Annotated in this window: 51 protein-coding genes, 1 other RNA gene, 2 pseudogenes and 1 riboswitch (1 of these 55 running past the window's edge); of the genes and pseudogenes, 43 read left to right on the top strand and 11 right to left on the bottom strand. The window is 43.5% G+C overall.

Annotated elements, in window-relative coordinates; all coding sequences use genetic code 11:
- Together nrdD and nrdG are read left to right on the top strand one after the other, a co-directional pair.
- Positions 1–2014, top strand: partial view of an anaerobic ribonucleoside-triphosphate reductase gene (gene nrdD / locus ACQRD1_RS08575; RefSeq protein ID WP_235232465.1) — the 3' portion only. 176 nt of this gene lie to the left of the window's left edge; the window shows 2014 of its 2190 coding nt (coding positions 177–2190); its start codon lies off the left edge, out of view; the stop codon is at positions 2012–2014.
- A 15-nt stretch (positions 2015–2029) separates the two neighbouring features.
- Positions 2030–2524 (top strand): anaerobic ribonucleoside-triphosphate reductase activating protein, encoded by a 495-nt coding sequence (gene nrdG / locus ACQRD1_RS08570; protein WP_427787250.1) that lies wholly within the window; start codon positions 2030–2032, stop codon positions 2522–2524.
- A gap of 57 nt (positions 2525–2581) precedes the next feature.
- Here nrdG and ACQRD1_RS08565 read toward each other — a convergent pair whose 3' ends face one another.
- On the bottom strand, positions 2582–3622 hold the full coding sequence (locus tag ACQRD1_RS08565; RefSeq protein WP_427787281.1) for an AraC family transcriptional regulator: 1041 nt from the start codon (positions 3620–3622) through the stop codon (positions 2582–2584).
- A 247-nt stretch (positions 3623–3869) separates the two neighbouring features.
- On the opposite strand from ACQRD1_RS08565, the pseudogene ACQRD1_RS08560 reads away from it, so the two are divergent.
- The 3 genes and pseudogenes from ACQRD1_RS08560 to ACQRD1_RS08550 all read left to right on the top strand — a co-directional run.
- A pseudogene (locus ACQRD1_RS08560) lies at positions 3870–4727 on the top strand (L-arabinose isomerase family protein); the annotation flags it as partial.
- Between the two features lie 19 nt (positions 4728–4746).
- Positions 4747–5448 carry an L-ribulose-5-phosphate 4-epimerase gene (locus tag ACQRD1_RS08555; RefSeq protein ID WP_235232463.1) on the top strand — a complete coding sequence of 234 codons (702 nt, stop codon included), beginning with the start codon at positions 4747–4749 and terminating at the stop codon, positions 5446–5448.
- Between the two features lie 23 nt (positions 5449–5471).
- Positions 5472–7064: a xylulokinase gene (locus ACQRD1_RS08550; RefSeq protein WP_427787249.1), complete on the top strand. Its 1593-nt coding sequence runs from the start codon at positions 5472–5474 to the stop codon at positions 7062–7064.
- A 334-nt stretch (positions 7065–7398) separates the two neighbouring features.
- Here ACQRD1_RS08550 and ACQRD1_RS08545 read toward each other — a convergent pair whose 3' ends face one another.
- The 3 genes from ACQRD1_RS08545 to aroF are packed head-to-tail and all read right to left on the bottom strand — an operon-like array spanning position 7399 to position 10249.
- A complete protein-coding gene (locus tag ACQRD1_RS08545; RefSeq protein WP_427787248.1) occupies positions 7399–8142 on the bottom strand; it encodes an SDR family NAD(P)-dependent oxidoreductase in 744 nt (247 codons plus the stop codon).
- Positions 8143–8157: 15 nt separating this feature from the next.
- The gene (gene aroB / locus ACQRD1_RS08540; RefSeq protein WP_427787247.1) at positions 8158–9219 is read right to left on the bottom strand and encodes a 3-dehydroquinate synthase; all 1062 of its coding nucleotides are present in this window, start codon (positions 9217–9219) and stop codon (positions 8158–8160) included.
- 13 nt (positions 9220–9232) lie between these two features.
- Positions 9233–10249 carry a 3-deoxy-7-phosphoheptulonate synthase gene (gene aroF / locus ACQRD1_RS08535; protein WP_427787246.1) on the bottom strand — a complete coding sequence of 339 codons (1017 nt, stop codon included), beginning with the start codon at positions 10247–10249 and terminating at the stop codon, positions 9233–9235.
- Between the two features lie 216 nt (positions 10250–10465).
- Between aroF and ACQRD1_RS08530 the strand changes: the two genes are divergently transcribed.
- On the top strand, positions 10466–11089 hold the full coding sequence (locus ACQRD1_RS08530) for a 4'-phosphopantetheinyl transferase family protein (RefSeq protein WP_427787245.1): 624 nt from the start codon (positions 10466–10468) through the stop codon (positions 11087–11089).
- A gap of 12 nt (positions 11090–11101) precedes the next feature.
- Complete coding sequence (locus ACQRD1_RS08525; RefSeq protein ID WP_427787244.1) at positions 11102–12832, top strand: glycoside hydrolase family 2 protein; 1731 nt, start codon at positions 11102–11104, stop codon at positions 12830–12832.
- Positions 12833–12856: 24 nt separating this feature from the next.
- Here the strand turns inward: ACQRD1_RS08525 and ACQRD1_RS08520 are convergent, their stop codons facing one another.
- Entirely contained in the window at positions 12857–14107 is a 1251-nt protein-coding gene (locus ACQRD1_RS08520) for an ammonium transporter (protein ID WP_427787243.1), read from the bottom strand.
- Between the two features lie 116 nt (positions 14108–14223).
- Positions 14224–14562: a P-II family nitrogen regulator gene (locus ACQRD1_RS08515; protein WP_235232455.1), complete on the bottom strand. Its 339-nt coding sequence runs from the start codon at positions 14560–14562 to the stop codon at positions 14224–14226.
- 412 nt (positions 14563–14974) lie between these two features.
- Between ACQRD1_RS08515 and ACQRD1_RS08510 the strand changes: the two genes are divergently transcribed.
- The 6 genes from ACQRD1_RS08510 to tadA all read left to right on the top strand — a co-directional run bounded on the left by ACQRD1_RS08510 (position 14975) and on the right by tadA (position 22818).
- On the top strand, positions 14975–16171 hold the full coding sequence (locus ACQRD1_RS08510) for a MalY/PatB family protein (RefSeq protein WP_235232454.1): 1197 nt from the start codon (positions 14975–14977) through the stop codon (positions 16169–16171).
- A gap of 142 nt (positions 16172–16313) precedes the next feature.
- The gene (locus tag ACQRD1_RS08505; protein ID WP_427787242.1) at positions 16314–18404 is read left to right on the top strand and encodes a hypothetical protein; all 2091 of its coding nucleotides are present in this window, start codon (positions 16314–16316) and stop codon (positions 18402–18404) included.
- A gap of 266 nt (positions 18405–18670) precedes the next feature.
- Entirely contained in the window at positions 18671–19831 is a 1161-nt protein-coding gene (locus tag ACQRD1_RS08500; RefSeq protein WP_427787241.1) for a hypothetical protein, read from the top strand.
- A 32-nt stretch (positions 19832–19863) separates the two neighbouring features.
- Complete coding sequence (locus ACQRD1_RS08495; protein ID WP_427787240.1) at positions 19864–21291, top strand: deoxyguanosinetriphosphate triphosphohydrolase; 1428 nt, start codon at positions 19864–19866, stop codon at positions 21289–21291.
- A gap of 66 nt (positions 21292–21357) precedes the next feature.
- A complete protein-coding gene (locus ACQRD1_RS08490) occupies positions 21358–22302 on the top strand; it encodes a DUF6128 domain-containing protein (protein ID WP_427787239.1) in 945 nt (314 codons plus the stop codon).
- Positions 22303–22344: 42 nt separating this feature from the next.
- Positions 22345–22818 carry a tRNA adenosine(34) deaminase TadA gene (gene tadA, locus ACQRD1_RS08485; RefSeq protein ID WP_347375650.1) on the top strand — a complete coding sequence of 158 codons (474 nt, stop codon included), beginning with the start codon at positions 22345–22347 and terminating at the stop codon, positions 22816–22818.
- 54 nt (positions 22819–22872) lie between these two features.
- On the opposite strand, the gene ffs is transcribed toward tadA, so the two are convergent.
- Positions 22873–23134: signal recognition particle sRNA large type (gene ffs / locus ACQRD1_RS08480), an RNA gene on the bottom strand.
- Positions 23135–23268: 134 nt separating this feature from the next.
- Between ffs and ACQRD1_RS08475 the strand changes: the two genes are divergently transcribed.
- The 6 genes from ACQRD1_RS08475 (at position 23269) to ACQRD1_RS08450 (ending at position 29815) form a co-directional block, all read left to right on the top strand.
- Entirely contained in the window at positions 23269–24990 is a 1722-nt protein-coding gene (locus ACQRD1_RS08475; RefSeq protein ID WP_427787238.1) for a B12-binding domain-containing radical SAM protein, read from the top strand.
- A 216-nt stretch (positions 24991–25206) separates the two neighbouring features.
- The gene (locus ACQRD1_RS08470) at positions 25207–26718 is read left to right on the top strand and encodes a VanW family protein (protein WP_235232447.1); all 1512 of its coding nucleotides are present in this window, start codon (positions 25207–25209) and stop codon (positions 26716–26718) included.
- Between the two features lie 40 nt (positions 26719–26758).
- Positions 26759–27691 (top strand): AIR synthase-related protein, encoded by a 933-nt coding sequence (locus ACQRD1_RS08465; protein ID WP_427787237.1) that lies wholly within the window; start codon positions 26759–26761, stop codon positions 27689–27691.
- On the top strand, positions 27645–28136 hold the full coding sequence (locus ACQRD1_RS08460; protein WP_427743076.1) for an Lrp/AsnC family transcriptional regulator: 492 nt from the start codon (positions 27645–27647) through the stop codon (positions 28134–28136). Before ACQRD1_RS08465 ends, ACQRD1_RS08460 begins: the two co-directional genes overlap by 47 nt.
- Positions 28136–29305 carry an aminotransferase class I/II-fold pyridoxal phosphate-dependent enzyme gene (locus ACQRD1_RS08455; RefSeq protein WP_427787236.1) on the top strand — a complete coding sequence of 390 codons (1170 nt, stop codon included), beginning with the start codon at positions 28136–28138 and terminating at the stop codon, positions 29303–29305. The genes ACQRD1_RS08460 and ACQRD1_RS08455 overlap by 1 nt, the downstream gene beginning before the upstream one ends.
- Positions 29306–29323: 18 nt before the next feature.
- Complete coding sequence (locus ACQRD1_RS08450; RefSeq protein ID WP_235232443.1) at positions 29324–29815, top strand: tRNA (cytidine(34)-2'-O)-methyltransferase; 492 nt, start codon at positions 29324–29326, stop codon at positions 29813–29815.
- A 69-nt stretch (positions 29816–29884) separates the two neighbouring features.
- Here ACQRD1_RS08450 and ACQRD1_RS08445 read toward each other — a convergent pair whose 3' ends face one another.
- The 4 genes and pseudogenes from ACQRD1_RS08445 to ACQRD1_RS08430 form a co-directional block, all read right to left on the bottom strand.
- Positions 29885–31780, bottom strand: coding sequence for an extracellular solute-binding protein (locus ACQRD1_RS08445; protein WP_427787235.1), 1896 nt, complete (start codon positions 31778–31780; stop codon positions 29885–29887).
- A gap of 5 nt (positions 31781–31785) precedes the next feature.
- Positions 31786–32622 carry an ABC transporter permease gene (locus ACQRD1_RS08440; protein ID WP_235232441.1) on the bottom strand — a complete coding sequence of 279 codons (837 nt, stop codon included), beginning with the start codon at positions 32620–32622 and terminating at the stop codon, positions 31786–31788.
- Positions 32623–33121: 499 nt separating this feature from the next.
- Positions 33122–34201, bottom strand: a pseudogene (locus ACQRD1_RS08435) (ABC transporter ATP-binding protein); the annotation flags it as partial.
- Positions 34202–34216: 15 nt separating this feature from the next.
- Positions 34217–34759 (bottom strand): XRE family transcriptional regulator, encoded by a 543-nt coding sequence (locus ACQRD1_RS08430; protein ID WP_328282595.1) that lies wholly within the window; start codon positions 34757–34759, stop codon positions 34217–34219.
- Between the two features lie 126 nt (positions 34760–34885).
- On the opposite strand from ACQRD1_RS08430, the gene ACQRD1_RS08425 reads away from it, so the two are divergent.
- From ACQRD1_RS08425 to ACQRD1_RS08310, 24 genes are all read left to right on the top strand, one after another.
- Complete coding sequence (locus ACQRD1_RS08425; RefSeq protein WP_235232439.1) at positions 34886–35242, top strand: hypothetical protein; 357 nt, start codon at positions 34886–34888, stop codon at positions 35240–35242.
- 73 nt (positions 35243–35315) lie between these two features.
- Entirely contained in the window at positions 35316–35816 is a 501-nt protein-coding gene (locus ACQRD1_RS08420; RefSeq protein ID WP_235232438.1) for a shikimate kinase, read from the top strand.
- 302 nt (positions 35817–36118) lie between these two features.
- Entirely contained in the window at positions 36119–37411 is a 1293-nt protein-coding gene (locus ACQRD1_RS08415) for a UDP-N-acetylglucosamine 1-carboxyvinyltransferase (protein ID WP_235232437.1), read from the top strand.
- A gap of 114 nt (positions 37412–37525) precedes the next feature.
- A complete protein-coding gene (locus ACQRD1_RS08410) occupies positions 37526–38701 on the top strand; it encodes an MFS transporter (RefSeq protein ID WP_235232436.1) in 1176 nt (391 codons plus the stop codon).
- A 128-nt stretch (positions 38702–38829) separates the two neighbouring features.
- A riboswitch (SAM riboswitch) is annotated at positions 38830–38929 on the top strand.
- A 117-nt stretch (positions 38930–39046) separates the two neighbouring features.
- Positions 39047–40234: a methionine adenosyltransferase gene (metK, locus tag ACQRD1_RS08405; protein WP_235232435.1), complete on the top strand. Its 1188-nt coding sequence runs from the start codon at positions 39047–39049 to the stop codon at positions 40232–40234.
- A 77-nt stretch (positions 40235–40311) separates the two neighbouring features.
- Positions 40312–41808, top strand: a complete 1497-nt coding sequence (locus ACQRD1_RS08400) for a HAMP domain-containing sensor histidine kinase (protein WP_235232434.1) — start codon at positions 40312–40314, stop codon at positions 41806–41808.
- Positions 41801–42490: a response regulator transcription factor gene (locus tag ACQRD1_RS08395; RefSeq protein WP_427743039.1), complete on the top strand. Its 690-nt coding sequence runs from the start codon at positions 41801–41803 to the stop codon at positions 42488–42490. Before ACQRD1_RS08400 ends, ACQRD1_RS08395 begins: the two co-directional genes overlap by 8 nt.
- 158 nt (positions 42491–42648) lie before the next feature.
- A complete protein-coding gene (locus ACQRD1_RS08390; protein ID WP_427787234.1) occupies positions 42649–44028 on the top strand; it encodes a TrkH family potassium uptake protein in 1380 nt (459 codons plus the stop codon).
- Between the two features lie 34 nt (positions 44029–44062).
- Positions 44063–44704 carry a potassium channel family protein gene (locus ACQRD1_RS08385; protein ID WP_235232431.1) on the top strand — a complete coding sequence of 214 codons (642 nt, stop codon included), beginning with the start codon at positions 44063–44065 and terminating at the stop codon, positions 44702–44704.
- 23 nt (positions 44705–44727) lie between these two features.
- Complete coding sequence (locus tag ACQRD1_RS08380) at positions 44728–45525, top strand: TrmH family RNA methyltransferase (RefSeq protein ID WP_235232430.1); 798 nt, start codon at positions 44728–44730, stop codon at positions 45523–45525.
- A gap of 77 nt (positions 45526–45602) precedes the next feature.
- Positions 45603–46043 (top strand): NfeD family protein, encoded by a 441-nt coding sequence (locus ACQRD1_RS08375; protein WP_235232429.1) that lies wholly within the window; start codon positions 45603–45605, stop codon positions 46041–46043.
- Positions 46040–46969 (top strand): SPFH domain-containing protein, encoded by a 930-nt coding sequence (locus ACQRD1_RS08370; protein ID WP_235232428.1) that lies wholly within the window; start codon positions 46040–46042, stop codon positions 46967–46969. Before ACQRD1_RS08375 ends, ACQRD1_RS08370 begins: the two co-directional genes overlap by 4 nt.
- Positions 46970–46991: 22 nt before the next feature.
- Complete coding sequence (gene argF, locus ACQRD1_RS08365) at positions 46992–49085, top strand: ornithine carbamoyltransferase (protein ID WP_235232510.1); 2094 nt, start codon at positions 46992–46994, stop codon at positions 49083–49085.
- Complete coding sequence (locus ACQRD1_RS08360; RefSeq protein ID WP_235232427.1) at positions 49086–50066, top strand: biotin--[acetyl-CoA-carboxylase] ligase; 981 nt, start codon at positions 49086–49088, stop codon at positions 50064–50066.
- Positions 50059–50388 (top strand): DUF6145 family protein, encoded by a 330-nt coding sequence (locus tag ACQRD1_RS08355; protein WP_235232426.1) that lies wholly within the window; start codon positions 50059–50061, stop codon positions 50386–50388. Before ACQRD1_RS08360 ends, ACQRD1_RS08355 begins: the two co-directional genes overlap by 8 nt.
- 82 nt (positions 50389–50470) lie before the next feature.
- Entirely contained in the window at positions 50471–51241 is a 771-nt protein-coding gene (locus ACQRD1_RS08350) for a type III pantothenate kinase (protein ID WP_235233685.1), read from the top strand.
- Positions 51242–51313: 72 nt separating this feature from the next.
- Entirely contained in the window at positions 51314–52270 is a 957-nt protein-coding gene (gene dusB / locus ACQRD1_RS08345) for a tRNA dihydrouridine synthase DusB (RefSeq protein WP_427787233.1), read from the top strand.
- 243 nt (positions 52271–52513) lie between these two features.
- A complete protein-coding gene (gene greA, locus ACQRD1_RS08340; RefSeq protein WP_235233683.1) occupies positions 52514–52996 on the top strand; it encodes a transcription elongation factor GreA in 483 nt (160 codons plus the stop codon).
- Between the two features lie 74 nt (positions 52997–53070).
- On the top strand, positions 53071–55002 hold the full coding sequence (lysS, locus tag ACQRD1_RS08335; protein WP_427787232.1) for a lysine--tRNA ligase: 1932 nt from the start codon (positions 53071–53073) through the stop codon (positions 55000–55002).
- A gap of 227 nt (positions 55003–55229) precedes the next feature.
- A complete protein-coding gene (locus ACQRD1_RS08330) occupies positions 55230–55523 on the top strand; it encodes a type II toxin-antitoxin system RelB/DinJ family antitoxin (protein ID WP_347375663.1) in 294 nt (97 codons plus the stop codon).
- On the top strand, positions 55513–55827 hold the full coding sequence (locus tag ACQRD1_RS08325) for a type II toxin-antitoxin system RelE/ParE family toxin (protein ID WP_347375664.1): 315 nt from the start codon (positions 55513–55515) through the stop codon (positions 55825–55827). Before ACQRD1_RS08330 ends, ACQRD1_RS08325 begins: the two co-directional genes overlap by 11 nt.
- 34 nt (positions 55828–55861) lie before the next feature.
- On the top strand, positions 55862–56092 hold the full coding sequence (locus ACQRD1_RS08320; RefSeq protein WP_427787231.1) for a hypothetical protein: 231 nt from the start codon (positions 55862–55864) through the stop codon (positions 56090–56092).
- Entirely contained in the window at positions 56071–56622 is a 552-nt protein-coding gene (locus tag ACQRD1_RS08315) for a YodL domain-containing protein (protein ID WP_427787230.1), read from the top strand. The genes ACQRD1_RS08320 and ACQRD1_RS08315 overlap by 22 nt, the downstream gene beginning before the upstream one ends.
- Before the next feature lie 474 nt (positions 56623–57096).
- Complete coding sequence (locus ACQRD1_RS08310; protein ID WP_427787229.1) at positions 57097–57507, top strand: peptide deformylase; 411 nt, start codon at positions 57097–57099, stop codon at positions 57505–57507.
- Positions 57508–57671 lie beyond the last annotated feature (164 nt).

The following is a 57671-nucleotide window of genomic DNA, read 5'->3' as shown; positions in this document are numbered from 1 at the left end:
GTCTACGCATGCGGTTCATGTAGAAGATATTCAGGATATGGTAGAGCGCGGCATTATGGAGATGCGTGGCTATGAGGTGGCGCAGAAGTATGTCCGCTATCGTTTTAAGCGAGAGTTGACTCGTAAGTCTAACACGACGGATAATGGAATTCTGTCTTTGATCGAGAATATTAATGAGGAAGTGAATCAGGAGAATTCGAACAAGAATCCGGTGATCAATTCTACGCAGCGTGATTACATGGCCGGAGAAGTCAGCAAGGATTTGTCAAAGCGTATACTTTTGCCGGAAGAGATTGTAAATGCCCACGAAGCTGGAATCATTCATTTCCATGATTCTGATTATTTTGCGCAGAAGGAACACAACTGTGATCTGATCAATCTGGAGGATATGCTGCAGAATGGTACAGTCATCAGTGAGACGATGATCGAGAAGCCGCACAGCTTCTTTACGGCTTGTAATGTAACGACGCAGATCGTGGCACAGGTCGCAAGTAATCAGTACGGCGGACAGTCATTTTCACTGGCACATCTGGCACCGTTCGTAGATGTCAGCAGAAAGAAGATCCGTAAGAATGTCATTGCAGAGCGGGAAGAATGCGGCGAGAGTATGGATGAACAGATCATCGATAAAGTAACTGAGCGCAGATTAAGAGACGAGGTAAAGAGTGGAATCCAGACGATTCAGTATCAGTTGATCACGTTGATGACCTGTAATGGTCAGGCGCCATTTGTTACGATGTTCATGTATCTGGATGAGGTGGAAGAAGGACAGACCAGAGACGACCTGGCAATGATCATTGAAGAAGTGCTGAAGCAGAGAATGCAGGGCGTGAAGAATGAAAAAGGCGTATGGATCACACCGGCATTTCCAAAGCTGATCTACGTGCTGGATGAGGATAATATTACGGAAGATTCCAAATACTGGTATCTGACAGAGTTATCTGCGCAGTGTACGGCAAAACGTATGGTGCCGGATTATATTTCCGCTAAGATTATGAAGCAGTTGAAAAAGGGAAATGTATACACATGTATGGGTTGCCGTTCTTTCCTGACGGTCGAAGAGAGTCAGAAGAATCCGGATGGTTCTTATAAGTTCTACGGACGTTTCAATCAGGGTGTTGTTACGATTAACCTGGTGGATGTGGCATGTTCTTCTGAAGGAGATATGGATCGGTTCTGGAAGATTCTGGATGACCGTCTGGAATTATGCCATCGTGCACTTCGCTGCAGACATGAGAGACTTCTGGGAACCGTATCAGACGTTGCCCCGATTCTGTGGCAGCATGGTGCACTGGCACGTCTGAAGAAAGGCGAGACCATTGATAAATTATTATATAATGGATATTCTACGATTTCATTAGGCTACGCAGGCCTCTATGAGATGTGTATGCGTATGCTTGGCAAGTCACATACAGATCCGGAAGGAAGAGTATTTGCCCTGAAGGTTATGCAGAGACTGAATGATAAGTGTGCAGAGTGGAAAGCAGCAGAGAATATCAGCTATTCTGTATACGGAACGCCGATGGAATCCACCACTTATAAGTTTGCAAAATGTCTTCAGAAGAGATTTGGAATCATCAAAGGTGTTACAGATAAGAACTATATTACAAATAGCTATCATGTTCATGTATCCGAAGAGATTAACGCGTTTGACAAGCTGGAGTTTGAAGCTGATTTCCAGAAATTGTCTCCGGGCGGAGCAATCAGCTATATCGAAGTACCGGATATGCAGCAGAACATTCCGGCAGTGCTGTCCGTAATGCAGTTTATCTATGATCATATCATGTATGCAGAGCTGAATACCAAGAGTGATTACTGTGAAGTATGTGGTTATGACGGAGAGATTCTGATCAAAGAAGATGAATGTGGCAAGCTGATCTGGGAATGCCCGAACTGCGGTAATCAGGATCAGGATAAGATGTCCGTGGCAAGAAGAACCTGCGGTTATATCGGAACCCAGTTCTGGAATCAGGGAAGAACCCAGGAAATCCAAGACCGAGTACTTCACTTGTAAAAGGAATCTGATGTTATGAATTATGCAAATATTAAGAAATATGATATTGCAGACGGCCCAGGGGTGCGGGTGTCATTGTTTGTATCAGGATGCCGGCACCATTGTAAAGGATGCTTTAATTACGAAGCATGGGATTTCGAGTATGGAAGGCCATACACAGCCGAGACAGAGGCTGAGATTCTGGAAGCATTAAAGCCAGGCTATATCGCAGGACTGACCCTCTTGGGCGGAGAGCCCTTCGAGCCGGAGAATCAGGTGGAACTTGTAACACTACTTCGGAAAGTAAGGGAAACCTATCCAGAGAAAAGCATCTGGAGTTACACCGGATACGTCTACGATAAAGACTTGGTGCCCGGCGGACGGGCATATACCGATGTGACAGACGAGATGCTGTCCTATCTGGATGTGCTGGTAGATGGGCCGTTCGTAGAAGAACTGAAAGATATCACACTACAGTTTAGAGGCAGTAGTAATCAGAGAATTATCAAAATGGATAAAAAAGGGACGTAGTATTTTGCAAAAATACTACGTCCCCTTTTGCATTTTGCCCTGTACCCAATTGAGCGATTATCTTTTTTTTCTATATTGTGATGGGGTCATCCCGTATCGTTTCTGAAAGATCTTATAGAAATATCCCTTATTATGATACCCGACAATATCGGCAATTTCTTCCACGCTTTTTGGGGAGGTGGTCAGTAGGTGTTCTGTCTTTTCCAGGCGGATTTTCTGCACGTAGGCGGAATAGGTCATGCCGGTCTTGGCTTTGATCAGGCGATTGAAATAATCTTCCTGATAGTGGAAGTTGTCGACTAACTGTTGAATTGTAATGCCGGCAGAATGCTGCTGGATGTATTCGGAGACCTCTTCGAAGATGATCCAGTTCATGGTCTTGCGCTGTTCTCTGGATAAGGAGAATTCGTATGTGGTGCTGAGCAGGCGGAAGATGCGAAGCAACAGGCCTTTGCAGATGTAGCGGGAGCCGATGGTGTTGCTGCATAGTTCTTTTAGCAGCAGGTACAGGCAGTCTTCTAATGCTTCGATGGCATCAGCGCCCGGACGGAAATGCAGATATTGTTGTACATCTTTTTGCTTCAGCAGTGCAGATTGAAGAAAAGATATAATTTTCTGAGTAGTTACATTTTCATCCATGATTTCTGCAAACATATCGTTAGCAATCCCGAGAAACAGAATGATGGCGGGCTGATCCAGCAGATAATCCTGGTGCAGACAGTTCTTGTCGATCAGGCATAGATCGCCTTTTGCGAAAATGATATCTTTACCAAGAATTCGCTGGCGAAATTCTCCTTCTACTACGTAGGTCAATTCGATGTAATCGTGGGTGTGAAGTTGTGTCTTCTCGCCGGAAGAAAAAGGAAGCTGATAACAAAAGGGTGAAGGAGCAGGCTGCATTGTGGCGTAAAGATTCTGTGCAGAATCAATGTTCCAGCACAGGGCGAAGATTCGGTCCTGCTTTAGTAATGGGTAAGTCTTTACTTCCTGGACGGACTTGGAATATTCTGGACAGACGAGTCTGGGACCAAGTTTATGGTCTGCAGGAAGAAGACCCTGGTCGGAAGAAGTAACCTGCTGGCATAAATCGGAAAGCATCAAAGTGATATCCTCCTGTCTGTGATATAGAAAATGGCAGAGCTAAAAATCAGGGTGTGGCCTGATAGTATATGTCAATTATAGCACAGATAGGAGCGAAGGAAAATGAATTACAGGTCGGAATAGGTAACTTTGGGGAGAAATCGACAGAGTTATGAAATTGCGGAAAACTTCCGCATTTTCTTATAATAAAACCAGAAAATGACATAGCACGTATCGATTACATCAATCAGAAAACGAAGAAAAGGAGAGGAGACATATCCGTGTCATGCGTATCGCAGACAATATGAGAAATGTTGCAGTAACAGAAGGCGACAAAGTAGAAGCGCAGATCAGATTTGGCTGGGAAGTGGATGCTTATCCGGTCAATGAGATTGTGGAAGCTGTCAATGCAGTATCTCAGGCAGACATTGACACACTTGTGGAAGAATATTATGATAAATATGAGATTCTTCTGGAAGGCAGAGATGCGAAAGAATTCCGTGACCATGTAGCTGTTCAGGCCGGAATCGAGATTGGATTTGAGAGATTCCTGGAGGAAAAGAACTATCAGGCAATCGTAACTCATTTCGGAGATCTTGGTGGATTGAAACAGCTTCCGGGACTTGCCATCCAGAGACTGATGGAAAAAGGATACGGCTTTGGAGCAGAAGGTGACTGGAAGACCGCTGCCATGGTGCGTGTCATGAAGATTATGACAGAAGGAATGAAGGATGCGAAGGGAACTTCATTTATGGAAGATTACACCTATAATCTGGTAGCTGGAAAAGAAGGGCCGGCAGTTGCAACATCCTTGATTGACCTTGGCGACAGATTCCGCCTGATCATCAATAATGTCAATTGCAAGAAGACTGAGAAACCAATGCCAAAGCTTCCGGTGTCAACGGCATTCTGGACACCGGAACCGAACCTTCAGACGGGTGCCGAAGCGTGGATTCTGGCAGGTGGTGCACACCATACAGCGTTTTCTTATGATCTGACTGCAGAGCAGATGGGCGACTGGGCTGCATATATGGGAATTGAAGCAGTCTACATTGACAAAGATACGACCATCCGTCAGTTTAAGAATGAACTTTTGTGGAACAGTGTAGTATTTCGTAAATAATAAGAAGAGGTAGGAAAAGATGCTTGAAAAATTAAAACAAGAAGTATATGAAGCGAATATGCTTCTCCCCAAATACGATCTGGTAACATTTACCTGGGGAAATGTAAGTGGTATTGACCGAGAGAGTGGCTTGTTCGTCATTAAGCCGAGTGGAGTAGAATATGAGAAGCTGACACCGGAAGATATGGTGGTTGTGGATCTGGACGGTAATAAAGTAGAAGGAAGATATAATCCGTCTTCCGATACTGATACCCATGTTGTTCTTTACAATCGCTTCCCGAACGTAGGAGGAATCGTACATACGCATTCTTCATGGGCAACGAGCTGGGCGCAGGCCGGAAGAGGAATTCCATGTTATGGGACGACCCATGCGGATTATCTCTATGGGGAGATTCCTTGTGTGAGAAATCTGACAAAAGAGGAGATTGAAGAAGCATACGAGAAGAATACGGGAATCCTGATTGCAGATGAATTTGAGAAAAATGGACTGGATTACGCTGCGACACCGGCGGTATTGTGTAAGAATCATGGACCATTTACCTGGGGAAAGGATGCCCATGAGGCAGTACATAATGCAGTGGTTCTGGAAGAAGTGGCGAAGATGGCAGCACGCTGTGAGATGATCAATCCACAGAATCAGCCTGCGCCGCAGGAACTGCAGGATAAGCACTATTATAGAAAACACGGCGCGAATGCTTATTACGGGCAGCCGGGGAAATAAAAAATAAGAGGAGGCTAATGAACATGAGTGATGTAAAGCAATTGATCGAGAGCGGAAGAGCATTTCTTGGAATTGAATTTGGCTCTACGAGGATTAAGTCCGTATTGATCGATGAGAATCACAATCCAATCGCATCTGGAAGTCACAGTTGGGAAAATCGTTTCGAAAATGGTATCTGGACGTATACGCTCGATGATATCTGGACAGGTTTGAGAGATAGCTACAGAGATCTGGCAGAGAATGTGCAGAAAGAATATGGAGTTGTGATTAAAAAGCTTGGAGCAATCGGCTTCAGCGCGATGATGCACGGATATATGGCATTTGATAAGGAAGGAAATCTTCTGGCGCCATTTGCAACCTGGAGAAATAGTAATACAGGTGCAGCGGCTGAGGTTCTGATTGATCTGTTTCAGTATAATATTCCTCTGAGATGGAGTATCGCACATCTGTATCAGGCAATCCTGGATGATGCAGATCATGTAAAGGATATTACCTATATGACGACACTTGCAGGATACATTCACTGGAAGATGACGGGAGAGAAAGTGATGGGAGTTGGCGATGCTTCCGGTATGTTTCCGATTGATATGGCAACCAGAGATTATGACGAAGAGATGATTCAGAAGTTCGATCAGCTCGTGGCAGATAAGAATTATCCGTGGAAGATTCGAGAGATTCTGCCAAAAGTGCTGGTGGCAGGAGAGGCAGCCGGAGTCTTGACGGAAGAGGGAGCAAGACTTCTGGATGAATCTGGCAATCTGGAAGCTGGAATTCCGTTGTGTGCACCGGAAGGAGATGCAGGAACCGGAATGGTAGCGACCAACAGCGTTGCCAAGCGCACCAGCAACATTTCCGCAGGAACATCCTTCTTCTCTATGGTAGTACTGGAGAAGCCATTGAAAAACCTGCATACAGAGATTGACATGGTTACGACACCAGACGGAAGCCTTGTTGCAATGGTACATTCCAATAACGGAACAACTGACCTGAACGCATGGGTAGGCCTCTTCAAAGAATTTGCGGACAGCATCGGCGCAGATGTAGACATGGATAAGATGTATGGCACTCTCTACAACAAGGCACTGGAAGGCGATGTTGACTGTGGAGGAATCCTTTCTTACGGAAATTATGCAGGAGAGCCAATTACAGCGGTTGAAAAAGGAAGACCGATGGTAGTAAGAACCCCGGAGAGCAAGTTTACCCTTGCGAACTTTATGCGGTCCCATCTGTATACAGCGCTGGGCGTCATTAAAGTCGGAATGGATATCCTCACCAAAGAAGAAGGCGTAGAGATTGATACCGTCTTGGGACACGGCGGACTGTTCAAGACCAAAGGCGTAGGACAGAAAGTCCTGGCAGATGCCATCAATACACCGGTTGTAGTCATGGAGACCGCAGGAGAAGGCGGCCCCTGGGGAATGGCAATCCTTGCGGCATACATGGTACAAAAAGAAGAAGGAGAGTCGTTAGGAGATTACCTGAATCAAAAAGTGTTTGGGGCAGATGCCGGTTCAAGGATTGATCCAGATCCAGAAGGAGTGGCAGGATACGAAGTATTTATGGAAAGATACAAAATAGGTCTGGATATAGAGCGGAAAGCATGTGAAGATTTATAAAAAGGTAAAAAGGGGACGTAGTATTTTTGCAAAATACTACGTCCCCTTTTGTAAAATGCCCTGTACCTTTTTGCACATATTTAGCGGTTGTTTCATATTTGTGTTTCAAAATGTTAACAATTAGTTTGCATTTTCATCACATTTTTATCACAGATTCTGGGTATACTATAATTGTTCTAAGGAACAACACTTAAATTCTTTTTCATAACTTTTTCCTCAGGGCTGCACTCCTCCCAAACATGCAGTCCTATTTTATTGCTTATATGTAACTATGTATATCTGACATAAAAAATCGTCGCTTCGAAGGCAACGATTTTTGCATTTTATACTGTTCTTATACTGTTGTATATAGATCGATACATTGTCCGGTCATGACCAGAGGTGCATCGGTCAGTAAGTAGACGATGGCGTTGGCTACATCTGTGGCGCTTCCCATAACCGCATCATCCTGTCCGACGGAGTGATTATATACGCGCTGTCCCGGAGTGTCGACGATTGCCGGTGCTACTGCATTGACTTGGATGCCGTATTCTTTGGTCTGGATAGCGGCTGTCTTGGTCATGGTGACGATGGCGCCTTTGGCGACAGAATAAGCACCCATCTGAGATGCAATTCTTCCCATTCTGGAAGAAACGCTGACAACTCGTCCGCTGCCCTGCTTTATCATTACTGGCAGAACATGCTTGAAGCAGAAGAATGGAATCTTGATGTTGGTCTTGATGATCTGATCCCATTGTTCTTCGGACCACTCCCAGAGTTTGATTGCCTGATGCTCAATGTTCTTATAGATTTCCTTTGGATATCCGCCGGCATTATTGACCAGAATGTCGATCCTTCCGTATTTTTCTACTACAGTATCTACCATGGCCTGGACTTCAGCTTCTACAGTAAGGTCGTGGGACAAAGAGATTGCCTTTCCACCGTTGTCTTCAATCAGCCTTACTGTTTCATCCAGGTCTGCCTGTGTTCTTGCGACAGCAACGACAGTGGCACCTTCAGCAGCGACAGCCAATGCAGCTTCACGTCCGATTCCCTTTCCGGCGCCGGTTATGATGGCGATTTTTCCTTCTAATTTCATGATGATTCCTCCATATTATATGTTTTGATCATATTGGTTAAAAAATTCAATGGTTGCAGGGTGTATATAACTGGAGCCGATATCATGCAACAGGATAATATTTAACTTGTTGTTCAGATTCTTCTTGTCAAGAGCAATTGCTGCGGTCAGATCTCGAAGCGGCAGATTGCACGCATGAGGCAGACCATATATATCCAATACTTTTCGTATGCGGTCAGCGGTTCCGGAGGCGGTCAGACCCTGGGCTTCGGCCAGCAGCGTGAGCTGGTACATGCCGATGGACACGGCCTCTCCATGGCTTTCTCTTCCATAGTTAAAATGTTGTTCGATGGTATGTCCGAGCGTATGTCCGAAGTTCAGGAGCATACGTTCGCCAGTGTCGAATTGATCGTGTTCTACAACCACGCGTTTGATATCTACGCATCGTTGAATGATGGCAGGCAGTTCTTCTTTCAGATCATCAAAAGAACTGTGCGATTCCAAGGTGTGTAATAATTGTGCATCTTTGATACAGCCGTATTTGATAACCTCTCCCATACCATCGCTGATAAATCGTTCCTCCAATGTGTTCAGTACCAACGGATCGATGAGTACCAGTGCTGGTTGATAGAATGCACCAACCAGATTCTTTCCTTGTGGCAGGTCGACAGCGACCTTGCCGCCGACGGAAGAATCTACCTGTGCGAGAAGTGATGTTGGAATCTGTACCAACTTGACACCGCGCAGGTAACTGGATGCGGCGAAACCGGCCAGATCACCTATGACGCCGCCGCCAAGTGCGATGACCAGGTCACTCCGGGAGATCTTGGCGTTAAGCATAGCACTGTAGACGCCGGGGAGTGTCTGGAAATCTTTTGTGGATTCTCCGTGAGGAAGTACAACATGGTGGCATTCGTAACTGTCTGATAGTCCGGCAATGAGTTTTTCTCCATAGAGAGGAAATACCTGATCATCTGAGATGATCATGATTCGTTTGCCAGAGAACACGTCATCGATATAAGAAGCGGCCTGGGACAGGATGTTATTTTCAATATAGATGGGATAGCTGTTTGCTCCCAGATTCACAGTTAACTTCATAGGTTACTCCTGATTATGACATCTGCTTCCCGATCACTTTGGCAATCTGGGAAACTTCTTTGATAAGGGTATCGTATTTTGCTGGTTTTAATGATTGCGCACCATCACACAGCGCACATTCCGGATCATTGTGGACTTCTACCATGAGTCCGTCTGCGCCTGCAGCGATTGCAGCCTTTGACATTGGTTCTACAAGCCACCATTTACCACCGGCGTGGCTTGGGTCTACGACGACTGGAAGATGTGTCAGTCTGCGGAGCACTGGAATGCTCTGGAGATCCAGAGTATTTCTGGTGTAAGTTTCAAAAGTACGGATTCCGCGTTCGCAGAGGATGACATTTTCATTACCGGCAGCCATGATATATTCTGCGGACATGATCCATTCTTCATAGGTCGCGTTGAGACCTCTCTTTAAGAGGATCGGACGGTCAAGCTGTCCTAACTGCTTTAAGAGATCGAAGTTCTGCATGTTGCGGGCACCAATCTGGATCAGATCTACTTTTTCGTTGAAAACATCCAGATACTGTGGAGACATCAGCTCTGTTACGATTGGAAGACCAGTTGCGGCTTTGGCTTCACATAAGATGTCCAGACCTTCCAGTCCAAGGCCCTGGAAAGAATAAGGGCTGGTTCTCGGTTTGAAAGCGCCGCCTCTTAATAAATTAGCACCGGAAGCTTTGGCGGCTTTTGCAATCTCCAGAACCTGGTCAACAGATTCGACAGAACAAGGACCAGCAATCAATGCCAGATGACCGCCACCGACCTTAACACCAGATACATTTACGATGGAGTCTTCTGGATGGAATGCACGGTTCGCCAGTTTGTAAGGCTCCTGAACGTGCATAACCTTATCGACAGCCTTGTCTACTTCGAAGAGTTTTGGGTCAACCTGCGTTGTGTCTCCGATACATCCGATGATGGTCATCTCAGCACCTTCCACAACATGGGTGTCCAGACCCTTCTTCTTGATCAATTGCTCGACACGGGACAGGTCATCCTTTGTCGCGCGTGGTTTTAATACAATAATCATAGTACTCCTCCATATATTTCAATACTTGTCAGATTGTCTAAATATTAACGCTGTAAAACTTTAGCTGTTTAAAGCGCGAAAACTAATGTTATACTAACGCATGAATATTTGAATGTCAACACTTTTTTGGAAAATATTTTATAATCTGTGGTACACTACATATATAATAGTAGAAATAGAATTCCTATAAGATCGTCAAAAGTGCAGGAGGCAATTATGGTAAGAGTCTGGATGGCAGATATCACCCCATTATTAATAGAAGAAACATATCAGGCATATTATCTAAAACTGCCCGAATGGCGTAAGAAGAAGGCTGACAGGAACCATCATCTGATTGACCGGGTGCAGAGTGTAGGAGCGTGGAGTCTATGGATGCGGGTAAAAGAACGGTATGGTTTACCCGATGAGGTTGTCTATAATCTCTCTCATTCAGGGAATTATGTGCTGTGTGCGTTCAGTGATGCGCAAGGAGCCAAAGTAGGGTGTGACCTGGAAGTGGTCAAGGAGTTGCGGGAAGCAGTGGCAAGGAGGTTCTTCTGCCAGGTGGAATATGAGCACCTGATGCAGACCGAAGAGCAGGAGCGGACACGACGATTCTTCAGGTATTGGGTGTTGAAGGAGAGCTTTCTGAAGGCAACTCGTCGGGGCATGGCGCTGGACACACGTTCATTCGAGATTGGATGGGATGAGAATGACAGCCCCTATCTAAAAGATCAGCCGGAAGAATTCCCGGAGAGATATTATTATCAGGAGTATCAAAGGGTCAATGTGGATGCAGGGATCGCAGTCTGTACCACGGATCCAGAGATTGATAAGCAGCTTTATCTATTAGAATTGTAAGGAGTGGATGTGATGAAAAGACTTCGGACAAGATGGGCGGACCGAGTAGATGAGAATCATGTGTTAGAGGAATATCCAAGACCACGGATGGAACGGGACAGTTATGTGAATCTGAACGGGCGTTGGGACTATGCCATTACCAGAGAAGGAACCAAACCAGAGGTATATGATGGCACGATTCTGGTGCCTTTTTCACCAGAAGCAGATCTTTCGGGAGTGGACCGCCAATTGCAGCCGACAGAATACCTCTGGTATCACCGGACACTGCCCGGGCAAGTGAAGCCGAAAGCAGGAAAACGATGGCTGTTGCAATTTGGTGCGGTAGACCAGTATTCGGTCGTGTACGTGAATGGAAAGCTTCTGAAGAGACATCTGGGAGGATATCTGCCTTTTACCGTAGATGTAACGGAGGTTTTGTCGGATACAGCCAATGAGTTGCTGGTGATGGTGCAAGATTACAGTGATGCTTCTTACTATAGTAGGGGCAAACAAAAGCTGAAGCGCGGAGGTATGTTTTATACAGCGCAGAGTGGAATCTGGCAGACAGTATGGATGGAAGAAGTGCCGCAACAATATATTACGGACATTATCGTCACACCTCTTTATGATCAGAATACCTTGCAGGTCAAGGTGACTGCTTCTCAAAAGGAATTGGCAGAAGAGGTGACGATCACCGTATCGTCTGAAGAAATGCAGCCACTTCAGGTGACTGGAGGGGTGGGAGAAGATATTATGATTCCTCTGTCGGAGGCACATCCCTGGAGCCCGGAAGATCCATTTCTATATAATATAGAAGTGCAGATGGGATCGGATCATGTGCGAAGTTACGCTGCCATGCGAAAGATTAGTGTGGAAAGAGATCCAGAAGGAATTCCAAGAATATTTTTGAATAATCAGCCGTATTTTCAAAAAGGGGTATTGGATCAGGGATATTGGCCGGAGGGGCTGTATACACCACCTTGTGATGAGGCGATGATCTACGATATTCAGACAATGAAAGATCTGGGATTCAATATGCTAAGAAAGCATCTGAAGATTGAACCGCAGCGGTGGTACTATCACTGTGACCGCCTGGGAATGCTGGTGTGGCAGGATATGGTCAATGGAGGAAATCCATACAAGGCCTGGCATGTGACGTACCTGGCGACCGCAATGGAATTCTTCCATATAAAAATGAAGGATTCTTACCTGTGGCTGCTGGGAAGGAGAAATGAACGTGGACGGCGTCAGTTTGTAGAAGAGATGCGAAAAACCATCGAGCATCTGTATAGCCATCCATCCATTGTAACCTGGGTCATCTTCAACGAAGGATGGGGGCAGTTTCATGCCAATGTTGTGACGAATATTGCAAGAGAGATGGATCATACAAGGCTGATCGATCAGGCCAGCGGATGGTTCGATCAGGGAGGTGGTGATATTCACAGTATCCACGATTATTTCTTCCCATTGAAAGTACACTCGGAGACCAGAGCGACGGCATTGACGGAATTCGGAGGATTCTCCTGGCGGATTCCAGAACATAGTATGTACAAAAGTGTCTATGGATATCGTGTGTATACGTCAAAGAAAGAATTGAACAGAGGTTATCGAGAACTGATAAAGAAAGAAATACTTCCCAACATCCCACGGGGGCTGTCCGCAACCATCTACACCCAGCTGTCTGATGTGGAAGAAGAAGTAAATGGAATCCTGACCTACGATCGAGAAATTGTGAAAATTGACGACGGGGACGGGGGTTTTTGAAAAAACCCCCGTCCCCGTTTCATACTATATTCTAAAATTGAAGTCTGCGTAAGCAGAAGAGCCATGTTCGTGTACATCCAGACCATCAATCTCCTCTTCGCGGGAAACTCGAAGCCCGATTGTCTTGTCGATTAACTTGAATACAATGAATGCCATTACGAGTACATACAATGCTGTCGCGCCGACACCAATCAGCTGTGTTACAAGATCACATCCGTCTCCAAATACTCCGGTAAGGATTGTTCCAAGAGCGCCGCAGACACCGTGAACGCTGATGGCACCAACTGGGTCATCGACTTTTACTTTCTGGTCGATAATCTCTACGGAGAATACGACTACGATACCAGCGATGATACCAATGATGATTGCTTCCCATTCACTTACTACGTCACATCCTGCAGTGATTGCAACGAGACCGGCAAGAGAACCGTTGAATGTCATAGATACATCAGGCTTGCCATAGCGAATCCAGGTTACGATCATAGCGAGTAAGGTTGCTGCAGCGGCTGCAAGGTTGGTTGTCATAGCGATATGTCCAAGGCTTGTTGTTGCAGCGGTTGTGGAACCACAGTTGAATCCGAACCAGCAGAACCACAGGATGAATACACCAAGTGCTGCAATTGGAAGGTTGTGTCCCGGGATAGCTTTTGCTTTGCCATCTTTGCCGTATTTTCCAATACGAGGTCCAAGGATCATGGCACCAACGAAAGCACAGATACCGCCGACCATATGAACTGCCGTAGATCCGGCGAAATCATGAAAGCCTAACTCTGATAAGAAACCGCCACCCCAGATCCAGTGACCGGATACTGGATAGATGAAGATACTGATGGCTGCACTGTATGCCAGGTAAGCTGCGAATTTTGTTCGTTCAGCCATGGAACCGGATACGATGGTTGCAGCTGTTGCGCAGAATACAGTGTGGAAGATGATGAAGACTCCGATTGGAAGTCCGTTAAACATTCCATCTGCATCTGCCAATGTGGTAGGATTAAAGAATCCTTTGATTCCAACGATTCCGTTCCAGTCAGTTCCGTGCATCAGAGCAAATCCGAAGACGAAGAAGAGTAGACTTCCAAGAACGAAGTCCATCATATTTTTCATTAAAATGTTACCTGTGTTTTTGGCCCTGGTAAAACCGGCCTCACACATTGCAAAACCAGCCTGCATAAAGTATACGAGAATTGCACCGATCATGGTCCACATAATGTTCATGAGCAGGCCAGATGCTTCCGCCACATCCATGCCGTTTTCTATTAAAGTTGCTAAATCCATAAAATTACCTCCTAAGCTTCTGTGTGAATGAAAAAGGAGATAATAGCGTTTTCTTATATCGCGATTATCTCCTTCGATAGCAGTGTATGTTCACGTTGTATTGGGTTGTATGTAGTTTACAAAGCATCAGATCCACGCTCACCGGTACGGATACGAACTGCATCTTCCACTTCATATACAAATATCTTTCCATCACCATAAGTTCCGGTACGAATCTCAGATGTAATCTTTTCAATTAATGTCTCTGCAATATCTGGTTCGATGACGGTCTCTACTTTTACCTTTGGCAGAAGGTTTACATTATATTCTGCACCACGGTATACTTTTTTGTGTCCTTTTTGATTACCGTAACCCATTACGTTGCTGATCATCAGACCGTTTACATTACTTTCATCAAGTATGGTCTTCAGGTCTTCCAGCTTTTCAGGCTGAATAATTATTTCCAATTTTTTCATAGAGCCTACCTCCTTAATCTCACTCCGTATTCCTTTTTGAATCTGTCACCTTACAATGAATGCCTGAAATTGAACGCCTGCGATGACAGATTCATTCGGATACATCATAACAAAAATGGCGCCTTCCCCGAAAGGAAAACGCCTTTGTTTTTGATGTGTCTTATTATACACAACCGGAAAATTTTGTAAATAGAAATTTTATGAAAAATCAAGATTTTATGACAAATGTACAGAAAAATCAAAAAACTAAAGAAAATTTTGTTGGAAAATATGTTAAGAATCCATCACAATTTGGGCGAAAAAGAGAATATAGTTATATGTTTATAAAATGAAAACTTGTATAAGTAATATCGATAAAGTAGAATTGTTGTATAGAAGTTTTAGGAAAATGATAAAATGAGAGGTCAGAGAAATGAGTAGTGTAGTATATAAAAAAAGGAAAAATACTGATGCCGTGAAGTGGGACGGACTAAAGAAGAAGTTTGGACAAGATGATCTGATTCCGCTCTGGGTGGCGGATATGGATTTTGAAGCACCAGATTGTGTAAAAGAAGCCTTAAAAGAATATGTAGACTACGGGATATATGGTTATTATCAACCACCAAAAGGATATAAAGAGGCTTTTATCAGATGGGAAGAGACTTATCATCATTATCAGGTGAAAAGAGAGTGGATTCGTTTTGCACCGGGGGTTGTTCCGGGAATTAACTGGCTGTTACATGTTTTGACTAAAGAAGAGGATGGGGTTATTATTATGCCGCCAGTATATTATCCATTCCGTGATGCGATAGTTAATAATAATAGAAAACTAGTGGAAAGTCCACTGGTTCGTAAGGAACACAGATATGTAATGGATTATGAAGACTTTGAACAGAAAATTGTGGATAATAATGTGAAGTTATTCGTTTTTTGTACACCGCATAATCCTGTGGGGAGAGTATGGGAAAAACAGGAGATACAGAAAGTATTGGATATCTGTAAGAAACATAAAGTCTATGTGTTGGCAGATGAGATTCACCAGGATATTGTAATGAAAGGACATCAGCAGATTCCGGCAGCATCTGTGGGAAATTATAATGAGATTCTTGTTACTCTGACAGCGGCAACAAAAACATTTAATCTTGCTGGATGTCAGAATTCGATTCTTGTGATCCCTGATGAGCGTCTTCGTAAATTATATGATCAATATATGACTGAGATTCGGATAACGGGTGGCAATGCATTTGGTTATATAGCAGTGAAAAGTGCTTATGAAAATGGACGAGAATGGTTGGAGGAAGTACTTGATATCATTGAAGAAAATTATCATCTGATGAAGGAAACTCTGGAACGGGAGCTGCCGAAGGTGTGGATTCCTGAGCTGGAAGGTACTTATCTGATGTGGATTGATCTGGGGGCATATATAGAGCCAGAAGAGATGGAAATGGTTATTCAGGAAGAATGTGGATTGGCAGTAGACTATGGTGCATGGTTTGGAAGCGAGGGATACGATGGATTCATCCGCGTAAATCTTGCAACCAGTCGGGAGAATATCCAGAAAGCAGCACAGAATCTGGTTCGTGTATTGAAAGAGAAAAAAGGCTTAAGAGATAGTTGTTTGGAAAAATGAGTATTGTGGATCTGAAGGTGATGTTTTATAATAAATATAAGTACAATTGTTTGGTTGTTATGGGGTGAAAGAGATGAAAAAGAATAGGAAAAAGTTGTTAATATTTATTTTAACCATTGCATTATTCTGGGGGCTATTTCCGATGAGCCCTCAGTCAGGAATTCATGCGGAAGAAAAATATACGTTTACGAATTTGCAAATGTTCCATAAAACTTATGATGAATCGGTAGGAGATCAAATTGAGATCGGTACAAATGTTTCTACATTGGTTCTGCTTCCAGGCATGAGATTTCGGATGGATTTGTCTGATGAAGAAGGTAATAATTATACGATTCATGAAGAAGGATTTGCAGATAAACAGATTTTTCATGTTAATGATGGGCTTTATTATGTAAACGATGATGCAACTCCGGGTACATATACTATCCCTTATAATTATACGGATGAATCGAATCATACAATTACCAGTACTTTGACCATTACTGTGTTTGATAAGAAAGACTTGAGTTACAAAATTGGTTATTACAACGATAGTCCATACTATTACCAATTACTTGAGGATACAGCTCAGCAGACGACAAATAATCTTTTTAAAGTGGGTAGTCAGAAAGACCTGAAGTTGGTTGCGTATTATAAGTATACAGATGTTGATCATGAGCAATGGGTAGAGATTGTAGATGATAAGATGTTTCCTGTTTACAGTTGGAGTAGTAGTGATGAAAGTGTGGCTTCTATTGATAAAAATGGCACTTTGACGTTTAAGGGGGATGGAAATAGTACAATTACTTGTCGTGCGAAAGGAACAAATGGAGAGATTACTGTCACTGGTAACGTGTTTGGAAAAGAAGAAGGTGTGTATGTCACTAAATATTCCGATGTGAGTCGGATAACTTTAGGAAAATCTTTGGAGACAGATTGGTCAATAAATATTATTGGAGAAGGGTTGGTACCTGACTGGGCATATGGTCTTAGCAAATTATTGATGATCTTAGATAACAATACGATAAATATGTTGAATGAAAAATCACTTCTGGGTTATGATGGTGTTTTAGATCCTGAGAATCCGGTTATAACATTTGTCCCGGATGCTTCGCTTCATACTATATGGGCGATTAAGGGAAGTGGTAATTGTGCTCCATTTCTTGTGAGATGTAAAGATTTAGCTGGAATGACAATTACGGGAACGGTAGTTGTGCCTAAAAAAGAAGCATGTGATTATGATTTAATGACTCCTGAGAAGGCTATGTATGAAGCGTGCGATTGTTATAAGAATGAGGATAATTTGAATGATCTTCATATCACGAATCCAGACGGAACAACATACATTGCAAAAGCAATGCCGTTTACCATTGAATTCTTAGATGATACAGAAGAAAATAACATGGAGTTGATAGATGAAATTGAAAAAAATATATCTTCTGGGAAATATATTTCGGAAAAACAAAAGTTATATCTTGGAGATCTGTTATATCAATTAAAGCATGGATATAGTGTGTTTGATGAATATAAAGAAGAAAAAGAATTTCCGCTTCCGGAGTATTCTGCAGATAATCTTGGGCGAATTGAGAGCGTGATAAAATATGTTTTTGGGGCGCATATTTCTTGTAATATCCCGGAAGATGTACAGGTGTCGAATCTGACTTTATGTGGAGAAAGTTCTAATGGAAATGTTCCGAATCAGACGCTGACTTTAACAAAAGAGGATACTGTGACAAGTGATATCACGCAGAAGATGATGACCGAAGATCAAGAAACAGTTGCTTCTTATGATATTAATCTGTATCATCAAGTTGATGGTGAGGAAGAGACGCAGATTACTGAGACTGTGGTTCCATTGGGAATTACGATTGACACCAAGACAGATCTCGAAGGAAAAAATGTTGAAGTTATTCGTGAACATACGAATGAGGATGGTGTGACCACAGCAGATATCCTGCCTTGTGAAGTGAATGGCTCTCAGGTAAGTTTTTCGACTAATCAATTCTCAGCATATACAATTGTAACGTCGGAGGATAAATCCAATGGTAATCAGGGAGGAATTGAGGAGAATAAAGGAAATGGTACAATAACCGATAACAGTCAGAATGCGAAGGAAGAGAAATCAACTAATCTTACTAAGACAAATAAAAGTATAAAGACTGGAGATACAACAAATGTTCTGTTGCCGATGTTTTGTCTGACTTTATCAGTTATAGTTATTTTGATTTGCAGAAAAAAATTTTATCATAGGTAATCGGAACTATTAGTGAATAGTTAGATTAATAAATTGGTGCTTAGTGTGAATCTCTGGGCGCCAATTTTTATGTTATCATATATTTAAACAATAAAAATATGTTCCAGAAAGCATCCCAGAGGATTGTAGATGCATTGAAATATTAAGTCATCGGTTGACTGGATTTTTTTGATTTGTTAGAATAAGAAGGGGGAAAAAGCTAGATTTATCAAGCAATAAAAAAGTTTACAGGAGTATAATTTTTAATATAATAAGGAGGAAATGCAATGCTGGATTTAACATTTGGGGAGCAAGTCAAAATTATCTTAAGCCGTAAGGGCATGACGATCAAGGAACTCGCTGAGACGATTGAAAAACGTACCGGGAAGAAGATGTCCCGTCAGAATCTGACGCAGAGACTGGGACGAGATAATTTTCAGGAACAGGATATGCGTATGATCGCAGAGATTCTTGGATGCCCATTTCAATTAAGTATTCTGGGCGATCATATTTCATCAGAGAAATCGAATAATAATATAGAAGAAAATGTACAGACGGACAAGGCTGATAATGCTGGTTCGATAGAGGTACCTGTTCAACCGCAGGCAGAGACTCATGAGAGGGACATTACCATCGGCGAACTTGTGGATATTCATGAGGAGCTGGACGCTATGATTGCAGAAGAAGGTGTGGGAGAACCAGAAGAATGTATTGGTGAAGTGGATGCATATGTGTATGATGAAGAACCACAAGAGGAACAGATGGCAGGAGAATCTGAAGAGATTGTGAAGTCATTTGCGGAAGAATATGTTGTGCCACAAAGCGAATCGGTGGAAGAACTGCTACAGGAAATCGAAGATATTGAAAGTGAGCGTAAGCCTCAGGAAAAAGAGAAGAAATCAGAAGAAAAAGAAGAGGAAGAGCAGCTGCATGGGTGGAAAGCATATTTGATGAGACGTAAGAAAAAGCGTTCGAAAGAGCAGGAGGAGCCAGTTGAAGATGTGGCAGAAAACTCTGAAGTAATCCCAGAAGTAATCCCAAAAGCAATTGCGGAAGAAATCTCTGCAGAAGAGTCACATGAAGAGCCATATGACGAAGCGGAAGAAGAATTTGCAGAAGAATTTGCAGAAGAATCTGCAGAAGAACATGCAGAAGAGCAGCCTGTAGAAGAACAATATACGGAAGAACAATATACAGAAGAGCAATATACAGAAGAATATATGGATGAGGAAGAGGATCTGGAGAAGGGAGAGATTAACCCGTACACTGGCAGAGAGTATGAGTCCAACAGTGTCCGTATGCATCCATCGCGTATCGGTTATGTACAGGTCTATGACCGGTCAACTCATCAATGGACAGATATGACAGAGTGGGCATTTCTTGGCTATCAGGAACGTAAGAAGGTGTTACTTGGCAAGGATTATGAGCCGCCGATCTATCTGGATTAATCAGTATTTATAGAAGGAAAGTGTGAGAACGGGTGAATTGGGAACAGTTATTGTCAACGAAGAGAAATAGAGGCGGTTCGGGAAAGAACCGATATGTAAGGAATACGGATCTGCGAAGTGAGTTCGAGAAGGATTATCATCGTATTATCGGAAGTGCATCTTTTCGCAGACTACAGGATAAGACCCAGGTGTTCCCTCTGGATAAGAGCGATTTTATCCGGACAAGGCTGACCCATTCACTGGAAGTATCATCTTTTGCCAAGTCTCTGGGACAGAATATTGGAGAAAATATATTGGTATATAAGAAAGATCCTAGTTTTACACCGAGAATGAAGGAGGATATCTGCAGTATCCTACAGTGCGCAGGGTTGATTCATGATATTGGAAATCCGCCGTTTGGGCATTTTGGAGAGGACACTATCCGGGAATGGTTTCAGAAAAATCTGCCAGTGATGGAGTATCATGGAACTCCGATCGATACCATCCTCACGCCGCAGATGAGAGAAGATTTTTATCATTTTGAAGGAAATGCTCAGGCATTGCGTCTGGTAAGTAAGTTGCATTTCCTGGTGGATGAGAATGGAATGAATCTGACGTATGCCTTGTTGAGTACGATTATAAAATACCCGGTTTCTTCACTGGAGATGAATTCGAAGTCGGGAGATATCAAGGACCGGAAGATGGGATATTATTTTGCGGATCAGGAGATCTTTGAAGATATTTCTAAAGAGACGGGAACGAATGGAAAGCGGCATCCGCTGACGTTTATTCTGGAAGCGGCAGATGATATTGCTTATAAGACGGCCGATATAGAGGATGCATTTGTCAAAGGATTTTTAAGTTATCACAAATTATTAGAAGAACTTACAGAGCTTCAGGAATTGTATTTTCGAGGAGGAGGCGGAGGCTTCCAGCCGGCGGATAAATTAACGGAACTATATCTGCGGGCGAAGGAAATGCATGTGGAGAATCCGGAAGAATATGCGATTAAGAACTGGATCGTCCGGGTGCAGGGATTTGTGATCAACTGCGCTACTTATGGATTTACATCGAATTATCAGGCAATCATGCAAGGGACTTATGTGCATGATCTGTTCTATCAGACATTTGCAGAGAGACTGATGAATCTGTTGGGAGATCTGGCTTTCCGGGAAGTATTTACTTCGGAGCCTATCTACCGCATGGAAGTCACCGAAGCGACCATGCTGGATTTCTTATTGGACAAGTTTATGACAGCAATTATAAAATATGACGATAAGACACAGAAGCTGGATTCTATTGATGAGCGTATGGTCTCATTTATCTCCAGTAATTATAAAAAGGCATATCATTACCATGCACGAGGGAAGTCGGAGATTGAGAGATTATATCTGCGAATCCTCCTGGTGACAGACTATGTCTGTGGAATGACGGACAGTTATGCCAAGAGATTATATCAGGAATTGAAGGCAATCGTATAAGAAAGGAATTTTTTTCGATTCTGGGGAATAGATTGTGATAAATAAACCAGAATGGGAAGTGGAAAATTGAAGCGTTTTATTCGTTATCTGTACGAATATGAACAAGGAAGAAGACTGCGAAATGTAGGATTTATTAAGGTAGAGCAGGGTGAAGATGATTGTGCGGTACATATTCATGGAAAGGGACTGCACATGAAGGGTGAGAAAAAGCTTCAGCTGTATCTGTTCTATGAGGAAAATGACGAATGTATAGGTGTATGGCAGGGAACAGTAGATAATGTAAACCCTGCCATTAATTACAGGCTGTATTACACGAAGGAGGATGTGGGCATACCGGAGAATTTTATGAAGATCAACGGTATGATCCTGGAAAGTGAAAATGGGCATAAGTACGCCGCAGTCTGGGATGATATGCCGGTAGATGTCGACCGCATGCGCGTATGGCAGCAGAAACCGGAGCGAGTTACGATTGTGGAAAAGCTGGAGCGTATGGCAAGAGAGAAGGATGCCGAGGAGGAAGAGCGTGCGCCAGAAGAAGCAGTCATTCAAAAAGAGCGTAATCAGCCAGAGATGCATCGGCCTGTGGAGGAGCAAAATGAACAGCAGGAGCAGATGATCATGGCAGAACAGATTCCGATGGAAGAAGAACAGGCTGTAGAAGAGCAGGATGTAAAAGGACAGTGTCCCTCGTGCAGATTCCAATGCTCCAAGATTCAACGCAATGAGCTGGCAAGGCTCCCGCGGTGTGAGTGGAAACTGGCCAACAACAGCTTCTTGTTGCATGGATATTATAATTACCATCATCTTGCTCTCATTGATGATGGAAAGGGATTAAGACTTGGCGTGCCGGGAATCTACCATCCGCAGGAAGCAAAAGCGGCAAGTGCATTTGGGTTCGCTGAATTTATCCCGATCCAGGAGATTGATCTGGAGCTTACGGAGGATGAGGGTGATGAATCGGAACAATTTGGCTATTGGTGTCGTTATGTAAAGGGGCCAAGAGCATTTTAGCTATAAAAGTTTATTGTATAAGATATGTATGGGGAGAAGATCATGCCGAGTGTAGATGAAAAGTACATGAAAGAGGCCATCAAGCAGGCCAGAAAAGCATATGCCATAGGAGAAGTGCCCATTGGATGTGTTATTGTATACCAGGATAAGATTATCGGGAGAGGATATAATCGACGCACGATCGATAAGAATACGCTTGCTCATGCGGAATTGATTGCTATTAAGAAGGCGAGTAAGAAGATGAATGACTGGCGGCTGGAAGAGTGTACAATGTATGTGACTCTGGAACCGTGCCAGATGTGTTCGGGGGCGATCGTGCAGTCAAGAATGACTCGTGTTGTGGTAGGATGCATGAATCCAAAGGCGGGCTGTGCCGGATCCATATTGAATCTTCTGCAGATGGAAGAGTTCAACCATCAAGTGGAGCTTACCACAGGAGTGCTGGGAGAAGAATGCAGCCAGATGATGAAATCATTTTTCAAAGAATTGCGGGAAGCAAAGAAGAAAAAAGTTTAAAAAAAGCACTTTGTAAGCAGTGATGACTTGCAAAGTGCTTTGTTGTTCTCTTTTTCGTGCGATGCGCTTCGAACGCATTTTCACAGACGTTACCTTGACAGTTAACTCAGCTCAGGCACCCTCACGGCACCCGGAAGATTCTGCTTAGTGCTGCTTCGTTCCCGACCTGACACAGTTCACAGATTTCCGTCGCGTAAGACCCAGGCATCTACGCCACTTATCAAGGGCAGCTCTGCAAAAATGTGCCCTCTGCGCACCATACCCCTGCTATAGCGGATTGCAGGTACAAGGTACCGCTAACACCCCGGCTGCACGAGTCTTTATTTTACATTATTTTTGCAGAAATGTCAACCGGACTGAGCGGATTTGTCTCTGTCTTGGGTTTATAAGAGTTCTTCTACTATTGACCAGGGATGATGTGCAAGTATATAATCAGTTAAGGTGATGAGTATGAAGATATTATTAACAGCAATTAATGCCAAATATATTCACTCCAATCTGGCTGTATACAGCCTGAAGGCATACTCTCAGGATGAAGGGGTGGAGCTGGCGGAATATACGATTAATCAGCGAAGTGAAGATATTCTGATGGACATCTATAAACGCAGGCCGGATGTGCTGTGCTTTTCCTGCTATATCTGGAATCTGGATGTGGTTGAAGAATTAGTAAGAGAACTTGGGAAACTGATGCCGGATCTTGTTATATGGCTTGGAGGTCCTGAAGTATCTTATGATGCGAGGGATGTGTTATGCCGTCTGCCGATGGTCCGTGGAGTCATGAAAGGAGAAGGCGAGGAGACATTTGCCGAACTGTGTAAGATATATCGATGCAGCAAGCATACGGATGAAGAGCTGGAGAATCTTGCCGGAATCACATTTCGCAGAGCGGATGGGACAATCATTGAGAATCCATGGAGAGAAGTGATGGATCTGAGCAAGGTGCCGTTTGTTTATCAGCGCATAGAAGATTTTGAGCATAAGATTGTCTATTATGAATCCAGCCGCGGTTGTCCGTTTTCCTGCAGCTACTGCCTCTCTTCTGTGGACAAGCGTCTACGCTTCCGTAATCTGGAACTGGTGAAGCAGGAATTGCAGTTCTTTCTTGATCATGAGGTGCCGCAGGTCAAGTTTGTGGACAGAACATTTAACTGTAAGCATGATCACGCGATCGCAATCTGGAAGTATATTGCAGAGCATGATAATGGAATTACGAACTTTCACTTTGAAGTGGCGGCAGACTTGTTGAATGAAGAGGAGCTGAAGATTCTTGAAGGTATGCGTCCGGGACTGGTGCAGCTTGAGATTGGGGTGCAGTCAACCAATCCGGATACTATCCGGGCAATCCGCAGAACGATGGATTTTGACAAAGTAAGCGAAGTGGTCGCAAGAATCCAGAAGAAGGGGAATATTCACCAGCACCTGGATCTGATCGCGGGACTTCCGTATGAAGATATCCAGCGCTTTGCACGTTCCTTTGATGATGTCTATGCATTAAAACCAGAACAGCTTCAGCTGGGATTTTTGAAGGTGCTGAAGGGCTCTTATATGGAAGAACAACAGAAGACTTATGGGATGGAGCATAAGAGCAGGCCGCCCTATGAGGTACTCTATACAAAGTGGTTGTCTTACGAGGATGTGATCCGGCTGAAAGGAATCGAAGAGATGGTGGAGGTCTACTATAACAGCAGACAGTTTACACATACGATAGAAGCATTAGAACAAGAATATACTTCCTCTTTTGAAATGTATGATCGATTGCGGGAATACTATGAAGAGAAAGGATATGGAAGTGTTCAGCATAAGAGAAGTGCGAGGTATGATATTCTGTTGAGTTATATTCTGTATCATCATCCCAAGAAAGTCCAATATTACCGGGAACTTTTGATTTATGATTATTATTTGCGGGAAAATGCGAAGACGAGACCGGAATTTGCAGGTGAATATAAAGTAAGCAAGGAAGAATTGCGGACGTTTTACGAAAATGAAGAGGAAAAACGAAAATACCTGGTGAATTATCAGGCATATGACAGAAACCAGATGCGAAAGATGACACACCTGGAATATTTTTCGTATTTTGGAAAATATATTCTGTTTGATTATATGGAAAAAAATCCGTTGAATCAAGAAGCCCGAACTTGCGTGGCAGATTTCCAAGATCTTCACAGGAAATAAGATAGAAATGTGTCTTGAAAAATACTTATAAAAAGTTTAAAATGTATAAAATATAGCGTTAGGAAAAAGAAGGAAAAATTATGAATTTTAATAACAAAAAAACCAGAAGAATTATTGCAATTATTATTATGGTTATTATATTGGCGATGATCGCGACCATGATCATACCATATCTTATGGTATAATGTATCTGGCAAGGGGGATTACGAGAGTAGTATGGCAGGAGAGCATCATAGGAAGAGAAGACGCAAGAAAAAGAGAATGTCAAAATTGAGATGGCAGAGAAGAAGAATTCTTCTGTGTCTTGGTTTTTTGTGTCTTGCTATTGTTTTTGGGGTGAGTTATGGAGTTTTGTATCACTATGTCAATGGTTTCCCGAAAGAAAAGATATGTGACAATATATATATCGGCGCAGTGAATGTCTCTGGCATGTCTGAAACAGAAGCGAAAAACGAATTGATGGAGCATCTGAAAGCGGATCAGGCATTAACGCTTACGATGCAGGTTGATAAGAAGTCACAAGAAGCATCTCTGGAGGAGATGGGACTGGGCTATCAGAACCTGGATAAGACGGTGCAAAAAGCGGTCAATTATGGCAAAAAGGGAAGCTTGTGGAAGCGGTATCGTCAGTTGAAAAAGCTGAAGAAGGAAAAAGTTGTATTTGATGAGTCTTTTGTATTGGAAGAAGAGAAGGCCGGTACAGTCATCAATGAAAGAATCGTTCCATTGGCGAATCATGCGGTAGACGCATCCATTGAAAAGAACAGTACGGGATTCAAGATCAAGGAAGAAAAAGAAGGCAAGACAGTAAATATAGAGGCTTCTGTTCAGGCGATCGAAAAGGCTCTGAATACCTCGTGGAAGCATGAAGCGTTGACGGTCGAGATGGTTCAGAAGAAGGAAAAACCGAAAGTGGTGTCGGCAGATCTGGAGACGATCCAGGATGAGCTGGGAGCATTTTCCACAGATGCCGGCGGCGGCGAGAGATGGCAGAACCTTAAGACGGGAGTGGAGCATTTGAACGGGACGGTATTGATGCCGGGAGAAGAACTGTCGGTTCATGATAAGACAGCTCCATATGACGCGGAACATGGATACGTGGAGGCGGGCTCCTATGAGAATGGCCAGGTGGTAGATTCATTTGGAGGAGGAATCTGTCAGGTGTCCACAACATTGTATAATGCTGTCTTGTTTGCAGAACTGGAAGTCGTAGAGCGATATCCACATTCCATGCTCGTCAATTATGTGGAGCCTTCCAGAGATGCGGCCATAGCTGGGGATTATCTGGACTTTGTATTTCGCAATAATTATGATACGCCGATCTATATTGAAGGTGAGATCGACAGTGCCAATCAGCTTCGATTCTGTATCTATGGTAAGGATACGAGAGATGCCGGAAGAAGTGTTGAGTTTGAAAGTGAGACTTTGGAGACAGAGGATTATGGCATCACTTATGAGGAAGATCCGGAAGCATCTCTTGGCAGCATGCAATACGCGGGAAGTCCACATACTGGTAAGACTGCCCAGTTGTGGAAGATTGTGTATCAGGATGGTGAGGAAGTCAGCCGCGATGTGATCAACAGCAGTAAGTATGAGAAATCCGATCAGATCATTAAGATAGGAACGGTTTCAGATAATTCACAGGCTTCAGCACTGGTAAGGTCGGCAATAGCGACGCAAGATCAGGCGAAGATCAATGAGGCAATCAGTCAGGCTTCGCAATATTAAGAAAATATATTTGTATTAGAAGGAACGGTTGGAAATCAACATGAAGATAATGACACAAGATGAGTACGTGTTCAGTGAAACTGCAATTGTGCATGGGCAGTCGAAATATATCGTAATCCATGCTCTTGCCGCTGTCGTCAACTCGTTGGCAGCAGCGGGGGGAAAGTGTCTGGGGATGGAAGTGCAGATAACGATTCCAGAATATGCGTATTCATCAAAAATTCACGCAATAGAAAAGATCATCAAGGAAAGTTGTACACAACAGAAGATAGAGGAACTTAATGTTACCGGGAGAAAGAGCGGTGCGGCTGCTTATCCTATGGTCGTGGTAAATGGAGTTGCCCGTGCGCCTAAGGAAGAACCGTGGTGCCTGGAGACTGGACGAGCGGGACAGGAGATTGTTCTGACGAAGTGGATAGGTATGGACGGAATGCTGCAGATTGCAGCAGAAAAGGAACAGGAATTAAGGGAGCGTTTTGCGCCGGCTTTTATGAAACAGATTCTTTCTTACAGAAAGCATCTGTTTGCACTTACAGAGATAGAAGTTGCAAAAGCCATGGGCGTGTCTGCCGTGCGTCAGATTACTGAAGGGGGAATCCTTGCGGCTTTATGGAATCTGGCGAAAGAAGCAGGGACAGGGCTGGAATTGGATATGAAGAGTTTGTCGGTGCTGCAGGAGACGATTGAGGTCTGCGAGCACTACAGGCTGAACCCATATCAGCTGACGTCCGTTGGAAGCCTTTTGATGGTAACAGACGATGGGGAAGCACTGACAGATGCGCTTCGTAGTCATCAGATCCAGGCAGTAGTGATTGGAAAGATGACGGATAATAATGATAAAATACTCCACAATGGAGATGAAATACGGTATTTAGACCGACCTGTGCCAGATGAGATTTTGAAAATATTTTGCGGAGGAATGCATGATGGAAGAGACAAGAAAGCAGATATTACTGTATCTGGAAAAAAATAGCAGAGTAAACCTGGAAGAATTGGCTATTCTTTTGGGAACGGATGAAGTAACAATTGCCAACGAGATCGCTCAGATGGAGAAAGAAAAGATCATCTGTGGATATCACACTTTGATTGATTGGGATAAGGCGGGTGCGGAGCTTGTCAATGCGTTAATTGAAGTCCGTGTTACGCCAATGAGAGAGAAAGGATTTGACAAGACAGCAGAACGAATCTGTAATTATCCAGAGGTGACAGCAGTCTACCTGATCTCTGGAGGATATGACCTTCTGGTCAGTATAGAGGGCAAGACGCTTCAGGAAGTATCCAGATTCGTATCCAGCAAGCTGGCTCCGATTGAAGAAGTAGTAAGCACTATGACGTATTTCATATTGAAGAAATACAAAGATCATGGGACGCTGATGTTCAAAAAGAATAAAGAAGAAAGGATGCTGGTGACGCCATAATGAGAGATCCATTATCAAAAAAAGTAGTTGGTATACAACCGTCCGGTATCCGAAAATTCTTCGATGTAGTTAATGAGATGCCGGATGCAATCTCTCTGGGTGTCGGCGAGCCGGATTTTGATACGCCATGGAGAATCCGAGAAGAGGGAATCTATTCACTGGAGCGAGGAAGAACGTTTTATACATCGAACTCCGGTTTGAAAGAATTAAAAGAGGAAATCAGTCGATATCTGCAGAGAAAAATCCATGTAACTTATGACCCGGAATGTGAGATTGCTGTAACGGTGGGCGGAAGTGAAGGGATTGACATCGCTTTTCGTGCGATGTTGGATCCGGGAGATGAAGTGCTGATACCACAGCCCAGTTATGTATCATATCTGCCTTGCACAATTCTTGCGGATGGTGTGCCGGTAGTCATCCCATTGCAGCAAAAGAATGAATTTAAACTGACAGCGGAAGAATTGGAAGCTGCGATCACACCGAAGACGAAGATTCTGGTTCTGCCGTACCCGAATAATCCGACAGGAGCAATCATGACAAAGGAAGATCTGGAGTCGATTGCAGAGATTGTGAAGAAATACGATCTGTATGTATTGTCAGATGAAATATACTCAGAGTTGACTTACAAATCTGAACACGTATCCATTGCGTCTCTGCCGGGAATGAAAGATCGCACTTTGGTGATCAATGGATTCTCCAAAGGCTTTGCCATGACTGGATGGAGATTAGGTTATATCTGTGGGCAGAAGAAAATCATGGAACAGATGATTAAGATTCATCAATATGCAATTATGTGTGCGCCGACGAACAGTCAGTATGCGGCAATCGAAGGCTTGAGAAATTGTGAGGGAGAAGTTCAGCGGATGCGAAATGCTTACAACCAGAGGAGACGGTATCTGGTTCATGAGTTTAAGCGGATGCAGCTGGATTGTTTTGAACCTTTTGGTGCATTTTACATATTCCCGAGTATTCAGGAATTTGGCATGACATCGGAAGAATTTGCCACTCGTTTTCTGGAAGAAGAAAAGGTGGCAGTTGTACCGGGAAGTGCATTTGGTGAATGTGGAGAAGGATACTTAAGAGTATCTTATGCGTATTCTCTGGAAGACTTGAAGGAGGCTATCGGAAGGCTGGGTGCCTTCGTGGGAAGATTAAGAAATGAAAGATAAAAAGCAGGAGGGATTGACATGTTGAATATTGTGTTGCATGAGCCAGAGATTCCGGCAAATACAGGAAATATCGGCCGTACTTGTGTGGCAACGAATACAAGACTGCATCTGATCGAACCGTTAGGTTTCCGCCTGAACGAGAAGAATCTGAAGCGTGCAGGAATGGACTATTGGGATCAGCTGGATGTAGTTACATACATCGATTATAATGATTTTCTTGAGAGGAATCCTGGCGCCAAGATCTATATGGCAACGACAAAGGCGCCAAAAGTCTACACAGAAGTTCAATATGAGCCGGACTGTTATATTATGTTTGGAAAAGAGAGTGCCGGAATACCAGAAGAGATCTTGGTGCAGCATAAGGATGACTGTATTCGTATTCCAATGGTCGGGGATATCCGTTCGCTGAATCTGGGCAATTCGGTAGCGATCGTTTTATACGAGGCGCTGAGGCAGAATGGATTCGCGGGCATGAATCTGGAAGGCCATCTGCATCGGCTGGATTGGTGATGATTGTGTATTTAGCAGGCAATAGAGAAATTGGGACGCAGATTAAAATTGCGTCCCAATTTTTTGCCTTTATTTATCCGCGTTACTTGCGGCAATCTTTACTTTGCTCCACATATTACTAATGGTTTTTCTAGTCTCTTCGTTATATACGAAGACCTCATCGTTATCATTATCCGTTCTTGGCATGTAGGCGCTGATTCCTTCGTAGTCACCGCCAGGACCGTACAGGTCATCCATGACTTCCTGATTCGGGGAAGTGTATCCTACATAACTGGAATTGTCGTAGGCACCATCGTAATCGCTGACGAAGTTGATAAATTCGTGAGCGAGTTCTGGATTCTTGGCATTCTTGGGAATGACCATAGCATCGGACCAGAGGTTGGTTCCGCTTTCTGGAAGATAGAATCCCATATCTTCATTTTCTGCCATGACGTAAGCTGCATCTCCTGAATAGATCAGTCCCAGAGCCTTTCTTCCCTGCGCCATATTATCAATGATCTCATCGGTAACAATCTCTGGTTTCATGGTCTGTACACATTGTACCAGCCAATTGTAAGCCTCTGTAAGTTCTTGCTCGTTGTCCGTGTTCATAGAATATCCAAGGGCTTTTAGCGCCATCATGAAGGAGTCTCGTTCAGAGTCATACAGATAGATGTCCCCACAATATTTTTCGTCCAGGAAGATGTTATAGCCTTCCTTTTCCAGATCTTCGATATCTACTTTGTTCTTATCATATACGATGCCGACAGTTCCCCAGAAATAAGGAACGGAATACTGGTTGCCCCGGTCGTAGGGCAGGTCTTTTACGGCATCTGCCAGTTTGTCCATGCAGTCCAGTTTGGAATGATCCAGTTTTTGAAGGTAATCTTCATCAATCAGACGCTGAATCATATAGTCACTTGGAACCAGGATATCGTACGCTTCCCCATTGGCCACCTTGATGTACATCTGTTCATTGGAGTCAAAGTTCTCCATGACTACAGTGGCACCGGTTGCAGCTTCAAAATCCTGAATGATATGTTCCCCGGTATATTCTCCCCAGTTATATACATAGAGAGTCTCTCCCTCGTAAGGGAGTGCATTGCTTGTTTCGTTAAGGTTTGCAAAGATGATGACTCCGACCATTGCGCAACAGGCAACAAGAACAGGGACAAGTGCTCGGCGTCGTTTGATATCGGTACGTTTTGCCTGTTTTGCCATGAACAGTGGTCCTACGTTGATGATAATCAGTGCAATCGTAATGATTACAACAACCAGAGTAGAGATCGCATTAATACTTGGATTTACACGTTTGCTCATGGTGTAGACCATGATACTTAAGTTCTTGACTCCGCTTCCTGTTACGAAGTAAGAGATGATAAAATCATCTACGGACATGGTAAATGCAATTAATGAGCCGGAGATAATACCCGGAGTAATCTCTGGGACGATGACTTTTATAAGTGCCTGCCAGGGAGTTGCGCCAAGGTCCATGGCCGCGTCAGCCAGATTGGGGTCCAGAGAGCGTATCTTCGGCATGACCGAAAGCATTACATAAGGTATACAGAAGGCAATATGAGCAAGGAGCATTGTAACATAGCCTTTTTCAATCTTAAATGTAATAAACAGAAGCATGAATCCGATGGCAGTTACAATCTCTGGGTTCATCAGGGGAAGATTATTCACCTGATCCATAATATCCCGGATAATTTTCTTGGATTTGCTAAGTCCAATGGCGGCAATCGTGCCGGCAATCGTTGAGATAAATGTTGCGATCAGCGCAATGCTGAAGGTTGTATACAAAGATTCCATCATATCGTGGGAATCCAGCATATGCTGATACCAGCGAAGAGAGAATCCGGTAAATACAGTCAGGGACTTTCCGTCATTAAATGAAAAGATCACCATATACAGGATCGGCAGATAGAAGAACACGATCATCAGAATCATTAATATTTTCCCAAAAGTGCGTTTGCTTTTTTTCATAATGATTATGCCTCCTTTCCGCCTTGGTTGTGAATCTCAATTTTGCGTACGGCCATCATAAGCAGCATCATAATGATTGCCATGATCATAGAGATGGCACTTCCGAAGTTCCACTCGCCAACCGTAATGAATTGATTTTCTATCATATTTCCGATTAAGAAATACTGTCCGCCGCCCAGGAGCTTCGGGATGAAGAAGGAGCTGACAGCAGGCAGGAATACCAACGTAATTCCATTGATAACACCAGGCAGAGAAAGTGGCAAGGTTATGCGCAGAAACGTCTGCACAGGGCTTGCTCCCAGGTCTGCACCAGCCTCCAGTAAGGAATGATCCATCTTACAAAGAGAGGTGTTGATCTGCAAGATCATAAATGGAAGAAAGTTGTAGACCATGCCGAGTAGTACAGCGGCTTCTGTATATAACAGCTCTGTATTGCCAAAGCCGATCAGGCTGAAAATGCGTTGAATCAGTCCTCCTTCACTTAACAGACCAATCCAAGCATAAGTCCTTACAAGCATGTTGATCCACATAGGGATGGTAATACAAAGGACAAGAATATTCTGCACATGTTCCTTGCTGCGGGCAATAAAATATGCAACAGGATACCCTAGAAACAGGCAGATTACCGTTGTCTTTACAGCAATCATGATGGAACGCCAGAGAATTAATAAAAAGTCAGGGTCGGTAAAAAACTTGATATAATGGTCCAGCGTAAATGAGAACGATATGATGCTGTTCCCTGGTTCGGTAAAGGAATACATGGCAATGAGTGCCATTGGAAGCAGCAGCATGATCGCAGCCCATACAATATAAGGGATTGCTAATTGTGAAAAACGTTTCATTCTAATATACCATCCTTGACATCACGTGGATATCTTCCGGGAAGAATGTCAGGCCGACCTCCTGACCGACTTCGGAATAATCGGTTGTGTGAATCTTAAATTCACGTCCTGGTGTAGAGAAGGTAATCTGGTATACACCTTCGGTTATATTTTCAGGATCGAAATCATAATCAACACTGATATCTACGCTTTGGTCTTCATTGCTTAATTTCCAGCCCTGAGCGTTGGCCCATGTCTTGATATCTGTGTCTAGAGCCTGAGACTCGGTAATCTCGTCTACCGTCTTGAAGAAGTTAAATGCCATGATCGCTTCGTTGGCTTTCTCGTTCTTAACAAATGGCTGGTTTACGACGAAGATCGTACGCTCGATGCTGGTTCCGCTGGAAGTTGAGAAAGTAACTGGATATTGTCCTGGCTCTTCCTGAAGGTCGTATTCGATCTTGGCGATTGAGATGTAATCATCACTGACCGGATCCCATGCCTGTGCATTGGAGAGGGCGATGATCTCTTTGTCATCCAGGTCTTTTACATCTTCCACATCTACATAGAAGTTGTTCGCGCTGATTTTTTCGCTTCCATCTTCACTGGTTACATCATGATTACGGATGACACGCATGTTGACGGTAACACTGGTACCAGGAACGGTCTCTACGATAATCTCATAGTGAACTCCTTTAAATAAGATGCTTAGAACTTCTCCTGTCATCTTGCCGTCTTTGACATCTACGATATCTATATCTTCCGGTCGAATGATAACATCTACTTTTTCATTTTCACGGAACCCGAAGTCCACACAGTCAAAAGTGATATCGTCAAAACGTACTTTATAGTCTTCTAACATGGTTCCGGTCAGAATATTGCTTTCGCCGATAAAATTAGCAACATAGCGGTTGGCTGGCTCGTTGTAGATCTCCTGTGGTGTACCAACCTGCTGGATCTCACCATTTTTCATGACAACAATCTTGTCTGACATGGTAAGGGCTTCCTCCTGATCGTGAGTAACGAAGATGAAGGTAATACCGACTTCCTGCTGAATCCGTTTTAATTCATACTGCATTTCTTTTCTGAGTTTCAGGTCAAGAGCTGCCAGCGGTTCATCCAGAAGAAGGACCTTTGGCTCATTTACCAGGGCTCTTGCAATGGCAACACGTTGCTGTTGACCACCAGACAGTAAGGTTGTATTCTTGTTTTCATAACCTTCCAGACCAATCAGCTTTAGCATCTTCATGACCTTCTGTTCGATGACGTCCTTACTCATCTTCTTGATCTTAAGGCCAAATGCAATATTTTCGTAGACACTCAAATGTGGGAACAGGGCATATTTCTGGAATACTGTATTTAATTCCCTTTCATAAGGTGGTTTCTGGCTGATCTCTTCGCCGTCAAAAATCACCTTTCCCTCATCTGCTTCCAGAAATCCACCCAGAATCCGAAGCAAAGTAGTCTTTCCACATCCACTTGGGCCTAACAGTGTTACGAATTCATTTTCGTAAATATCAAGATTAATTCCTTTTAAGACAATCTGTCCGTCGAAGTTCTTCACGATATTACGAAATTCAATCAGTTTCTTTTCCTCCATCTCACTTCTCCTTCCTTAGAACATCGGTGGTGTTGTGATCCATAGTATTTTTGCTTCGATGTTCGTGTGATTGTATAAATAATGGCTTTTTGAGCCGTCCAGGTAAAAGGTCTCTTTTGATTTCAGTCGATATCTTTTGTTCTCTTGAATCAAAGTGACACTTCCTTTTAATATGTAGCCGAATTCTTCTCCCTGGTGTGCAGACAGAATCTGGCTTTTTTTGTGTGGTTTCAGAGTCAAAAGGATTGGCTCCATTCTGTTTTTCTGTGCATTGGGGATTACCCATTCAATCTGGTAATCTTCCTGCTCATCTACAAAAAAATCTTGCGTGGAAAATACAATCTGCTGTTCTTCTTCCTCATGAAAGAATTCTGACAGATTGGTTCCGAGCGCTTCCAGAATATCTTCCAGTGTTGCGATGCTTGGAGTGGTCAGATTGCGCTCAACCTGAGACAAGAATCCTTTTGTAAGCTCACTGCGTGAAGCCAAGTCACCCAGAGTAAGATCATTTTGCAGACGCAATTCCTTGAGCTTCTTTCCTATATCCAAACTCTTCACCTCCTGTTAGCTAATACTATACTTTTTTTTAAAAAATATCAAACAATTACTATTATACATATCTGTGGCAACAATGCAACCATTTGCATAAAATAATGTAGATATTTATTCTATCGAGGTGTGTATATGGATCAGAGAATGCCTTTCTATATGGCGTATCAGACGCCGATACTTTTTGACGATGACAGAATGAACCGAAGGGATTACGACTATATGAAAAGCCTGTACCCAGATACTGCGAAGCGGTTGGTTCCGCTCATTGAAGAAGAGTGTGACCGTATGGAGTATGATGGAAGTATGATGTATGATGAATATCCTGATCGGCTTCAGTTAAGGATGATGTGCAGAAGGGTAGGAGACCGGGCGAGGGAAGGCGAAAAGGATCCCGGGAGATGGCTGGATGATCTGATTGAAGTGATGTTATATCAAGAATTATGCAGGAGACGGTGTGAGCACAGAAGCTATCGGAGGCGATTTTTTTAGAACTTTTGAAAAGTGGACGAAAGAAAAAACTTATGCTAAAATAGGTGAAAATACAGAAGAAGGAGCAATATGAATGAATAATGTTATTCTGATTGGAATGCCGGCGGTCGGAAAAAGTACGGTTGGTGTTGTTGTGGCAAAACGACTTGGATACAAATTCGTTGATACAGATATATTAATTCAGGAAGAAGAAGGAAGATTATTACGCGAAATCATTGAAGAAAAAGGAATTCATGGTTTTCTTGAAATAGAAGACCGGGTAAATGCAGGAGTTGATGTGAAGAATACCGTGATCTCACCGGGAGGAAGTGTGGTATATTGTGAAAATGCAATGGAACACTATAAAAAAATCGGAACGGTCGTATATTTACAAGTGTCCTTTGAGACAATAAATAAGAGACTGAAAAATGCAAAAGGCAGGGGTGTTGTATTAAAAGAAGGCCAGACATTGAAGGATCTCTACGATGAAAGAGTTCGCTTATTTGAGAAATATGCGGATGTCACAGTTGCAGAAGATGGATTAAATCTGGAAGAGACAATTGAAGAAGTGTTAAAAACGCTGAAAATCCTGTAAAATATTGGGAAATATTACGGATAAATTACATATTTGTAAAAATTATTTTACAAATCCCAATTCTATGGTATAATGTCCACGTGAGTATTGAGCAGTGCAAAAATAATCAATGACAATGATTCTGCTTGCAGAAGCGATTGTCAGGGATTATTTTTATAGGGCGAGAGCCCGTGATGAGGGAACCGAAGGTTACCGAATGGCACTGCGAAAAAGAGTGCAAAAATAATCAATGACAAAAATTGATAATGATTCAGATAGAGAAGCTTGAGAGTAAGTAATAGATAATAGTTTTGAGGTGTAATATGGAACAGTATATTATTAAGGGCGGGCATCCGCTTGTCGGAGAAGTTGAGATTGGCGGAGCAAAGAATGCTGCTCTGGCTATTCTTGCTGCAGCAATTATGACAGATGAGACGGTATATATTGATAATTTGCCAGATGTAAATGATATTAATGTACTGTTGGATGCGATCGCAGGTATTGGAGCGAACGTTCATAGAGTAGATCGTCATGCGGTCAAGATCAACGGAAAAAGCATCCAGAATGTTGATATAGAATATGATTATATTAAGAAGATTCGTGCATCCTACTACATGCTGGGGGCATTGCTTGGAAAGTATAAACGTGCCGAGGTTGCTCTTCCAGGAGGCTGTAATATCGGAAGCAGACCGATCGATCAGCATTTGAAAGGATTCCGTGCATTAGGCGCTGAGGTAGAGATTGAACATGGCAAGATTGTTGCTGAGGCAGAGCGTCTGGTAGGCAAGCATATATATTTTGACGTAGTAAGTGTTGGTGCCACCATTAATGTAATGATGGCGGCTACCATGGCAGAGGGGACCACTATTTTGGAAAATGTTGCCAAAGAGCCTCATGTTGTTGACGTTGCCAATTTCCTGAACAGTATGGGCGCCAACATCAGAGGTGCAGGAACGGATGTTATCAAGATCCGTGGAGTACAGCGCCTGCATAGTACAGAATATTCCGTAATTCCGGATCAGATTGAGGCAGGAACATTTATGTTCGCAGCAGCAGCAACCAGGGGAGATGTTACAGTATTGAATGTAATTCCAAAGCATCTGGAAGCTACCATTGCAAAGTTAATTGAGATCGGCTGCGAAGTAGAAGAATTTGACGATGCAGTCCGCGTGGTATCCAAAGGAGATCTGACCAGCACACATGTAAAGACGCTGCCATATCCAGGATTCCCGACAGACATGCAGCCACAGATCGGTGTAACCTTAGCTCTGTGCAAAGGGACAAGTATCATTACAGAAAGCATTTTCGAAAACCGTTTCAAATATCTTGACGAGCTTGCAAGAATGGGAGCGAATGTGAAAGTAGAAGGAAATTCCGCAACAATAGAAGGTGTAGAGAAGTTCTCCGGTGCAAGAGTCAGCGCACCAGACCTTCGCGCAGGAGCGGCACTTTGTATCGCAGGTCTCGCGACCGATGGCATCACAATCGTAGATGATATCGTGTATATCCAACGCGGATATGAAAGATTCGAAGAAAAAATTCGCGGAATTGGTGGAATTATTGAAAAAGTTGCTTCAGAAAAAGAAATTCAAAAGTTCAAATTAAAAGTCAGCTAATAATTGGGGACGGGGGTTTTTTCATTTTCCTCCGTCCCCAATTCATTTTTCCGTGTCCCTTTTTCAAATTACCCTGTCCCTTTTTAATATTTTGTAAAATATTGGAGAAAATAGATGAAAAAGATTCAAAACAGATATGCGATTCTTGTAATTGCATCTATTGTGAATTTTGTGCATGGTAATCCGTACATATGGACGGTGTTCCAGCCTTATGTGCAAAGTGAATACGACCTGTCGGTGGCAGCGTCCAGCCAGCCGTTCACGATTATCATTGGAATATTTGCGGTGGGAAATATGATCGGAGGCTATCTACAGCATAGATTGGGCGCAAAAAGGACAATTCTGGTAGGCAGTTTTGTCATGTGTGTCGGATTTTTTCTTGCAGGAATAGCACCATATGATATGCCGTGGATGATTTCTGTTGGATATGGTGTTCTGGGTGGATTGGGTTCTGGATGTGCATTTAGCCTCCTGGTGGCAGTGCCGCAGGCATGGTTCCCGGACAAGCGGGGGCTGGTGACGGGAATTACGGTAGGAGTAGTTGGAATATCTGGTGTACTGATGAATCCTTTATGTGATTTTACGTTAGCAAGACACGGATATCATTTTTCCATGCTGATGGTAACTGTTATCTATGCGGTATTATGTCTGGGCGCATTTTTTATAGAAGAAGCTCCTCCGGAATTGATGATACAGTCTTCTGGCAGCGAACATAATAATCTTCAGGGTAGGACAGAAAGCCAAAGACAATATACAACAAAAGAGATGATGCGGACCAGAACCTATTATGTGATCAGTATCGTGATGGCATTGGCAATCCCTGCATATGTGCTTGTGAATCCACTGATGAAATCACTGGGGATGGAGCGGGGACTGACAAACGCACAGGCACTCACAGGCGTAATGATCGCTTCATTTGCAAATATCGTCGGAAGATTCGCGGCTCCCTGGTTGTCTGATAAAGCTGGTTGTAAGATCGTAATTCGAATTATGTACGCTGTAGCGATGATATCTGTTCTTGGAATCACAGTAGCTAGAGGCGGCCTTTTTGTGTTGCTGATATCACTTGTGTGTATGGTATACGGAGGTGTGGTGAGCGTATTCCCAGTGCTAGTGTCTGAGAAATTTGGAATGAAATACCAAGGTATGAATTTTGGGGCGGTCATGCTCGGATATGGAATCGTTTCTATATTATGCTCCTATCTATTGGATGCAGCAGGACAAAGCCTGTCATTTATTATTGCAGGCGTAGCATGCCTGATTGGTCTGGTGGGGACAGGGTTATTTTAAAAAGGGACAGGGATATTTTAATTTGGGACGGAGGAAAATGAAAAAACCCCCGTCCCCATATTGACAAGTGTGGGAAAAGCGTGTAAAGTCTTACTCGTACACATTAACAATATAATAATGCAAACTTTCTCTTATTCAGAGCAGTGGAGATACAAAGGATCTGTGAAGCTGCGGCAACCCCAAGTGTATGGAAGGTGCCAACCTGAGCGAGTAATCGAACAATAAGAGGATTGGTTTATGAGAATATAAAACAGTCCGCTTAAGCGGGCTGCTTTTTTTCGTAAAGGCAAAAAGAGAAAGTGCGCGAAAGGGAGTCATCCCTTTGGTAGAAAAGGAGAGAAAAAGATGGAAAAACATTTATTTACATCCGAATCTGTAACGGAAGGTCATCCGGATAAGATGTGTGACCAGATATCTGATGCGATTCTGGACGCGCTGATGGAGCAGGATCCGATGAGTCGTGTGGCTTGTGAGACGAGCACCACTACAGGCCTGGTCCTTGTCATGGGTGAGATTACAACGAAAGCATATGTAGACATTCAGAAGATTGTCAGAGATACGGTAAGAGAGATTGGGTACACCAGAGGTAAATTCGGATTTGATGCGGACACTTGTGGCGTAATTACAGCGATTGATGAGCAGTCATCCGATATTGCAATGGGCGTTGATAAGGCTTTGGAAGCGAAGGAAAATAAGATGTCAGAAGAGGAACTGGATGCCATTGGAGCTGGAGATCAGGGAATGATGTTTGGTTATGCTTCTGATGAGACGCCGGAACTTATGCCGTATCCAATTGCGCTGGCACACAAGTTGTCACGAAGACTTACAGAAGTAAGAAAGAACGGTACACTTCCGTATCTGAGACCGGATGGCAAGACACAGGTGACGGTAGAATATGATGAAGACGGAATTCCAACTCGTCTGGATGCAGTGGTTCTGTCTACTCAGCATGACCCGGATGTGACACAGGAGCAGATTCATGAAGATATTAAGAAATATGTTTTTGATGCAGTAATTCCAGAAGGAATGACGGATGAGAATACGAAGTTTTTCATCAACCCGACTGGCCGTTTCGTTATCGGTGGACCGCACGGAGACAGCGGTCTTACCGGCCGTAAGATTATCGTAGATACCTATGGCGGTATGGCACGTCATGGCGGCGGGGCATTTTCCGGTAAGGACTGCACCAAAGTAGACCGTTCTGCAGCATATGCAGCACGTTATGTTGCGAAGAACATCGTGGCAGCAGGTCTTGCAAAGAAATGTGAGATTCAGCTTTCATATGCAATTGGTGTTGCACATCCGACCTCTATCATGGTAGATACATTTGGCACTGGAAAGATCAGCGAAGAGAAGATGGTAGAAATGATCCGCGAGAACTTCGATCTTCGTCCGGCTGGAATTATCAAGATGTTGGATCTGAGAAGACCAATCTATAAGCAGACAGCGGCTTATGGACATTTTGGACGTACAGATATTGATCTTCCATGGGAGAAACTTGACAAGGTAGAAGAATTGAAAAAGTATTTATAAAAATTTAATAAAAGTTTATGGGCGCTTTGATGTGAAGCGCCCTTTTTCATGCTATACTTTCCTTGGAGGTCATGTGTATGAAGCTAAAGACAAGATTGATCATCGCTTTTTTAACAGTGATTTTAATACCGATTTTTTTGACGGTTTCTATGGTGTGTCTGTTAGGGCATTATCAGATCAGCGCGATAGAAAAGACGTATGAGATATCTGGGACAACGGTTGCAAGCCTGTCGAACTCAGCACAAGTGCTAGCCAGACTAACCGAAAAGTCCTGGCATGAATTGAAAGAGATGGCATCGAAGAACCCAGAGAATATGGAGGATGCCACATGTCTGGAAGAATTTAATCAGAAGTTGGAGAAGAAAAAAGCTTATCTTCTGGTTCGCAAGGAAAATACAATCATTTACGTAGGAACAGATATGGAAGAGGCTGAGCCGGTGATCTCAGAACTTCCTGATTATGGAGAGGCAGATACGGAGTCGGAAAATGGCCTATACTTGGGCGGAGATGCCCATGCATTGGTAAAGCAAGTAGATTTTATGTATTCAGATGAAAAAGAAGGCAGTGCATTTATCGTCACCGATATGGGAAATATGATTCCGGAGGTAGAGCACTTTTTCCTGGAAGTGATCTTGATCGTGATTATTACGCTGGTTCTGACAGCGGCGGTCTTGATTATCTGGATTTATCGCGCAGTGATGCAGCCCTTAGGGAAGATGCAGGTTGCGGCAAAGAATATCAAAGAGGGGAATCTTGATTTTGAACTGAAACCGGAGGCTGATGATGAGCTGGGTGATCTTTGTCAGGATCTGGAAGAAATGCGAAAGAAGCTTCGGGATACCGCCGAAGAGAAAGTGAGATTTGACAAAGATAATAAGGAACTGATCAGCAACATTTCCCATGACCTGAAGACGCCAGTGACGGCAATCAAGGGATATGCAGAAGGGATTATGGACGGAGTTGCGGACACACCGGAGAAAATGGAGCGCTATATCCGAACCATTTACAATAAAGCCAGTGAGATGGATACGTTAATCAATGAGCTGACATTCTATACAAAGATTGATACCAACCGAATCCCGTATAATTTTAATACTCTTTCGGTAGATGCATATTTTGAAGATTGTGCGGAAGACCTTTCACTGGAATTAGAATCCAGGAATGTGGAATTTGGTTATTTCAATTATGTAGAACCGGGAGTCAAGGTCATTGCGGATGCGGAACAGATCAAGCGGGTCGTGCATAATATTGTAAATAATTCGTTAAAATATATGGATAAGCCGAAGGCGAAGATTAATCTTCGAGTCAAAGACGTGGGAGATTTTGTACAGGTTGAGATCGAAGATAACGGTAAGGGAATTGCGGCAAAAGATCTGCCCAATATCTTTGACCGGTTCTACCGTACAGATGCTTCACGCAATTCTTCCAAGGGTGGAAGCGGAATAGGGCTTTCTATTGTAAAGAAGATTATAGAAGAACATGGCGGCAAGATATGGGCGACGAGCAGAGAAGAGACTGGAACAACGATGTATTTTGTCCTTAGAAAATATCAGGAGGTACCGATATATGAGTAAAATATTAATCGTAGAAGATGAAGAGGCGATTGCAGAACTGGAACGAGACTATCTGGAGCTGAGTGGATTTCAGGTAGAAGTAGCCAATGATGGTGAGACGGGGTTGAAAAAAGCATTGAATGAAGATTATGATATGTTTATTTTGGACCTGATGCTTCCGGGAATAGATGGCTTCGATATCTGCCGACAGATCAGAGATGTAAAAAATACACCCATTATAATGGTATCTGCCAAAAAAGACGATATTGACAAGATCCGTGGTCTTGGACTGGGAGCCGATGATTATATGACAAAGCCATTCAGCCCAAGCGAGCTGGTGGCGCGAGTCAAAGCCCATCTTGCCAGATATGACCGACTGACAGGAAGTGCCAAAGAAGCTAATAAAGTGATTGAGATTCGAGGACTTAAGATTGATACAACAGCAAGAAGAGTCTGGATCAACGGAGAAGAGAAGACATTTACTACAAAAGAATTCGATCTTCTGACATTCCTGGCCAGCCATCCGAATCATGTATACACAAAAGAAGAATTGTTCCGTGAGATATGGGATATGGAATCCATCGGAGACATCGCGACCGTGACCGTGCATATCAAGAAGATTCGTGAAAAAGTAGAGATGGACACATCCAATCCACAGTATATTGAGACCATCTGGGGCGTGGGATATCGCTTCAAGGTATAGTTTGGGACGGGGGAAATTGAGATTTCCCCCGTCCCAAACTAAATTCACCCTGTCCCCAATTCAATTTACCCTGTCCCTAATTCATTTGACAGTATCCCCCAGAATAAATATAATTGTGATATCATAGGTACATTAGAAAGAAAAAAGAGGATAGATTCATGAAGCAGAAAAAGCGAAGCATCCGATGGAATACCATGGGAATTTTGGTTGCGGGATTTCTTCTTGTGATATTGATCGGTGCATTTCTTTTGTGGCTGCCTGTCAGTAATCAGGAGCCGATATCTTTTATGGATGCATTATTTACGGCTACAACAGCCGTCTGTGTGACGGGGCTTGTGACGGTGACTCCGGCAACGCAGTTTACTGTGTTTGGGAAGGTAATTCTTCTGGTATTGATTCAGGTCGGCGGACTTGGGGTGATTGCCTGTGCGACTGCTTTTTTCCTGATTTTGAAGAGAAGGATTACCGTGAAAGAGCGGGTTGTGCTACAGGAAACTTATAATATGACATCACTTGGCGGCATCGTTGGAATGGTGAAGAAGATATTGATCGGTACTTTTTTTGTGGAAGGTGTCGGCGCGGTGTTGTATGCATTTCAGTTTGTCCCGGAGTATCATCTGATCAAGGGAATCGGCTATGCAATTTTTCATTCTGTCTCTGCATTTTGTAATGCGGGTATTGACATTCTGGGGGATTCTAGTCTTGCAGGATATGTGACGAATCCATTGATGAATATTACGACAATGTCATTGATTGTCCTGGGCGGTATTGGATTCATTGTCTGGTATGATGTGATTGATAACGGACGGAAAATCTATCGTCGTGAAGTTCCAAGAAAATGGTGGTTTACAAGACTTAAGCTTCACTCGAAGCTTGCAATTGTGACGACATTGGTCTTGCTGGGAATTGGAGCGGTACTTACATTTGCATTGGAATATCATAATCCGGAGACTCTTGGCAATCTGAGGCTGGGGCAGAAGGTGATGGCATCGCTGTTTCAGTCGGTAACGACGAGGACTGCTGGATTCTTTACGATACCACAGGCTAAATTACACGAAGAGACGAGATTCATCAGTATTATCTTGATGTTCATCGGAGGGTCGCCGATGGGAACTGCGGGCGGTGTGAAGACTACGACGATTACGATGTTGGTGCTTTCCTGTATTACATTGATTCGTGGGGGAAATGATACCGAGTGCTTTGGTCGTAAGATTTCAAAAGAGAATTTCCGGATGGGATTTACGATTGTAATGCTTGCATTTACGGTATTTCTTACAGGTACGACCGTGATTACGATTATAGAACCGGATGAAGTGCCATTTTTAAATATCATGTATGAGACGGCATCTGCAATCGGAACGGTAGGATTGACGGCTGATCTGACACCGCATCTGTCACGGGCAAGCCAGGTTGTAATTATGATGATGATGTATATAGGAAGGTTGGGACCGATGACACTGGCGCTGCTCTTTGCTGGGAAACCGAATCCGCGGGACAGAATTCGGGAACTTCCACCAGAGCGGATTATGGTAGGATAATGTCGGAAACAGACTCATAAATGGGGGTAGAAAAATGAAGAAACAATACGCAGTATTTGGCCTGGGAAGCTTTGGTGAGAGCGTGGCGATTGCGCTGCAGGGACTTGGATGTGAAGTCATCGTAGTGGATGACGATATGGAGAGGATAGAAGATATTTCCAATTCTGTATCCTACGCGATGAAAGCGGATTTTGGAGATCCAGATGTTGTCCGGTCGCTGGGCACGAAGAATCTGGATGGAGTAGTAGTCGCAGTTGCGGATAACATGGAAGCCAGTATTATGGCAACACTAGTCTGTAAAGAAATAGGCGTGCCATACGTTATTTCCAAAGCGAAAAATGATCTTCATGCGACTGTTTTAAAGAAAATCGGTGCAGATGCGATTATATTTCCGGAAAAGGAAATGGGAGTCCGCCTTGCGAAGAATCTAATGTCTGCAAATTTTGCTGACTGGATTGCGCTGTCACCAGATTATAGCCTGGTAGAGACGGTGATTCCACGTGGCTGGATCGGAAAGTCTCTGCAGGATCTGGATGTCAGACGAAAGTATGGAATCAATGTAGTTGGAATTAAGGTGGGAGAAGACGTAGAAGTGAATCCGAATCCCGAGAAAGCGCTGGAAGATGGAATGGTCATGATATTAGTGGGTGCGAATAAGGATCTGGAAAATATCTGACACCAAAGAGTGGAGGAAATCATATGATTACAAGTACTTCAAATGCCAGAGTCAAGCGTCTGGTGAATCTGAAGAAGAAAAAGAAAGCAAGAGATGAAGAACGGGTATTTCTGGTAGAAGGAATCCGTATGTTCCGTGAAGTGCCGACAGATCAGCTGGAAGAAGTCTACGTGTCAGAATCCTTTTATAAGAAGGAAAAAGATACGGTAGAAGCGGTGCTGCAAGGTACAGGAATCCGTCCGGAAGAATTGTCGGATACGGTATATGCTTATGCATCCGATACGAAGACTCCGCAGGGAGTTCTCTGTGTGGTCCGGCAAATGGAATATCCACTGGAAAAAGTAATCACCGGTCAATGTCCGATGATCATGGTATTGGAACACCTTCAGGATCCGGGGAATCTTGGCACCATCCTTCGAACGGCAGAGGGAGCTGGCGTGACGGGAATTGTGATGGACCGGGAATGCGTGGACATCTATAATCCCAAGACCATACGCTCGACCATGGGTTCCATTTACCGTATGCCGTTCTGCTATGTGGAAGACCTGAAGGCGGCGATCGGGAGTCTGAAAGAAGCAGGCATCGGTGTCTATGCGGCACATCTGGATGGGAGACATGATTATGACGAAGAAGATTATGGAAGACCATGTGCATTTTTGATTGGGAATGAAGGAAATGGTCTGTCACAGGAGACTGCAGAATTGGCAGATATTTATATTAAGATACCTATGGAAGGTCAGGTAGAATCGTTGAACGCTGCAATCGCGGCATCCGTCCTGATGTTTGAAGCGGGACGTCAGAGACGCCGACATGAGGGATAGAGAATTGCGCTTAGGGGAAAAGTATAGTAATATATAAGGCAAGGAATACTATCATTTAAGAAAAGAGGCGAAAGTTCATGCAGACAATTTATTGGCTGGCGATATTTGTTGTTCTGCTGATTATTGAAATCGTTACGATGGGATTGACTACGATCTGGTTTGCCGGAGGTGCGTTGATCGCATTCTGTGCAGGTCTGATGGGATTCGGAACCACAGTTCAGATTGTTGTATTTCTCGCAGTGTCTATTGTACTGTTGGTGATGACGAGACCAATCGCGGTAAAGTATTTTAATCAGGAAAGGCAGAAGACAAATGCAGAGAGCCTGATTGGGCAGCAGGCATTGGTATTGGAAGACATTGATACGATGCAGGCCGTCGGGCGGGTAGAGATTCGAGGTCAGGAATGGTCTGCCAAGACCGATGAGCCAGACGGCAAGATTGCTAAAAATACAGTTGTTGTTGTAGATGGGATTCAAGGCGTAAAATTAATTGTAAGAGCCAGAGAGGAGAAAAAATGATAGGGAAAATTTTAGGAATTATTTTATTGGTTATTGTAGTAATACTGTTGATATCCTGTGTCAAGATCGTCAGACAGGCACAGGCGCTGGTTGTGGAGAGACTGGGAGCTTATCAGGCAACCTGGGGTACCGGACTTCATTTTAAAGTACCGATCATTGACCGGGTGGCACGAAAGGTAGATCTGAAAGAGCAGGTCGTTGACTTTGCACCGCAGCCGGTGATCACCAAGGATAACGTTACCATGCGGATCGATACAGTCGTATTTTACCAGATTACGGATCCAAAGATGTTCTGTTATGGAGTTGCCAATCCGATCATGGCGATTGAGAATCTGACAGCAACCACGCTCCGTAATATTATCGGTGATCTGGAGCTGGATCAGACGCTGACTTCCAGGGAGACGATCAATACTAAGATGCGAGCATCCCTTGATGTGGCAACGGATCCATGGGGAATTAAGGTAAATCGTGTCGAACTGAAAAATATCATTCCACCTGCAGCCATTCAAGATGCGATGGAGAAGCAGATGAAGGCAGAGCGTGAACGTCGTGAAGCAATCCTGCGTGCAGAAGGTGAGAAGAAATCTACGATTCTGGTGGCAGAAGGACATAAGGAATCCGCGATCCTGGATGCAGAGGCTGAGAAGCAGGCTGCAATCCTGCGTGCGGAGGCTCAAAAGGAAGCTATGATCCGCCAGGCAGAAGGTGAGGCTGAGGCAATTCTTAAGGTACAGCAGGCCAATGCAGATGGTATTCGTTTCCTGAAAGATGCCGGAGCCGATGAGGCAGTCCTTACGATGAAGAGCTTAGAAGCATTTGAGAAGGCGGCAGATGGAAAAGCAACCAAGATCATCATTCCATCTGAGATTCAGGGAATTGCGGGTCTTGTAAAGTCTCTGGCAGAAGTCGGAGCAAAAGACGAGTAGATAGGAAAGGATGTGATGGATTCTGAGACCCATCATTGACACATCAAAAGAATATGGCCTTGTATTTGACGGCGGCGGTGCGAGAGGTGCGTATCAGATTGGCGCGTGGAAAGCTCTCACAGAAGCAGGTGTTAAGATCAATGCAGTGGCAGGAACATCCGTGGGCGCATTAAATGGCGCCCTCGTTTGCATGGGAGACGTTGAGAAAGCAGAAGATATATGGAAGCAGATGACATTTTCTACAGTCATGGATATTGATGACGATTGGATGGAACGCTTGTTTCAAAAGGAGATGTCACTTCGCGAATTCTTAAATGAGGTGAAGACGTTGTTGAAAGACGGAGGTGTGGACATTACTCCTCTGCGGCAGCTGATTCACGAGACGATCGATGAAGAAGCCATCCGCAGAAGCGGCAAGGAATTCTGCCTGCTGACATTTTCATTGTCAGAATTTCGCGAACTGGATCTGGAGATGGAAGAGATCCCGGAAGGCATGCTGGAAGATTTCTTGTTAGCAAGTGCTTATCTCATCGGGTTTAAGAACGAACGAATCCACGGGAAAAAGTATATCGACGGCGGAGTCGTCAATAATGTGCCGCTCGGTTCGCTGGTGAAGCGGGGGTATAAAGATATCATCGAAGTGCGTATCTATGGACCGGGCCGTGAACCGCGGGTCAGGATGCCGGATGATGGCGTAAAATATGAGATCGCACCACGTGTAAAATTGGGAAGTATTATAGAATTCTCGGGAAAACGGAGTCGACAGAATCTGATGATTGGCTATTACGATGCGAAGCGGATGGTGTATGGCCTGGAGGGATTCATATATTATCTGAAGCAGACCCATGACGAGGCGTATTATGAAGAACTCATGAAAGAGATTCGGGAGATTGAAAAGGCGGAGATTGCATTTGTGCTCAAGCTGCCGCTTGGATTCTCGGATCAGGAATTATTCATGGGAATGTTGGAGGCAGCGGCGAAATTATTACGGATTCCGAAATATCAGATATACACAGTAGACGAATTATATGATATTGTATATAAGAAATATGAAACACGAAACGACCAGTTGAACCTTCCAAGGTTCGTACATGTACTAACGCAGCTGAGAAAGGAAATGAAGATGAACTTAAAAGGAAGAAATTTTTTGACATTAAAGGACTATACTCCGGAAGAGATTACATATTTGCTTGATCTGGCAGCAGATTTGAAGGAAAAGAAGAAGAATGGAATACCCGTTGATAAATACAGAGGCATGAATGTGGCGTTGATCTTTGAAAAGACCAGTACCAGAACCCGATGCTCTTTCGAAGTGGCAGCTCATGATATGGGAATGGGAACTACTTATCTTGACCCGAGCGGATCACAGATCGGCAAAAAGGAAAGCATTGAGGATACTGCACGTGTATTGGGAAGAATGTATGACGGAATAGAGTATCGTGGATTTGGGCAGGAAATCGTTGAAGAACTTGCCAAATATGCAGGCGTTCCGGTATGGAATGGACTGACCAATGAATACCACCCGACACAGATGCTGGCAGACCTTCTGACCATCCGTGAACATTTTGGTCATCTGGAAGGAATCAAGCTGGTATACATGGGCGATGCAAGATATAACATGGGTAATTCCCTGATGATTGCATGTGCCAAGATGGGAATGCATTTTGTTGCATGTACCACAAAGAATTATTTCCCAAATGAAGAATTGGTAGAGACTTGTAAAGGATATGCGAAAGAGAGTGGAGCTACTATCACCCTTACTGAAGACGTTGAAGCCGGTACAAAAGATGCGGATGTAATCTATACAGACGTATGGGTATCTATGGGTGAGCCGGATGAAGTATGGGAAGAACGAATCCGAGAGCTGACTCCGTATAAGGTGACTGCAGAAGTTATGAAAAATGCCGGAGAAAAAGCAATCTTCCTGCACTGTCTGCCAGCGTTCCATGATCTGAAGACCAAGATTGGAAAGGAAATTCATGACCGCTTCGGCATCGATGATATGGAAGTTACGGACGAAGTATTTGAATCCGAACAATCCAAGGTATTTGATGAAGCGGAGAACCGTATGCATACCATCAAAGCAGTCATGACAGCAACATTAGGAGAGAGATAGATGAAAGCGGAGATCTTACGCTTACTGAAAGAAAGTGACAACTATATATCCGGCCAGCAGTTATGTGATGATTTCCACGTATCACGTACAGCTGTGTGGAAGGTGATGGAACAGTTGAAAAAAGAAGGCTATCAGATCGAAGCGGTGCGTAATAAAGGGTACCGTCTGATCGACAGTCCGGATGTCATGTCACAGGCTGAGATCGACAGTCTGATGAAGACAGAATGGGCCGGAAGACATACCGTCTATTATGACGAGACGGATTCGACCAACAATCGGGCCAAGGATGCCGGCGAAAAGGGGGCAGAACACGGTACGCTTTTTGTGGCCGACCGACAGATCGCTGGGAAAGGCCGCCGGGGAAGAGCCTGGGAATCACCGGCTGGAAGCAGCATCTATATGACGATATTACTGTATCCAAGGATATCCCCGATGAAAGCCCCACAGCTTACACTTCTGATGGCCATTGCGGTGGCAGAAGGAATCCGTCAGGTAACGGGTCTGGATACAGGTATTAAGTGGCCCAATGATATTGTGAGAAATGGTAAGAAGATCTGCGGAATCCTGACGGAGATGAGCACGGAGATCGATTACATCAACCACGTGGTCATCGGAGACGGAATCAACGTGAATCAGGAGACATTTCCGCAAGACATCCAGAATACAGCGACTTCACTGAAGCTTGAATTGGGACGGAATGTGAAACGCTCCGAACTGATTGCCGCCATAATGGAACAATTTGAAAAATGCTATGAGACATTTCTCCAGACAGAAGATCTGTCAGGAGTAAAAGAACAGTACAATTCCCTGCTTGTGAACAAAGATCAGGATGTAAAAGTACTGGAGCCTGGTAATGAATACGAGGCCCACGCGTTGGGCATCAACGAGACAGGAGAACTGCTCGTAAGATTACCCGACGGGCAGGAAAAAGTCATCTATGCCGGAGAAGTGTCTGTCAGAGGAGTATATGGATATGTATGATGAAAAAGTGGTGCTCTGCGGCGCCAATTCGTATGAAGAAAAATATTATTTGAATCCGGATTTTGATCAACTGCCGGATACAGTCAAAGATGAATTAAAGATTATGTGCGTTCTCTACGTCCACGATGTGGGCGGAATCCTGACACTGGTCTATGAAGAAAACGGAGAACTGTGCTTCGAAGTAACGTCTGAAGAAGGCGATCCAATGTTCGACGATATCGGAAGCCAGCTCAAGATCAAGCAGCTACAGAGAGAGAAGAAAGACTTGCTGGAAGCTCTGCAGATGTACTATAAAGTATTCTTTTTAGGCGAAGAAGTGTAGGAGGAAAGAGAACATGCTGTTTGCAGCAGTTTAGAAAGAAAAAGAACATGCTGTTAGTAATAGATGCAGGAGGAAAAAGAACATGCTGTTAGTAATAGATGTAGGGAATACCAACATTACATTGGGAGTATTCGATGGAGAAAATCTGCTGGGAACCTTTCGGATGATGACTAAGCTCCCAAGAACTTCCGATGAATACGGAATCACATTAAAAGAACTGATTGAACGGCAGGGAATTAAAAGTTCAGAGATCAATGCCGCTATTGTGGCATCTGTAGTGCCGGATATCATGCACTCCCTCGGAAGTGCAATGATCAAATACTTCGGCATCAAGCCAATGGTTGTGTCCGCCGGCATCAAGACCGGTATCCGAATCGTTACCGAGAACCCGAAACAGATCGGTGCAGACCGCATCGTCGATGCAGTGGCAGCATATACCCTGCACGGCGGCCCTGTCATCGTCATCGACTTCGGAACCGCAACAACCTACGACATCGTCGGACCAAATGGAACCTTCGAAGGCGCCGTGATTGCGCCAGGTATCCGCATCTCCGCCCAGGCACTGACCGGACAGGCAGCCATGCTCCCGGCAATCGAAATCAAAAAACCAGATTCCATCATCGCCAAAGAGACCATATCCAGCATGCAGGCCGGTATCGTCTTCGGCCAGATCGGACAGACCGAATACATCGTCAGAAAGATCAAAGAAGAATCCGGCTACCTCGATGCCAAAGTCATCGCAAGCGGAGGCCTCGGCAAGATGATCGCAGCCGAGACAGATATCATCGATATCTACGATTCACAGCTCACATTAAAAGGCTTAAGAATCATATATGAGAAGAATAAAAAGTAAAAAAGAGTAAAAAGGGGACGTAGTAAAATTGAAAAGTACTACGTCCCCAATTGTAAAATGTGGTGTACCCAAATGAACATTAGAAACGTAAAAATTGACAATCCGTACATCCTTGCTCCGATGGCGGGGGTGACTGACTTACCGTTCCGGCTGCTTTGTAAGGAGCAGGGAGCGGGACTTTTGTGTATGGAGATGATCAGTGCCAAGGCACTGCAGTATAAGAATAAGAATACGAAGGCTTTGCTTGCGATTCATCCCAAGGAGTATCCGGTGTCGCTGCAGTTATTCGGCTCTGACCCGAAGATTATCAGCGAGCAGGCGAAGCGGATTGAGGAGCTTCCGTTCCAGATCCTCGATATCAACATGGGCTGCCCGGTTCCGAAAGTGGTCAAGAATGGGGAGGGCTCGGCCCTTATGAAAAACCCGAAACTGGTATATGAGATTGTATATCAGACGGCGAGGGAAATTCAGAAGCCGGTCACCGTAAAGATTCGCAAGGGTTTTGATGACACTTGTATTAATGCGGTGGAGATCGCGAAGATCATCGAGGAAGCCGGAGGGGCAGCAGTGGCTGTCCACGGAAGAACCAGAGAGCAATATTATTCCGGCAAGGCGGACTGGGAGATCATCCGCCAGGTCAAGGAAGCGGTCTCGATTCCTGTCATCGGAAATGGAGATGTGACCTCTGGGGAAAAGGCGCTGGAGATGCGCGAAAGAACCGGATGTGACGGCGTGATGATCGGAAGAGGCGCCCAGGGCAATCCGTGGATCTTTCACGAACTCCTGGAATATGACAGAACAGGGAAGCTGCCGCCAAGACCTTCCAAAGAACAGATCAAAGAGACCATGTTAAGACATGCAAGACTCCAGTTGGAATTCAAGGGAGAATACCTGGGCATCCGGGAAATGCGAAAGCATGTTGCCTGGTATACCAAAGGGATGGAAGGTTCTGCCAAACTGCGGGATGATATCAACAAAGTAGAATCATACGCAGAGCTCGAAACGCTTTTAAACGAAAGAATAAAATAGATATTTGCTAATAAAAAAACACCCTTTAACATATACTTAATCAATGCCAGAATCCATTTGTAAACCTACGATAAAATATGTTGACATTGACGGGCCGTTTATGTATAATAATGGAATTGTGAAAGTCTCTTTATTTTACAAAAGAACAGCATGGATGTCAGACGCGAACGATAAAGTTAAGAACAACTTTTAGCAATAAATTACCGGGACAAAAGTATTAAGAAAGAAAGGAAATGAAACACAATGGAAGCAAAGAAAAGATTACTTACTTATGCTGGTTTAAAAGCGCTGGAAGATGAACTGGAGAATCTGAAAGTCGTAAAGCGTAAAGAGGTTGCCGGCAAGATCAAAGAGGCCAGAGAACAGGGCGACTTATCTGAGAATGCAGAATACGATGCAGCAAAGGATGAGCAGCGTGATATAGAAGCACGAATCGAAGAACTGGAAGGAATCCTTAAGAATGCTGAAGTCGTAGTAGAAGATGAAGTAGACTTTGATAAAATTAATGTTGGATGTACTGTAAAAGTATTCGATAAGACATTTGATGAGGAAATGGAATTCAAACTGGTAGGTTCTACAGAGGCAAACAGTCTGGAGGGAAAGATCTCCAATGAATCACCGGTAGGCCAGGCACTGATCGGATGTAAAGTAGGAGATACCGTAGAAGTTGAGACCCAGGCAGGTGTAATGGAGTACGAAGTATTACACATTAGCCGTTCATTATAGTTCACTGAGATGGATCGTTTCAGACTCCTCATGCCGGGGAGTCTGAATTTTAAAATAAGGAAGGAGAGGAAAACGTGGCTGATCAGCAGAAAAAAGTACAGGAACCAGATATCAATCAATTAAGAAAGGTTCGCCGTGAAAAACTGGCAGATCTTCAGGCAAATGGAAAGGATCCGTTTGTAATTACCAAATACGATGTAACCTGCCATGCAATGGACATCAAGGAAAATTTCGAGGAAATGGAAGGAAAGCATGTATCCCTGGCAGGACGTATCATGCAGAAACGTGTTATGGGAAAGGCCTCTTTCTGTAATATCCTTGACCAGAGTGGTAATATCCAGTCTTATGTAGCAAGAGACAGTATCGGAGAAGAAGAATACAAAGACTTCAAGAAGATGGATATCGGCGATATCGTAGGTCTGGAAGGAGAAGTCTTCAAGACCAAGACAGGAGAGATCTCTATCCACGCATCTGCTGTAAAACTTTTATCCAAGAGTCTTCAGATTCTTCCGGAGAAGTTCCATGGATTGACCAACACAGATATCCGTTACCGCCAGAGATATGTAGACCTGATCATGAATCCGGAAGTCCGCGATACATTTATCAAACGTTCCAAGATCGTAAGCTCCATCCGAAGATATCTGGACGGACAGGGATTCCTGGAAGTAGAGACTCCAATGCTGGTAAGCAATGCCGGAGGAGCAGCTGCAAGACCGTTCGAGACACATTTTAACGCATTGAACGAAGACTTCAAGCTGCGTATTTCCCTTGAATTATACCTGAAGCGTCTGATTGTCGGCGGACTTGAGAGAGTCTACGAGATTGGACGAGTATTCCGTAACGAAGGTCTGGATACCAGACACAACCCAGAATTCACACTGATGGAATTATATCAGGCATATACGGATTACAACGGAATGATGGATCTGACCGAGAACCTGTACCGCCATGTAGCACAGGAAGTTCTTGGCACTACCAAGATTGTATATAAAGGCATCGAGATCGATCTCGGACAGCCATTCGAAAGAATTACCATGGTTGATGCAGTTAAGAAATATGCAGGCGTTGACTGGAACGAAGTAGAGACATTGGAGCAGGCAAGAGCACTTGCAGATGAGCACCATGTAGAATACGAAGAAAGACATAAAAAAGGCGATATCTTAAGCCTCTTCTTCGAAGAATTCGCAGAAGAACACCTGATTCAGCCGACATTCGTTATGGATCACCCAATCGAGATCTCTCCGCTGACCAAGAAGAAACCGGAAGATCCGAATTATGTAGAACGTTTCGAATTCTTCATGAACGGATGGGAGATGGCAAATGCTTACTCCGAGTTAAACGACCCGATCGATCAGAGAGAACGTTTCAAAGATCAGGAAGAACAGCTCGCTCAGGGTAACGATGAAGCCAACACCACCGACGAAGATTTCCTGAATGCACTGGAGATCGGTATGCCGCCGACAGGTGGAATCGGATTCGGAATCGACAGAATGTGTATGCTGCTGACAGGGGCAGAGGCAATCAGAGATGTATTGTTGTTCCCGACGATGAAGACCATCGGTGGAGCTGAGACTAAAAAAGTGGTTGTAGCAGAAAGTAAAAAGGAAGAGACAAAGACTGCAGAAGTCATTGATTTCTCCAACGTAACCATCGAGCCACTGTTTGAGGAAGCTGTTGACTTTGATACATTTAGCAAATCTGATTTCCGTGCCGTAAAAGTAAAAGACTGTGTGGCAGTTCCGAAGAGCAAGAAACTTCTGCAGTTTACTTTGGATGATGGAACAGGTGAAGATCGCACAATCTTAAGCGGAATTCATGAGTATTACGAGCCGGAAGAACTGGTAGGAAAGACATGTATCGCTATCGTAAACCTGCCACCGAGAAAGATGATGGGCATCGATTCTTGCGGTATGCTGATTTCAGCAGTACACGAAGAAAACGGAAAAGAAGGATTGAATCTGCTTATGGTAGATAACAAGATTCCGGCAGGAGCAAAGCTTTACTAGGAAAAAATTTGTTTTAATTGAATAAATAGAGAAGAAAAAGCCGTGAAACAGAGTTTGTAAAAACTTTGCCTCATGGCTTTTTTGTGTATATTTGGTTGGAGATGGCAGTGTTGCTCAGCGCATTGGCCAAGGGGATGGAGCAAAAATGGTTGCAAAATCAATACAAATGAATTGAATTAGAAATGATTATGCATTATAATGATAAAAAAGAAATGGAGGAATAATGAATGGCTAGTACAATACAAGTACGTGTTGATGATGAGTTAAAGAGAAAGTCAGATCAGTTGTTTAAAGATCTTGGCACAGATACTACTTCTGCAATCCGGATGTTTTTGACACAGGCTGTTGCAAATAATGGTTTTCCATTTGAAATAAAACGGGTGGAGCATAATCCGTATGCTACCATGTCTGAAGAAATGATGTTGGAGAAACTGGAGAAATCAAGAGTATCTGCATCAAAGGGTAACTATAGATCTGCGGATGTGGTTATTGCTGATATGAGGGAAAAGTATGGAATATAAAGTAGTAATAACAGCAGATGCCGAAGAAGATCTAAATCAATACATCAGATATTTGCTTATGGTCAAAAAAAGTGATCAAGCGGCGAAAAATGTTCTGGATGATTTTGAGGCTACTATTCGGAGTCTCAAAAGTGTTGCAGGAAGTTTGAAGACATGTGATAATCCTCGATTAAAAGAGCTGGGATATCGAAGGATAAATTTTCTCTCACATAGGTATTTTATGCTGTATCGAATTGCTGAGGATATTGTGTTTGTAGATAATATTTTTCATGAATTACAGGATTATGAAAATAAAATGATTTAATTGAAAATAGGATTATTAGGGAAGGTCATTTACTGTGAAGACGATAAATGGCCTTTTTCTTATGTTTATTTTGATGGAAAGGAGAAAAGATGGCAGAAAAGAATATACAGCAAAAGACAAGATCTTTTCAAAAAAAACAAGAGAAGGTCTTACGGAAGAAAAACTCCGGCATAATTCGGTTTCATTGGATGAGTTATACAGTATTTTAATCAGAATCATCCGGCTGATTTTAAGGGGCATTCGATGTCTGTCAGTGATGTGGTAATTGTGAACCGGGATGGAGATATCAAAGCTTTTTATGTTGATAGTTTCGGTTTTGCAGATCTGCCGGACTTTGTAAGACAGAGACAGGAAATCCTTGGCATTGAAAGTACAGAGCCCTATCTGGACGCGAGAGAAACAAGCTCCTGCATTAGTTTCTATGTAGCAGAATATTCTGAGTTTCCGGTTCTAGGAGAATTTCATCAGGATCTGACACTGGAACAGGCATTTGAACTCTTTGATCAGATACCGGGAAGCCGAATGAATGGAATAAAGAGTATTGGATTTAATCTGCAGGATGGCAGTGATTATGAAGGAATGTTTGATCTGTATGTGGGTAGAACCTTACAAAAAGATATCATCAACTCTATCCCAGGATACCGTGATAACAAATTGGTGCAGAAAGCCATATCCGATGCGGAAAAAATCATCGAGAAAAGGCAGGCAGAAAAGGAAAAACCAGATATAAAAAAGCCTAAAAAATCACAGAAAGAAAAGAAAACAAGAAAGGATATTCAGATTACCAGAATTTGATTCGAAAGTGAAAAAAGTCCTTGATAATAAAGGACTTAACATATCAGTTCTTGACAAGCATTAACAGAACCACAGAGCTCTCCTAAGCTGTAGTAGTGGGTTCGATTCCCGCAGGGAACGGTTAAAAGCGGTAATGATTAGCAGAAAATGCTATGTCATGAACCGCTTTTTTTTAATTTCAAGAGGTGATTTTTTCAAATACTCTAATCTGGAAACGCCAAGCATGGATGCCCCCTGATCTAAAAGAGCCATCTCTGCATCAGTAAGTATTACCATAAAACATCTGTGATGTCGAAAACGAGGGTATGAGACGCTGCAGGTTTGGTGGATCTTGCTCTTAGAAAAAGAACCTCTCACTTATATGGGAAAAAAGCCCCTTATACAACATGAGAATGAAAAAAGCTCGCTATGGTAGAAATATGATTTTGTTGATATAATCAGAATGTGAAATGATTTGATACGGAGGAATGATAGATGGTAAAGCCAATAATGAAAGATGTGTTCTTTCTGGGACAAAAGTCAGAACCTGCTACAAAGGCAGATCTGCAGGTGGGAAAAGATCTACAGGACACCTTACAGGCAAATCGTGCCGGTTGTGTAGGCATGGCTGCAAATATGATCGGTGTGAAAAAGAGAGTAATCATTGTAAATATGGGATTCGTAGATATCGTGATGTTTAATCCAGTTTTGCTGAGCAAGGATACTCCGTATGAAACAGAAGAAGGATGTCTGTCTCTTTCCGGTGTGAGGAAAACAATACGATATGAGAATATCGAAGTAGAATATTATGATATGAACTGGAAAAAACAGCGACAGAAGCTCAGCGGCTGGCCGGCACAGATCTGTCAGCATGAGCTGGATCATCTGGAAGGAATATTGATTTAACAATATTTAGCAAGAATTCCCCCATCCTCTTAGGTGGTTGGGATGAATTGCAAAGAAAGAACATATGTTCTTGGAATTCGGCGGGCATTGTGGTATAATATACTCAGTCGATAAGAAAGGAAGTCTTATATTATGCGAGAGTTAGACCATAATGCTCATTCAGT

Origin of the sequence: Bariatricus sp. SGI.019 (assembly GCF_050315235.1) — a bacterium.
GTDB lineage: Bacteria > Bacillota > Clostridia > Lachnospirales > Lachnospiraceae > JAFBIX01.
Note: the sequence above shows the minus strand (reverse complement) of the source record. Positions and strands in the feature narration are given on the sequence as shown.

Excerpts from the sequence above, each read along its gene's own strand:
- ACQRD1_RS08445 (WP_427787235.1), bottom strand. The coding sequence starts at position 31,780 with ATGAAAAAAAGCAAACGCACTTTTGGGAAAATATTAATGATTCTGATG.
- ACQRD1_RS08380 (WP_235232430.1), top strand. The coding sequence starts at position 44,728 with ATGATTACAAGTACTTCAAATGCCAGAGTCAAGCGTCTGGTGAATCTG.
- ACQRD1_RS08420 (WP_235232438.1), top strand. The coding sequence starts at position 35,316 with ATGAATAATGTTATTCTGATTGGAATGCCGGCGGTCGGAAAAAGTACG.
- ACQRD1_RS08455 (WP_427787236.1), top strand. The coding sequence starts at position 28,136 with ATGAGAGATCCATTATCAAAAAAAGTAGTTGGTATACAACCGTCCGGT.
- ACQRD1_RS08315 (WP_427787230.1), top strand. The coding sequence starts at position 56,071 with ATGTCTGTCAGTGATGTGGTAATTGTGAACCGGGATGGAGATATCAAA.
- ACQRD1_RS08415 (WP_235232437.1), top strand. The coding sequence starts at position 36,119 with ATGGAACAGTATATTATTAAGGGCGGGCATCCGCTTGTCGGAGAAGTT.
- ACQRD1_RS08310 (WP_427787229.1), top strand. The coding sequence starts at position 57,097 with ATGGTAAAGCCAATAATGAAAGATGTGTTCTTTCTGGGACAAAAGTCA.
- metK (WP_235232435.1), top strand. The coding sequence starts at position 39,047 with ATGGAAAAACATTTATTTACATCCGAATCTGTAACGGAAGGTCATCCG.
- ACQRD1_RS08460 (WP_427743076.1), top strand. The coding sequence starts at position 27,645 with ATGGAAGAGACAAGAAAGCAGATATTACTGTATCTGGAAAAAAATAGC.
- ACQRD1_RS08550 (WP_427787249.1), top strand. The coding sequence starts at position 5,472 with ATGAGTGATGTAAAGCAATTGATCGAGAGCGGAAGAGCATTTCTTGGA.
- ACQRD1_RS08395 (WP_427743039.1), top strand. The coding sequence starts at position 41,801 with ATGAGTAAAATATTAATCGTAGAAGATGAAGAGGCGATTGCAGAACTG.
- ACQRD1_RS08505 (WP_427787242.1), top strand. The coding sequence starts at position 16,314 with ATGAGCCCTCAGTCAGGAATTCATGCGGAAGAAAAATATACGTTTACG.
- ACQRD1_RS08350 (WP_235233685.1), top strand. The coding sequence starts at position 50,471 with ATGCTGTTAGTAATAGATGTAGGGAATACCAACATTACATTGGGAGTA.
- ACQRD1_RS08555 (WP_235232463.1), top strand. The coding sequence starts at position 4,747 with ATGCTTGAAAAATTAAAACAAGAAGTATATGAAGCGAATATGCTTCTC.
- ACQRD1_RS08500 (WP_427787241.1), top strand. The coding sequence starts at position 18,671 with ATGCTGGATTTAACATTTGGGGAGCAAGTCAAAATTATCTTAAGCCGT.
- ACQRD1_RS08410 (WP_235232436.1), top strand. The coding sequence starts at position 37,526 with ATGAAAAAGATTCAAAACAGATATGCGATTCTTGTAATTGCATCTATT.
- ACQRD1_RS08465 (WP_427787237.1), top strand. The coding sequence starts at position 26,759 with ATGAAGATAATGACACAAGATGAGTACGTGTTCAGTGAAACTGCAATT.
- ACQRD1_RS08385 (WP_235232431.1), top strand. The coding sequence starts at position 44,063 with ATGAAGAAACAATACGCAGTATTTGGCCTGGGAAGCTTTGGTGAGAGC.
- greA (WP_235233683.1), top strand. The coding sequence starts at position 52,514 with ATGGAAGCAAAGAAAAGATTACTTACTTATGCTGGTTTAAAAGCGCTG.
- ACQRD1_RS08355 (WP_235232426.1), top strand. The coding sequence starts at position 50,059 with ATGTATGATGAAAAAGTGGTGCTCTGCGGCGCCAATTCGTATGAAGAA.
- dusB (WP_427787233.1), top strand. The coding sequence starts at position 51,314 with ATGAACATTAGAAACGTAAAAATTGACAATCCGTACATCCTTGCTCCG.
- ACQRD1_RS08375 (WP_235232429.1), top strand. The coding sequence starts at position 45,603 with ATGCAGACAATTTATTGGCTGGCGATATTTGTTGTTCTGCTGATTATT.
- ACQRD1_RS08440 (WP_235232441.1), bottom strand. The coding sequence starts at position 32,622 with ATGAAACGTTTTTCACAATTAGCAATCCCTTATATTGTATGGGCTGCG.
- ACQRD1_RS08425 (WP_235232439.1), top strand. The coding sequence starts at position 34,886 with ATGGATCAGAGAATGCCTTTCTATATGGCGTATCAGACGCCGATACTT.
- ACQRD1_RS08565 (WP_427787281.1), bottom strand. The coding sequence starts at position 3,622 with ATGCTTTCCGATTTATGCCAGCAGGTTACTTCTTCCGACCAGGGTCTT.
- ACQRD1_RS08475 (WP_427787238.1), top strand. The coding sequence starts at position 23,269 with ATGAAGATATTATTAACAGCAATTAATGCCAAATATATTCACTCCAAT.
- aroB (WP_427787247.1), bottom strand. The coding sequence starts at position 9,219 with ATGAAGTTAACTGTGAATCTGGGAGCAAACAGCTATCCCATCTATATT.
- ACQRD1_RS08400 (WP_235232434.1), top strand. The coding sequence starts at position 40,312 with ATGAAGCTAAAGACAAGATTGATCATCGCTTTTTTAACAGTGATTTTA.
- nrdG (WP_427787250.1), top strand. The coding sequence starts at position 2,030 with ATGAATTATGCAAATATTAAGAAATATGATATTGCAGACGGCCCAGGG.
- ACQRD1_RS08530 (WP_427787245.1), top strand. The coding sequence starts at position 10,466 with ATGGTAAGAGTCTGGATGGCAGATATCACCCCATTATTAATAGAAGAA.
- ACQRD1_RS08470 (WP_235232447.1), top strand. The coding sequence starts at position 25,207 with ATGGCAGGAGAGCATCATAGGAAGAGAAGACGCAAGAAAAAGAGAATG.
- ACQRD1_RS08515 (WP_235232455.1), bottom strand. The coding sequence starts at position 14,562 with ATGAAAAAATTGGAAATAATTATTCAGCCTGAAAAGCTGGAAGACCTG.
- ACQRD1_RS08330 (WP_347375663.1), top strand. The coding sequence starts at position 55,230 with ATGGCTAGTACAATACAAGTACGTGTTGATGATGAGTTAAAGAGAAAG.
- ACQRD1_RS08325 (WP_347375664.1), top strand. The coding sequence starts at position 55,513 with ATGGAATATAAAGTAGTAATAACAGCAGATGCCGAAGAAGATCTAAAT.
- ACQRD1_RS08545 (WP_427787248.1), bottom strand. The coding sequence starts at position 8,142 with ATGAAATTAGAAGGAAAAATCGCCATCATAACCGGCGCCGGAAAGGGA.
- tadA (WP_347375650.1), top strand. The coding sequence starts at position 22,345 with ATGCCGAGTGTAGATGAAAAGTACATGAAAGAGGCCATCAAGCAGGCC.
- ACQRD1_RS08450 (WP_235232443.1), top strand. The coding sequence starts at position 29,324 with ATGTTGAATATTGTGTTGCATGAGCCAGAGATTCCGGCAAATACAGGA.
- aroF (WP_427787246.1), bottom strand. The coding sequence starts at position 10,249 with ATGATTATTGTATTAAAACCACGCGCGACAAAGGATGACCTGTCCCGT.
- ACQRD1_RS08360 (WP_235232427.1), top strand. The coding sequence starts at position 49,086 with ATGAAAGCGGAGATCTTACGCTTACTGAAAGAAAGTGACAACTATATA.
- ACQRD1_RS08370 (WP_235232428.1), top strand. The coding sequence starts at position 46,040 with ATGATAGGGAAAATTTTAGGAATTATTTTATTGGTTATTGTAGTAATA.
- ACQRD1_RS08510 (WP_235232454.1), top strand. The coding sequence starts at position 14,975 with ATGAGTAGTGTAGTATATAAAAAAAGGAAAAATACTGATGCCGTGAAG.
- ACQRD1_RS08525 (WP_427787244.1), top strand. The coding sequence starts at position 11,102 with ATGAAAAGACTTCGGACAAGATGGGCGGACCGAGTAGATGAGAATCAT.
- ACQRD1_RS08520 (WP_427787243.1), bottom strand. The coding sequence starts at position 14,107 with ATGGATTTAGCAACTTTAATAGAAAACGGCATGGATGTGGCGGAAGCA.
- ACQRD1_RS08390 (WP_427787234.1), top strand. The coding sequence starts at position 42,649 with ATGAAGCAGAAAAAGCGAAGCATCCGATGGAATACCATGGGAATTTTG.